The organism is Nonomuraea sp. NPDC049269 (assembly GCF_043197155.1).
Lineage (GTDB): Bacteria > Actinomycetota > Actinomycetes > Streptosporangiales > Streptosporangiaceae > Nonomuraea.
Genome location: NZ_JBICSO010000008.1, coordinates 559,423 through 613,908, shown reverse-complemented (window position 1 = coordinate 613,908; position 54,486 = coordinate 559,423). Strand labels below are relative to the sequence as shown.

Genomic DNA, 54,486 nt, shown 5'->3' with positions numbered 1-54,486 from the left:
CACCGGCCTGCTCAACCCGCTCTTCCCGTACACGGGGACGGACGGGCTGAGCAACGCGGCCAAGTCGGTGTTCGTGAACTTCGCCGAGTACTACCCGATCACGCACACCAACAAGATCATCCAGGACAAGGCGCTCAAGATCGGCGACAAGGACGCCTGGGTCCTCCAGTTCCAGCTCGACTTCTCGAAGGAGTCGAAGGCCAAAGGTTACAAGTGGAACAAGGAAAACGGCGCGATCGTCCTGATGGATCGCGGCCAGGGCAAGCCTCCAGCCCTCCTATACACGTCAGTTCCGGACAATCTGGGCACCGACGTGGTCAATCAGGTTCTCAGCTCGCTCAAGCCCGCATAACCGGTGGCACTAGGCTGATGGGGTATTCAGGCGGGCGGATGACTCCGAGCCGCTTGGGCGAGGAGATCGAATGAGTGACTTGCTGGTCTGGATCGACTGCGAGATGACCGGGCTCGACCTGGGTCGCGATGCGCTCGTCGAGGTGGCGTGCATCATCACCGACAGCGAGCTCAATCAGCTGGACGAGGGCGTCGACGTGGTCATCAAACCGCCGCCCGAGTCGCTGGAGCAGATGTCGCAGGTGGTCCGCGAGATGCACACCGCCTCGGGCCTGCTGCCCGAGATGGCGGGCGGGGTGACGCTGGCGGAGGCGGAGTCGCTCGTGCTCGACTACATCCGCCGCCACATCCCCGAGCCGAAGAAGGCGCCGCTCTGCGGCAACTCCATCGGCACCGACCGCACGTTCATCTCGCGCGACATGCCCGCGGTCGACGGCTATCTGCATTACCGGATGATCGACGTGTCATCGATCAAGGAGCTGGTCCGCCGCTGGTACCCCCGGGTCTACTTCGCGGCCCCGGAGAAGCAGGGCGGACACCGCGCGCTGGCCGACATCACGGAGAGCATCAGGGAGCTCCGCTACTACCGGGCGGCCATCTTCGTCGGCCAGCCGGGCCCCGACTCGGCCACCGCCAGAGCGGTGGCCGAGCGTGTCACGGGCTAATTGGGTGGCGTAAAGACTCCCGAAGACCGCTACACTTTTCCTGTGCCGCCACGTCGGCGGTTCATGGTGGGTGTAGCTCAGCTGGTAGAGCGCCAGGTTGTGGTCCTGGATGTCGAGGGTTCAAGTCCCTTCACTCACCCCATGCACGCGGCCGGTCCCTCGGGACCGGCCGTTTGTCGTTTTCTACGGCAACGTCCCCAAAACATGACATTGCGAGTTATGCTCGCTGTCTACCGCTTACGCCGGATGCGCGGGGGCCTCGGCGATCTGACCGTCTGCGCGCGCCCCCGGAGGCCGGATGAGAGTCGAAGACGCAGCGTTCGATAGCGTGTTCACGTCCTTGAGCAAGCGCGAAACCGAGGTCATGGATCTGATCGCGACTGGGCAGTCGAATGGGCAGATCGCGCAGCGGCTGTTTCTCAGCGAGAAAACAGTCAAGAACCATGTCAACCGCATCTACGCCAAACTCGGCGTCGACTCGCGCGTCACCGCGATCGGCCTCTGGCAGTCGCGTCCCACGTCCTGATCGCGACGTCTTGATCGCGGTGCCCTGATCGTGGCGTCCTGATCACGTCGTTTTGGGCGCGGCGTCCTGATCGCGGCCGATCTCCGCATCTGCGGGCGTTCTCGCGTGCCGAGTGTTCTCGCGCCTCTCACATCTCTCGCGCGGGGCCCTGGCGGGTCTCCCCGTGTGGCGGGCCCTTCGTGCGGCGGGCCCTTCGTGCGGCGGGCCCTTCGTGCGGCGGGCCATCTTGTGTGCCGGGCCATGCACCGGTTCCCCGCGCGTGCCGACCATCTGGCGTACCAGGCCTCTCGTGTGCTGGACCTCCGCGTGTCACGCCATCTCCCGCGCGTGCCGACCATCTGGCGTGCCGCGCCTCTCGCGCCCGTTCTCCGCGCGTGCCAGGCCTCTCACGGGCCGGGCCTCTTGCGGGCCGGATCTCTCGCGGGCCGGCCCTTCGAGCGGGCCGGAGCTTCTCGTGGGTGTTGGGGGCCTTTCTTTTACGGCCGGCATGGGGCACCCCCACCCGCCACACGGGGCTGGGCTCTCTCCAGGGGGACGCTCCTCCGGTGGAGATGGTCGGGCGCCGTTACGAGACGGTGAGACCGTCTCGGGGGCATTCGTGAGCTCGTGTCATTCCCTGCGGGGAATCGTGCTCCGTCAGGCGCGTGGGCTAGAAAGGGAGGCGTGGAACGATTCGCGAGCGAGTTGCGGCGGTGGCGTAGCAACCGGCGGGTGAGCCAGCTGGAGCTCGCCAACCGGGCCGGCACCACCCAACGCCATCTGAGCTTCATGGAGCGCGGCCGCTCCCGCCCCGGGCGGGCCATCGTCGTACGCCTGGCCGAGTCGCTCGACCTGTCGCTCCGCGAACGCAACGGCCTGCTGCTGGCGGCCGGGTACGCTCCCCTGTTCCCTGAGTCAGGTCTGGACGACGCCATGCTGCGCCCGGTACGCGAGGCTCTGGAGAGCATCCTCGACGGCCACCTGCCGTACCCGGCGGTCGTGGTCCGGCCCTACGGCGAGCTGGTGGCGACCAACGCGGCCTTCGACGTGCTCACCGAGGGGGCCGCGGCCGAGCTGCTGGAGCCGCCGATCAACGTGTTGCGGCTCGCCCTGCACCCCAAAGGCATGGGTTCTCGGGTCGTCAACCTCGCGGACTGGGGCCGGCACATCACCGAGAGCCTGCGGGCCGACTTCCTCCGCAGCCAGGATCCGCGGCTCGACGCGTTCATCGCCGAGCTGGAGTCCTACGTGCCCGAGGCGGTGCCGGGGAGCGACCATCTGGGGTTCGCGGTGCCGTTGCGGTTGCGTACCGGGGATGCCGAGTTGCGGCTGCTGACCACGCTCACCTCGTTCGCCACCGCGGTGGACGTCACGCTGGCCGAGCTCAAGCTGGAGGCCTTCCTGCCCGCCGACGCCGCCACCGCGGCATTCCTCCAGGCCCGCCACCACCGCGACTGATGCTGGGCCGGATCACCCCGGCCCGGTGAGATGGGCTTCGGCGCATTTGCGGAAGGCCGCGACAAGGCGGCCGCGGTCGTCGGCTCGGGTGGCCAGCACGACGTGGCTGGGCTCGACTCCCTCCAGGGGGATCATGGTGAGGTCGGGGCGCAGGTCGCCGATCCGGAGGGTCGCAGGAAGGATGACAACGGCCTGCCCGCCGGCGACGAGTTCGAGCTTGTCCTCGCCCACCTCGATGAGGGGACCGTCCGGCGCCGGGCTTCCGTCGGGCCGGGGGTCGGCGCGCCAGAAGGCGTTCCAGGCCGGGTCGAGTGCCCGGGGCATGGGCTCGTCGGCGATGTCGTCGAGGGTGACCGATTCCTTGCCCGCCAGGCGGTGATCCACGGGCACCAGCAGCGCCCGTGGTTCGTCGTAGAGCACTGTGACGTGCAGTTCGTCGGTGGGGAACGGCAGCCGGGTCACTACCGCGTCCACCCGGTGGTCGAGGAGCGCGGCGCGTGGTTCGTCCCAGGCCAGGTGAATGATCCGCACCTCGGCGCCGGGATGCCGGTGGCGCAGCTCGCGCACCGCCGGGGTGACGACGAGGTTGCCGATGTAGCCGATCGCGATCCGGCTGGGCTGGGCGGCGGCCCGGGCCCGCGCCACGGCGCTGCTGGCGGAGCGCAGCAGCGTGAGGGCGAGCGGGAGGAAGGCCTCTCCGGCGTCGGTGAGCCGGGTGCCCTGCGGGGTGCGGTCCAGCAGGCGGGCGCCCACCTGCTGTTCGAGCCGGGCGATCTGCCGGCTCAGCGAGGACTGGGTGAGGTGGAGGGCGGCGGCGGCGCGACCGAAGTGCCGGTGCTCGGCGACGGTGGCGAACGAGCGCACCAGCCGCAGATCCAGGTCCACCGGGGGCAGTGGCGAGTCGGGCATGCGCCCAGCGTAGGCCCCATCATCTGGAGCTGCGGTGATGCGTGAATCGGGATGCGCCTTGCGAAACATTCATTGGACCCTGAATGCGCCGCGGTCCCAAGCTGAGAACCCACTACAGCCCCGTTCAAGGAGCACTCTCATGAGGACCACCGTGGTCGACACGGCCCGCCGGGCGTTGGGGCCGGTCGGCGTGACGCTGCCGGTCTCGTTCACCAGCGCCCTGTCCATCGACCTGCAGCGCGAGGCCGTCGAGCGGCTGGAACGCGCCGGCCACCGCGCCGTCTGGACCAACGAGGTCGTCGGCGGAAAGGACGCTCTTGTGCAGTTGGCCGTGCTGTTGGCCGCCACGCGGCGGATGGTGTTCGGCACCGGCATCGCCAACATCTGGGCCCGGCCACCGCAGACCATGCATGGCGCGGCGGCCGTACTGGCCCAGGCCTATCCCGGCCGGTTCGTGCTCGGGCTGGGGGTCGGCTATCCCCAGCAGGCGGCCGACACCGGCCGGGAGTTCGGCAGCCCGCTGGCCACGATGCGCGACTACCGCGACCGGATGGACAGCCCGACCTCGCCACCCGCACCCGACGTGGCCTATCCGCGGATCATCGCCGCGAACGGCCCGAAGATGCTCACCTTGGCCGGCGAGATCGCCGATGGGGCGCTGCCCGCCGGGGGGCCTCCCGAGTTCACCGCGCAGGCCCGGCAGGTGCTCGGCCCGGACAAACTGCTGGTCGTCGGGCTCTCCATGGTCCCGGGCGACGACCGCGACCGGACGCGAGCGATCGCACGGGAGCAGGTGTCGGGCAGCCTCCGCCTGACCTGGGTCGCGGCCGCCCTGGCCCGGCTCGGCTACTCGGAGCAGGAGATCGCCGAGGTGAGTGACCGGCTGGTGGACGCGATCATCGCCCACGGCGACCCCGCCGACATCGCCGCCAAGGTACGCGAGCACCTGGCCGCCGGCGCGGATCACGTGACGCTCATGCAACCGATCGGCACCGACTTCTCGGCCGGCGTGGACCAACTGGAGCGGCTCGCCCCGGCACTGCGCGACACGGTCTGGAGTTGAACTCCCATGCCGTCCGCACGGCTAGCGATCGCCGTTCCTCGTTGTAGCCCGTCGCTGCCGCGCAGGGGGCAGCGACGGTGAAGGCGTGGGTCAGGTGGCGGGTGGACGTCGTCGCAGGTCAGGTCAGCGGAGGGCCGCCGAGATGGCCATCAGGCCGTGGTCGAGGTCGGATTCCGGGATGTTGAGCGCGGGCCTGAGCCGTACCGAGCGCGGACCGCAGGCCAGGACCAGCACGCCCGCCTCGTCCCGCAGCCGCGTGACCAGCGCGTCGCGCGCGGCTCTGTCGGGCAGGTCGAACGCGCACATCAAGCCGCGGCCCCGGGGGTTGGAGACCAGGTCCGGGTGCTCCACCTGGAGTTTGGTGAGGCGCTCCACGAGGAGCGTGCCGAGGGTGGCGGCGCGCGGGATCAGGCCGTCGCGTTCGACGATCTCCAGGATGCCGCGCGAGCGGACCATGTCCACCAGGCCGCCGCCCCAGGTGGAGTTGATCCGGCCGCTGACCTGGAAGACGTTGTCGGGGACCAGGTCCACGCGGCGGCCGGCCATGATGCCGCCCACCTGGACCTTCTTCGCGAAGGCCACGATGTCCGGCGCCAGGCCGAGCTGCTGGTAGGCCCAGGCGGTGCCCGTGGTGCCGCCGCCCGTCTGCACCTCGTCCAGGATGAACAGCGCGTCGTACTCGTGACACAGATGCTGCATGGCCTGCAGGAACTGCGGGCGCATGTGGTTGTCGCCGCCCTCGCCCTGGATGGGCTCGGCGATGAAACAGGCGATGTCGTGCGGGTTCGCCTCGAAGGCGGCGCGTGCCTGGGCGAGCGCGTGCTGCTCGGCGGCCTCGACCTCTCCGAGGTGTATGGCGGGTACGTCGATGCGCGGCCAGCGGAACTGGGGGAAACGGTCGGTCTTGCCCGGTTCGGTATTGGTCAGGCTCAAGGTGTAGCCGGTGCGGCCGTGAAATGCCTTGGTCAGGTGCATGACCTGGGTGCCGAGGTCACGGGACCGGCCGGCCGCCTCGTTGCGGCGGCTCTTCCAGTCGAAGGCGGTCTTGAGCGCATTCTCGACGGCCAGCGCACCACCTTCGACGAAGAACAGGTGGGGCAGGTCGGGGTCGCCGAGGACACGGGTGAAGGTGTCGACGAAGTCCGCGAGGTGTGCGGTGTACATGTCGGGATTGGCGGGCTTGTTGCGGGCGACCTCGCCAAGGAGCCGGACGAACTCCGGCTCGAAGGGCGGGTTCACGCCGAGGGGTGCGCTCGCGAAGAACGTGTAGAAGTCAAGGTATCGGCGGCCATTTCGGGCGTCGACGAGCCAGGAGCCTTGGCTGCGCTCCAGATCGAGCACAAGCCGGTATCCGTCGACGAGCAGATGGCGGGCAAGGCGGTCGTGTACGTCCATGTCTCCTCCACGTTGAACCAGACATGGCATACGTTTCCCTGCCCCAGCCCGATATATGCGGAAAATTTCCGGGCTTCAGGCCGTAGGCGCAAGCTTCTTCACCCGGAACGACAGCACGATCATCGTGATGCCGTACAGGATGGCGAAGATGCCGACCAGCCAGACCAGCGTGAGCGCGCCCGCGCCCGGCCAGATGAGCAGCAGAGCGCCGAAGATAACGGACAGGATGCCGCCGATGATGAGCATCCATTCGTCCCGGATCTCCTTGCGCATCTGGATGCCGGCGATGATCTCCGACACTCCACCGAAGATCGCCCAGAAGGCGATCACGAAGAGCAGGGCCAGCGACGTGATTCCCGGCCAGACGAATGCCACGATGCCGGCGAGGATCCCGATGATTCCCGAGACGATGAGCCAGACGCGGGACTTGACGTCGTGCCGGAACGCGGCGAACAGCGAGAAGATCCCGCTGACGATCGCGTACGCCCCGAAGAAGATCACGAGTACGTACAGCGTGATCGCGGGCCAGATCAGCGCGAGGATGCCGAAGATCACCGCGAGAATGCCACGAATGAGGACGAGCCACCAGGTGTGTGCGATTTGCTCCATATTGGTCTGATCTCCCGATCGATCACGCAAGCAGACCACCGCACGGTCAAAAGTCAGTAATTCGCCACCTATGCCTGGGAGTAGACCACGATCGACACCGCGATGTACTGCACCACGTAGGCGGCCACCGTGAACGCGTGGAACACCTCGTGGTAGCCGAACCAGCCGGGTGACGGATCCGGGCGGCGCAGCCCGTACACGATGGCTCCGGCGGTGTAGAAGGCGCCGCCGACGGCGACCAGCACGACGGCCACCACGCCCGCGCCTTCGAGCAACTGCGGCATCACGAAGATCGCGGTCCAGCCGAGCGCCAGGTAGAGGAGCGTGTAGAGCCAGCGCGGCGCACTCATCCAGAACACCCGGAAGAGCACTCCGGACAGCGCGCCGCCCCAGATGACCGCCAGGACGGCGACGCGGGCGGCCCCGTCGAGCGCGAGCAGCGCAAAGGGGGTGTAGGTGCCGGCGATGATCAGGTAGATGTTCGCGTGGTCGAAGCGGCGCAGCACCTCGGCCAGACGCGGGCCGAGCGTGCCACGGTGGTAGGTGGCCGAGATGCCGAAGAGCAGGCCCGAGGTGATCGCGTAGATCGCGGACGCGAGACGGGCCTGCAGCGTGGGACCGAGCGCCACGAGCGCGAACCCGGCGACCAGCGTCACGGGCAACGCTCCTGTGTGCAACCAGCCTCTCAGTCTCGGCTTCGCGGAGATGGTCGTCATATAACCTACGGTACCGTAGGTTATGGTGAATCTCTCAACGAGGTCATAGCCCGTTCAGGAAGCGGGCCGCGACCGGCAGCGCGGCGCTCCGGCCCGAGCCGCCGTCCCGTACGAAGACGCTGAAGGCCAGGTCGTCGCGGTAACCGATGAACCAGCCGTGCTCTCGCGACGCCCCCGCCTCGGCCGTCCCCGTCTTGCCGGACACGCCCGCCGGGAGTCCGGCGGCAGCGGCCGTACCGTGGTCGACGACGGCGGCCATCATGTCCCGCAGCGCCGTGACCGTCCCCTCGTCGAGTTCGACCGGCTTGGCGGGCGGGCCGTCGATCTGTTCCACCGCGTCCTTCGACAGGATGCGCGGCACGCGCAGTGAGCCGCTCTCGACCGCCGCCGCGACCATCGCCATGCACAGCGGGGTCGCCTCGACCGAGCCCTGGCCGAAGGAGTCCACCGCCAGCTCGTCCACGCTGTCGGGCGGGTCCATCCGGCCGCAGTGGCCGCCCAGGCCCGTATCCAGCTCGGCGCCGTTGAACCCCCACTTCGCGGCGGTCTCGACCAGATCGTCACCCGATAATCGGCTGACGGCCTCGCGCACGAACGTGGTGTTGCAGGAGTACGCGAACGCGTCGGCGAACGTCACGGTGCCGTGCCCCTGCTCGCCCGCGTTCTTGATCGACCTGGAGTTCGGGATCGTGTACTTGCCGGGGCAGTCCACCTCCGCCGCCGGATCCAGGCCCGCCTCCAGCAGCGCCGCCGCCGTGACCGTCTTGAACGTGGACCCGGGCGGGAAGAAGTCGCGGAACGCGCTGTAGTTGTCCTCCAGCCGGTCGGCCACCGCGAGCACCTCGCCGGTGCTGGGCCGTATGGCGACGATCGACGCGTTCCGCACCCCGTCGAGCGCCCGCGCGGCCGCCGCCTGCACCGAGCGCGACAGCGTGGTGCGCTCCTGACTCACCTTGGGCTCGACGGTCATGAGCCGTCGCGCCTGCTGTCCCGGCAGCGCCGACTCCAGTGCCCACCCCTGCCCCACCTCGTCGAACTCCGGCTTGAGCTCGGCGAGGTAGGACTCGGCGTAGCTGTCGTTGGGGATCTTCTCCCCCTCGCTGGTCACCAGTTGGACCGCGGGCCCGTCGAACTCGGTCAGCCGCACCGTGCCCCCGTCCTTGAGCAGGGGGTCCAGCGTCTCCGGCGCCCAGAGCACCTTCCAGGTCCTGTCGCGTACGGCCAGCCGCAACGTGCTGCTGAACGGCCACGCCCCGAACTCGCGCAGCGTCCTGCTCCCGCTGAACGGCACCTCGGCCGACGTCTCCCCGGTGCTCTTCACGGCCCCGGGCCGCAGCTGGATACTCTCGACGTGCAGGTCCTCCGAGAACGACCGGTGCCGGGTGCTGAAGTCCGCCGGCGGCTGGTAGACCAGGGCCGCCATGCCCTGCAGGTCCCCCCGCTTCCACGCCGCGAAATAGGCGGCCGAGGTCTGCGCGGCACTGCCCTTGACCCTCGTGGACGCCACCATCGCGAAGGCACCTGCGCCGACTACCGCGACAACGGCGATAAACAGCACAATCAGCCTTCGTCGTCGCATACGGTTTACTCCCAGGAGGGGGATCAGCGTGGCACGAGGACAGCGGGAGCCGATGCCCGGCCTGTACCCGGTGACGTTCGGCGAGATTGAACTGCTCCGGGACCTGGACAGGCAGGACGGCTGGGTGCTGTCCAAGGATGGCGTACCTCAGTCGTACGTTGACTTACAAGACCCTACTTATCTGGAATTCGAGTACGTACGCCTTATGGCAGACGTCATCGACCTTCTTCCGGAAGGCGCGCTCGCCTGCGTCCACGTGGGCGGCGGGGCGTGCACGATCCCGCGTTACGTCGCGGCCACCCGCCCCGGCTCCCGGCACATCGTCCTCGAACCCGACGGGCTGCTGGTCAACCTGATCCGCGAGCAGCTCGACCTGCGGTCCGTGCCACGGCTGAAGGTGATCGTGCAGGGCGGCCGCGAGGGCACCGCCAAGGTCTGGGACGACTCGGCCGACCTGCTGGTCCTCGACGCCTTCTCCGGCGCCACCATGCCGGTCGAGCTGGCCACGACGGAGTACATGGGCGACATCGCCAGGGTGCTGCGCCCGTCGGGCACGCTGCTGATCAACATGGCCGACGGCAAGGGGCTGGCCTTCGCCAGGCGGCTCGTGGCGACCGTCCAGGGCACGTTCCGGCACGTCGCGCTGCTGGCCGAGCCGGGCGTCATGCGCGGGCGCCGTTTCGGCAACCTCATCGTCGCCGCCTCGCGGGCGGAGCTGCCGATCGACCTGCTGACCCGCCGGGCGGCCGGTGGCCTCACCCAGGCCAGGTGCGTGCACGGGGAGGCGCTGACGAACTTCGTCGCGGGCGCCGCCCCGATCAAGGACGGCGACGCGGTGCTGGCTCCGGTGCCGCCTCCCGCCGTCTTCGGCTGAGCCCGCGCGCAACTCCGCGGATGCGCGGACGACGACTCACCGGGTGCGGTATGTAGGACGGGGCCGGTGGGCACGTGTTCCGCCGCGTCCGGACCCGAGCCTGAGTCGAAGGAGCTGCCATGTTCTCGCCGTCGAAACCGGCCCTTGCCGTCGTGGCGACCGCCGTGACGCTCACCGCGTGCGCGGGAGTGACCACTACGAACGTCGCCACCACGAGGCCGCTCACGATGTCTCTTGCCGGCTCCTTCGATTGGAACGTTCCACGATCGCTTCCGGCGCCCACCGCGCCACCCGTGGAGATTCCCGGCACGCCTGTCGGGCAGCAGTTGCGCTGGCTGCTCGACGCCCCCGCCAGGGCGCCGATCGGGCAGGCCGAGCTGGCCGAGCACCTCGCCCCGGTGTTTCTGGAGCAGGTGCCGACGGCCAAGTTCAACGAGACCCTGGCCTCGCTGCGCGGGATCCGGCTGGAGAGGATCCTCGGAGCCGCGCCCACCGCGCTGATCGCCCACGTGGTGGTCGGCGCCCAGACGCTCAAGTTGACGCTCTCGGTGGACGCCACCGGCAAGGTCGACTCCGCGCTGTTCGCCGTACCGGCACCTCCTCAGCCCTCGCCCACGAGCTGGGACGAGTTGGACCGGCGGGCGCGCAAGGCGGCGGCCCAGGTGGGCTTCCTCGCCGGTGAGGTGAAGTCCGACGGCACCTGCCGCCCGGCCCACGCCATAGCCGGTGGCGTGGCGCGCCCGCTCGGCTCGATGTTCAAGCTGTACGTCCTGGGAGCCGTCGCCAAGAAGATCGAGCAGGGCAGGTTCTCCTGGGACACCGCGATGACGATCAAACCCGAGCTGAAGAGCCTGCCGAGCGGCCGGCTCCAGGACCGTCCCGACAACAGCCAGGTGCCGGTGCTGGAGGCGGCCAAGCTGATGATCGCCATCAGCGACAACACGGGCGCTGACCTGCTGCTCCACCAGGCCGGCCGGACCTCGGTCGAGCACACCGTACGGTCCTGGCACGGCCCGGCGAAGCGGAACACCCCGTTCCTGAGCACCAGGGAGCTGTTCGCGCTCAAGGGCGCCGACTACCCACGGCACGCCAAGGAGTACCTGTCACGTGACACGGCCGGGCGGCGGGCCTACCTGTCGGAGGTCGTCGACAAGCTCCCGCTGTCCAGCGTCGTCGCGTGGGCCGCGCCGCGCGAGCTGGACACGGTGGAGTGGTTCGGCTCCCCCGCCGACATCTGCCGCGCCTACGCGGAGCTGGCGAAGAGCCGTGACAAGCGGATCGGCGAGGTGATGTCGCAGAACACGGGCGGGATCAAGCTGCCCGCCAAGGAGTGGCCGACGGTCTGGTACAAGGGCGGCTCCGAACCGGGCGTGCTCGACCTGAGCTACCTGGCCCGCACATCGTCCGGACGCACCTTCGTGGTCACGGCCATGGCCTCCGACCCGTCCGCCGCCCTCAATGAGGACCAGGTCTACGAGGAGCTCGTCGCGCTGGCGCGGGGCGCGTTCACCCTGCTCAGGACGTCCTGATCCGACGGTCGAGTTGCCGGTTCCCCGCAGAAGGGGCAGATCTGGAATAGTTGAAATCTAAACTTGGTTGAGCAGGGCAGATTCCGCCGAAGGGAGCCCGACATGCCCGCCGTCACCGTAGAGAACCTGCTCAGCCTGCCGCGTCTGCCAGAGCCGGTCGCCGGGGTGCAGGACCGCAAGGTGCTCGCCGTCGAGACCGCGCCGAGTGGCTTCGAGGGTGAGGGCTTCCCGGTCCGTCGCGCCCTGGCCGCGATCAAGCCGGAGTACCTCGACCCGTTCGTGATGATGGACCAGATGGGCGAGGTCGATTACGCGGCCGGCGAGCCCAAGGGCACCCCGTGGCACCCGCATCGCGGCTTCGAGACCGTCACCTACATGATCGACGGCGTGATGGAGCACCTCGACTCCAACGGGGGCGGTGGCACGATCACGAACGGTGACACCCAGTGGATGACCGCCGGCGCGGGCATCCTGCACAAGGAAGCGCCGCCGGAGTGGCTGGTGCAGCAGGGCGGGCTCTTCCACGGCATCCAGCTATGGGTGAACCTGCCCGGCGCCAAGAAGATGATCGCACCGAAATATCAGGACATCGGAAGCACCAGCGTCGCGCTGCTCAGCAGCCACGACGGCGGCGCCCTGGTCCGCCTCATCGCGGGCGACCTGGCCGGGAACACCGGGCCCGGCAGCACCCAGACGCCCATCACCCTGCTGCACGCCACGATCAGCCCGGGCGCGCGGCTGACGATGCCGTGGCGCAGCGACTTCAACGCGCTCGCGTACGTGCTGTCGGGACGCGGCACGGTCGGCACCGAGCGGCGTCCACTGGTCAGCGGCCAGTTGGCCGTGTTCGACGGGTTCGGCGACCGTCCCGGCCTGACCACGGCGGGCGAGACGATCACCCTGTCGGCGAAGGACACGATGGAGGTCATCATCCTGGGCGGCCGGCCGATCGGCGAGCCGGTGGCCCATTACGGTCCGTTCGTCATGAACACCCGCGCCGAACTGGTCCAGGCTTTCGAGGACTATCAGGCCGGGCGATTGGGATCCATTCCCGCCGCCTGATTTTTTGGCAGCGGAAATGACAGCACGATGATGGGCCGCCGTAATTCACGGCGGCCCATCGTGCTGAATGGGCCATTCTTTTACCGGCGGACTACTGTTTTCTTCGCCCCGCAGCAGTCGAACGGCTTGCTCACGCCCTTGGTACCTGACCTTGGCCATCGCGTAGCGGTGGTCGGTGCTGCGGTCGCAGATGATGATCTTGGTGTGGCTCACCAATCGGCGTCGGTGAGCACATTCCCGTGCCGGTCGGTCAGATAAGCACTGGGACTCGTCCGGGCGGCGGCCGAAGCGGCAGTGGTGCCCATGGTGGCGAGCGCGAGTCCGGCGATGGCGGTGACGAGTAACAGCTTTCTCACTATGCCCCCCTGTCGTTTGCATTTCCGCAGGAAAAGACGACGACATTCGCGGCTCATGAAAAGCTTGAGTCGATTTTCGCCGCGCCGTCAGCATCGGCTGGAGGTTGCCCGCCGACGGCTCGCCACACCAGTGCGGCGGTGCGTTGCGGCCAGCGTTCCGGCGGTTGGTCGTGGGCGAGAGCGCGGGCGTACCAGTTGCCCGTGCACAGGGTGACGGCGATCTCCAGATCGGCGTCGGCGTCGATGAGACCCCTCCGCATGGCCGTGTCGAGGATGGCGTGGAGACGGCGGCGCCTGGGGGCGATCACACGGGCGCGGTAGCGGGCGAGCACGTCAGGGGCGGTGGTGTCCTGCAGCATGGTGCCGACCAGCGACATTCTCCCTGGCCGGGAGACCGCGTTCTGGAAATCGGTCAGCTCGGCGACCAGATCCGCGAACGGATCTCCGGTGGGCGCGTCCTGCTCGGGTTCTTCCAGCGTGGCCACCGCGGCTGCGGCCAGCTCGGCTTTGCCCGGCCACCTGCGATACAGCGCGGGGCGGCTGGTGCCGGCCTCCTCGGCGACGGCGGCCAACGACATCCGCTCATACCCGTACGCCGACAGATGCCGCCGAGCGACTGCCAGGATCCGGGCGTCGATGGAGGCATCCCGCGCCCGCCCGATCTTCCGGGTCATGGTCCATCCCAATCCATTACAATGCTGTAATGTAATTAAAGTTACGGCTGGCTGAAGAGGTCCATCGTGGTCATCGAATACATCAGGTATACCGTCCCTCCCGCCCGCGCCGAGGATTTCGAGCAGGCATACCAGGAGGCAGCGGGCGTCTTGGACGAGGACCCCCACTGCCTGGGCTACGAGATCGCCCGAGGTGTCGAGGAGCCCGAGCACTACACCGTACGGATCGAATGGGACTCGGTGGAAGGGCACGAGCACGGCTTCCGCCGCAGCGCCCGTTTTGGGGAGTTCTTCGCCGCGGTGAAGCCCTTTTTCCCGCTCATCCAGGAGATGAAGCACTACACCACCCGGTTCGGAGCACAGCGATGAGCGTCTCGATGTCCATCGCCGGGCTACTGGCGCGGGCCCGCCTGCTCAACCGCGACCTGGCACCCGGCGAGCCGCTGGCCGAAACGGTGATCCGGCCGCTGGCCGCCCTGCCCGAAGCCGCCGCGGAGCCCGAGCCGCACATCACCGAGAACGGCTCGCCGAGCGACCGGTTATGGGAGTTGGCCAAGGATGCGACGCGGTTACGCGCCCAGCCTGGTGCCACGGAGGGCCTGATCGAGGCGACCGCCGCGTTGCAGCACCTGGCCTGCCTGTTCGCCGAGGATGCCAATGCCTTGGCGGCCCGGATCGCCGAGCTGGCCGACATCCAGGCCGACCTGGAGACGCGGATCGACGGCGCCCTCGACGGGCCGTATCTGGTCACCAACGCCACGAAGATCACCAACTGGCTTGGGGAGCCGATCCAGACGTTCCCGCAGATGGCGCTCTGCCGATGCGGCCATTCCGCCACGAAACCGCTGTGCGACGGCAGCCACGCCCGCCACGGGTTCAGCTCCGCCAAAGATCCCGACCGGGTGCCCGACCGCCAGGACACCCATGAAGGCGTACAGGTCACCGTGCTGGACAACCGCGGCATATGCGCGCACTCGGGGTTGTGCACCGACCGGCTGTCCACTGTGTTCCGACAAGGCGAGGAACCGTTCGTGGCGCCCAGCGGCGGCCGGTCCGACGAGATCATCCGCGCCGTACGAGCCTGCCCATCCGGCGCTCTCCACTATGCGATCGACGGCCTAAAGGGCCCTGATCCAGTACGCGAACCCACGATCGAGGTGTCCAAGGACGGCCCGTACCGGATCACCGGTGGCATCCCGCTCGACGGCGACGGCTCTCGGGAGCACTACAGCCTCTGCCGGTGCGGTCACTCGCGCAACAAACCGTTCTGCAGCGGCATGCACTACTACGTCGGTTTCGTCGACCCACCGCTGTCCGACGAACCCACGCTCTTCGAGTGGGCGGGCGGGCTTCCCGCGCTGACGCGGATGACGCACATCTTCTACGACAAGTACGTCCCGCAGGACGACCTGCTCGCGCCGCTGTTCGCCCGGATGTCGCCCGACCATCCCGAACGCGTCGCCGCCTGGCTTGCCGAGACCTTCGGCGGCCCCAAGCTCTACACCGAGCAGTACGGCGGTTACGACCATATGGTCGCCGAACATGCCGGCAAGTCGCTGACCGAACAGTGGCGGGCCCGCTGGGCGCAGCTCATCGGACGAGCTGCCGACGACGCCGGGCTGCCCACCGATCCCGAGTTCCGCGCCGCGTTCGCCGGCTACATCGAATGGGGTTCCCGAATCGCGGTGGAGAACTCCCAACCGGGCGCGACACCGCCACCACACATGCCGGTGCCCCAATGGTGGTGGGTGTGCGGGGCAAGACCGGGCTCCCGTATCTCCGCCCTGTCGCCGACCGCCGACCAGACGCAGATACGGCTCCCGGCACCGGACGAGCCGGTTCGCTTCACCGACCACATCAAACCGCTGTTCCGCGAGATGGACCGCAAGTCGATGAGCTTCGCCTTCGACCTATGGTCACACTCGGACGTCACCGAGCACGCCGACGCCATCCTGGACAGGCTCCGCGAGGGCAAGATGCCCTGCGACGGCGCCTGGCCCGCCGAGCACATCGACCTCTTCGCACGCTGGATCGCCGAAGGAACCCCATCATGAGGGCCGACGCTTCAGGTACCGGTAGTGGATCGACAAGTCGTGAAGTACGTACTAATGTACTGACTCATCATGAAGGACGTATATAAATCAGACTTCGACAGTGATCCCGACGGAAGCCTCTTCGATCCCGAGACCAGGGCCGCCATGCGGCAGTTCACCGACGGAGGCGACACTGCCGCATTAGAGGCCGCGGCCGCCGTCCGCACCGCCTTCCACGCCATCGAACGGATGCGCGCCCATGGCAGCCAGGGCAGGGGGTTGAGCTCCGGGGCGATGGACCTGCTGATGCGGCTCGGCGCCTCCGATGAGGACGGGGTGAGCATCGGGGATCTGGCCCAGTCCGCCGGTGTCAGCTCGCGGAACGTGACCGGGCTGGTCGACACGCTGGAGCGGGAGGGACTGGTGCGGCGGGTCCCGGACCAGCGGGACCGGCGTTCCGTACTGGCCCAGATCACCGCCGAGGGCCGGGAGTGGATCAAGGCGTTCAGCGAGCCGTCGCAGCGGGCGATGGCGGCGATGTTCCGGGATTTCACCACCGACGAACTGACCCGGTTCCGGCACCTCTGCCTCCGGGTGGCCGACAACCAGCACCGGCTCGCCCAGTACCTGGAAGGTGCCTCTTGAGCAGCGAGAGTCAGGCGCGCGACGACCTGTACGACGAGAACCGGGCGCGTGACGCCGTGCAGGGCGAGAACCGGGCGCATGGCGAACTGCGGGGCGAGAGTCTGACGCGTGGCGAGCGGCGGACGCGTGACGTCGTGCGGGGCTACCACGAGGCGCGGTTCCGGGGCGACGTGCCCACCGCTGCTGCCCTCATCGGTGACGAGTTCAGCTTCCGGAGCCCGCTCATGACCTCCGACGACGCCGCCGGCCACCTGGCCGGGATCGTCGGCTTCGTCAATGTGGTCACCGGGGTCGACCTGATCAGCGAACTGTACGGCGAGTCGGAGGCCACGCTCGTCTACGACGTCCACACCGCCACACCGGTGGGCACCCAGCGCACCGCCGAGCATTTCAAGCTCGTCGACGGCCGGATCGCCTCGATCCTGCTGATCTTCGACGCCACACCGTGGCAGCCGATGAGGCAACTGATGGGTTGAGGTGGCGGGCTGAGCCGACGGTTTGCGCGGGGTCAGTCGCCCGTAGTCGACTGTGGTGCGCGGTCGGCCGCCCGTGACCGGCCGCGCGGGCCCGGCTGGCCGCAGCCGACTGTGCGCGGTCGGCGGCGGTCTGCCATGAGCGGTCAGCGGTGGATGGTTACGTGGACGGCACGGCGGCGGCGGTCTGGCGCCAGATCTTGCCGTCTCTGATCACCAGCGTGCCGAATGTGGTGACCTTGTTGCCGGCGATGGTCATGAGGGCGCTGTAGAAGATGACGTCCTCCACCACCTGGAGCGACATGACCTCGACCACCTCGGGCTCGGCGGCCAGGTAGCCGGTGAACAGCTCGCGGATCTCGGCGGCCCCCCTGGCCACGCGGTCGAAGCGGACGACCATGGCATCGTCGTGATACTGCGCCAGCAGGGACTCCAGGTCTCGGTCCGCGATCGCGGCCAGCTGGCGGTCGAACAGGTCCATGAGGGTCATGCCTCTCCTCCGGGCAAGGGCCGGCGAAGGTCATAGGCGACCTGCGCCGCGCCGTACAAGAGAATCAAGGGGAGCGCCAGCGCGGCCGGGAGCGCGGACGTGACAAGCGTGAGTGCGGCGGCCGCGACGCGGACGCCGGCGGCCAGCCGGTCGCCGGAGCACAGGTGCTGGAGGCCGAGGGTGGCGAAGACCACGGCGGCGGGTACGCCGACGGCCCAGCCCGTGCCCGGATGGGCGATCGCGTGCTCGATCCCGATGCCGAACGCGACCAACCCCAGCGACAGCGGCAGATGAGAGTAGACCCAGACCTGTCCCGCCATCTGGGTACGCAGTACCACGGACTCGTCGATGTGGCCGAAGTACAGCCACCAGAAGGTCATGGCGATCGCGATGCCCGCGAGGGCGATCAGCAGCGTGGCCGGTGTGACCGCGTGCCCCTTCAGCCCGACCACCACCGCGGCGACGACCTCGCCCAGCACGATCACCACGAACAGCCCGAACCGCTCAGGCAGGTGCTCACTCTGCGGCGGCAGCGCGCCCTGGTGCCGCCGCGCCAGCAGCGGCGTGACGAGATCGATCACCATGGCGACGCCCCACAGCACATAGCGCAGTGGCGGATCGACGGCCAGCGACGCCACCCAGATGACCGCCGACACCGTGAACCCGGCCACATAACGGCTGGTCAGCGGCCGCCCTTCGGGCACGTGCCGTCCCGCCCGCAGATAGGCCACGATGAGCAGGACCCGCACGGCCACGTAGGAGAGCGCGAACAACGCGGACCGCTCTCCGATTTCGCCCACGCTCGCGGCCATCGTTCCGATGGCCAGGATTTGTGGAAGTACGAGCAGGCGATGGCTCACGTCATCGGTGTCGAACCGATTCGCGTAGAACACATATCCCGCCCAAGCCCACCAGACGGGAACGAACAACCCGACGAACGCCAGAACCCGCCCGACCTCGGTCCCTTCGGCCAGCACATCGGCCAACTCGGCCACGGCCACGACGAACACCAGGTCATACAGCAGCTCCAGCCAGGTGGCCCGCCGCTGCACCCCCTCGAACAGCCGTAACCGAGGCGGCTGCCAGCTCCTACCCACCCGTACCTCCAACGTGTAATCGTGTAATTATGCCGCCCTGGAGGTCTGGTTTGTGCGGGTTTATGAGCCCAGTTGGCAAGGATCATCGACCGCGCTCGGGCTGGACGAATGGCCAAGCCACTTCCTGCGCGGATGACTCCGAAATCGCCCCACGAACGGCGACGCTATCGTCCCATGAACCGCATCGCGGAACCGGCCCGCAAACAGCCGCAGCATCGGCCTGCAAACCGTCGCGGAAGTTCGATGCCGCCCTCTGGTCAGGAGATTAACCGGCGACGCAGGTGCCAGGACCGATGCCAGGGTGCCGATGCCCCCTGGTCGACGGCCACCTTGACCGTAGAGGTGAACTTCGACGTGGTCGTGAACCTGGATGTCGGCGTGATGGCCACGCCGATCGGCACGTTTGCGTGAAGAGCAGTACAAGGTGAGCGAGGTGCACGGCATCGGTTGAGTAGGGGGTACTCACGACAGAACACCCAATCAGTCCTACCTTCGCAAAAAGAACGGACGATGGGGGGACACCATGCACTTCGTTCCATTAGCGCCAGACGCTCTGGCCAAGTTGGAGACCCGCTTCTACGAGCTGAAGGAGGCCGGGCTCCTGCCCGAGCACCTGACGTTCGAGGACTACTACGCGATGTGGCGCTCCGAGCGGCGTGGGCCGCGCTCGGTGGGCCTGGATGACGGCAACACCACCCCGCTCGCCCCCGACGTGAGCCTGATCAACCGGCCGCCGAAGAAGCTCAAAGGCGTCATCAAGACCCTGGTGCTGCTGGTCGATTTCGAGGACCGACCGCACGATCCGGCTCACGACGCGGACCACTTTAGGCGGCTGCTGTTCGGCACTCAGCCGGGCAGCATGCGCGACTTCTACCGAAAGGTCAGCGGTTTCACCGACGACCACGGCATCGATGTCCAGGGCGAAGTGTTCGGCTGGTTCCGGCTGCCGCAGACGCTGGCCTTCTACGCCAACAACAAGTCGGGGATGGACGAGCTCAACTTCCCGCGCAATGCCCAGGGCATGGCGCACGACGCCGTGCTGGCCGCGCAGGAGGCGGGCGTCGAGTTCGACCCCTCCTTCGATGTGCTCGACGAGCACCGGGTCACCGCGCTGTTCGTCGTGCACGCCGGCCCGGGCGCCGAGACCTTCGCCGACGCCGCCGGGCTGCAGTTCATCTGGAGCCTGAAGTGGACCGTCGGCGAGCAGCCGATCACGGTCGGGCCCGGTCTGCAGGTGAGCACCTTCCTGACCGTGCCCGAGGACTGCAACGTCGGCGTCTGCGCCCACGAGTGGGGGCACCTGGCGGCGCGCTGGGCCGACTACTACGACACCGACCGGGCGCAGACCGGCGCCAAGTCGCACGGGCTGGGCAACTTCTGCCTGATGGCGGCGGGATCATGGGGCAACGGCGGCGTGACGCCCGTTTTCCCGACCAGCATGCTGCGCATGTTCCATGACTGGGTCACTCCGCGCCTGGTCACCGCAACCACCAGGGGCATCACGCTCCGGCCGGTGGCCGAAGGCGGCGACTTCGTGGTCGTCCACAACGATCGGACGATGAAGGACACGCAGTACCTCGTCGTCGAATACCGCCGCCAGCAAGGGCAGGACAAGTTCCTTCCCGACCAGGGCGTCGCGGTCTACGTGGTGGACGAGGCCATACCCAACGTCGACGACGAGCGCCGCCTGGCGATCGAGCTGATGCAGGCCGACGGCAAGCGCCAGCTCGCCAGGATCGGCAGCCTGGGGAACAGGGGCGACGCTGACGACCTGTACCCATCGCCGGGCAACGCGAGCATCGGCAGGGACACCTCACCCGCGCTGAATCTGCCCGGGGGCGGATGGACCGGCGTGACCATCGACATCTCCGGCACACCAGGCGATGAGGAGATGACGATCGACGTCATCATCAGCCCGTAGGGAAACGGCGGCGTCGGCATCCGGGCACGTTCTCAGGCAGGGGGCGCGGACCCGGACCCGACGCCGCGCCGAATCGGAGCCGACCGGCCTACGAATGACCACGGGGTCGGCCAAGAGTGCGCACGTCACGGCGCCCAGCCACGTGAACCGGAGGAGCGTGCCCCTGGAGGGAGCCCGGCCACGTGTGGCGGGTGGGGCCGGCCCATGCCGGCCGTAAAGGAAACTGCTCTTCGAACGAGAGCGAGCCGTAAAAACAGGAGAGACGTCAGCCCAGGGTGAGGCAGGCGACACGCGGCGCGGGTGGGGCGGACGGGGCGGTGGCCTTGGCGTGAAGGACCAGGGAGCGGGGCAGGGCGCCCGTCAGCGGCCAGTCGTGGTGGGCGGTGGCGCGCCCGCCGCCGGAGTTGTCCGTCTTCAGGTCCAGCCACACCTCGCTTGAGGCATCAGCCTGACCGGCTACGTGCTGGAAGTGCGCGCCCGCGTCACCGGGATGGGTCCCGCAGGGCGCGACGTGGAGGTGGGCGCCATACCGATGGTCGGGCAGCAGCCCTTCGACCACCAGCGAGGTCACCGTCCTGCCGCCGGCGGACTCGGCGGTCAGGCTCGCCTGGGCACCCTTGGGGACCAACTTGCGGTTGTAGACGATGGCCGCCGTGGTGCGTCGCTTGAACTCCCCCGCGCCGGTGAGCGAGGTGGGCGCCGAGACGACGCTGGGGCTGGCGCTCTGGGCGGCATCCCGGTCAGCCGCTGGATCGGACGGGCTCTGCGCGCAGCCCGCGACCGTGAGGACCAGCGCCAACGCCGATGCGCGCGCCCTCAGCCGACCCGGCCCTCGGACGGATCCGCGTGCGGCGCCGCCCAGGTCGGCGGACTTCTCCTCGACGACGAAGCCGGGGTATCCGGGGCGCGGCGACCGGCCGGGCAGGCGGACGGATGCGGGCTTCCTCGGTGCGGTGGCGGGTGTGGGCAGGCGCATGGGTACCCCCGGAAGCGGTGACGAGCCTGGGCCAGGCTCACGGGGCCACCACTCTAGCGAGTAACCGACTGGCTACGCACCGTGTTTGACGGCGATCCCGTCGATCAGGCCGGCCAGGATGAAGTCGTTCTCCGTGAGAGCACCTTTGTCGTGGGTGGTCAGCGAGAGGTGGAGTTTGCGCCACCGGATGTCGATGTCGGGATGGTGGTTCAGCTCTTCGGCCTGGACCGCGATCTCGTCGACGATCCGGATGGCCGTGGGGAAGTCGGGCGCGGTGATCGTGCGCCGGATCTCGTTGCCTTCCCTACGCCATTCGGGCAGGTCGTTGAGCTTGCTGTCGACGTCCATACGCTCACGTTACTTCAGCGCCCCCGCGCCGAGCCCGGATTGGATCTGGCGCTGGAAGATGATGTAAACGATCATCACGGGGAGGATCGCCATGCTGAGGGCGGCGAACAGGCTCGGCCAGTCCGCCTCGTAGCCGGCGATGGTGGAGATGTCGGCGATGCCCTGGGTGATGACCCACTTGTCCTTGTCGTCGGTGAGGAGGACCAGGGGCAGCAGGTACTGGTTCCACTGGCCGAGCACGTTGAAGATGGTGATGCTGATCAGGCCGGGCTTGGCCATGGGGAGCATGATCTGGAAGAACGTGCGCGTGTGGGAGGCGCCGTCGATCGACGCCGCCTCGGCCACGGTGTCCGGCAATGTACGGAAAAATGCGGCCAAGAAGAAGACCGTGAACGGCAGCGAGTACGCGATGTAGACCAGGATCAGCCCGATGTGGGAGTTCAGCAGGCCGAGCTGGAGGACGACGAAGAACAGCGGCCCCAGCGCCAGGAAGATCGGGAACGCCATCCCGGCCACGAAGAAGTAATAGATCACCTTGTTGCCGAAGAACTTGTAGCGCGCCAGGACATACGCCGCCATCGAGCCGAACAGCATCGTCCCAAAAGTGCTGAAAAATACGACGATAACGGTGTTGAGCATGTACTGCCCCACGTGGGCCTTGTCCCAGGCCCGTCCCCAGGCGTCGAGCCGCAACTGGCCGGGCAGTTGAAGCGCGTCCCCGAAGATCTCCGTGTTGTTCTTGAAGGACGCGAGGAACGTCCAGAGCAGCGGCAGAATGATCAGCAGCGCCCAGATGAAGAGCGCCACATGCGAAAGGCCGCCGAGCACGCTGGGCCGCGGTCTGGCCGGACGAGGCATGGCCATGTCAGAGTTCGATCCTCTCGCGCCGCGTGGTGCGCAGGGTCAGCACCGCGAACGTCACGGTGAGAAAGAACAGCACGACGCCCATCGCCGAGGCGTAGCCGACCTTGGAATAGGTGAAAGCGGTCTTCCAGATTTCCACCGGCAACACGGTCGTGGCCCCGTCGGGCTCTCCTTTGTCCCCGGCGAGCACCAGGATCAGCGCGAACCCGTCGAACGCCGCGATCCCCAAATACACCCAGCCCACCTGGATGGTGTCGCGCAGCAGCGGCAGCGTTATCGAGAAGAACAGCCGGGCGCGCCCCGCTCCGTCGAGTGCCGCCGCCTCGAAGTAGTCCTTCGGGATGGCGGCCATTCCGGCCGAGAAGAGCACCACGTAGAATCCGACGGCCTGCCAGATCATCACCGCGAGTATCGCCCAGAGGGCCAGGTTCGGTTCGATGAGCCAGCCGACGGGATCGAAACCCAACTTGATCAGGACTCCGTTGATCACACCGCTCTCGTCGGGCCGGTAAACCGCCTTGAACAGCACTCCGACCACGGCCACGGCGAGCACCTGGGGGAAGAAGAACACCACCCGATAGAACCTCGACCCCCAGATACCCTTCATTCCCGCACCCCGCGATCCCCCGCCCAGGTTCAGCAGGAACGCGAAGAACAACGCGAGGACGACCGTCACGAGCGGCAGCACGAGCAGCAGGATTCCGTGATTGCGCAGGGCCCGCCAGAAGACCTCGTCCCCGAACAGCCGGGTGAAGTTGTCGAACCCGACATAGTGCAGCCTCGACTTGTAGCCGTTCCAGTCCGTCAGGGAGATCTGGAACGCCTGGATGTAGGGGCTGATCACGAACACCGAGTAGAGCGCGACCGGAACGGCGAGAAACCCGGCGACGAACCCGTACTTGCGCAACCGCCGCATGGGTTACTGGCTCCGCGTCTGCTTGGTGACGGACGAGTCCTTCTTGATGGCGTCCGCCTTCTTCTGCATGTTCTGGCAGAACTTCTCGGGAGTGATGCGCCCGGCCATGACCACGTTGATCTGCTGGGTGCCGTAGTCGAACAGTTCCTTGTACCAGCCCTCGAAACGGGCGTCGGTGATGATGTTCTGCCCGGCGGCGTCCTGCGCCTTGGCCGCGCTCTTGAGACCCGGGGTGAGGTCCAGCCCTTCGGCCGCGCCGTTGACCACGGTGAGGTTCAGCGTCTTCTCGGTGAAGCCTTTGGCGCCTTCCTTCGACAGCATGATGCGGAGATATTCCAGGCCGCCCTGCGGGTTCTTGCCTTTGGCGGAGACGAAGAAGTTCTCGCCGACGCCCACCTGGATGGCCCCGTACGGCATCTTGTCGGCGGCCGTGACGTCGGGGACCGGGGCGATGGCGTACTCGAAGTCCTTGGGCTTGTCCTTGGCCATCTCGTTCTCGATCCACGAGCCGACCGGGTAGAAGAGCAGCTTGTTCTGGAGCTGCTTGACCTGGGTCTGGGTGTGATCGAGGCCGAAGTACGCTTTATCGCCATACAGCGTCTGGATCTCCACCCAGGCGGTGATCGACTGCTTCATCGCCTCGGCGTTCCAGGCGTTGTCGACCAGGTTGTCGATGTCGATGATGACCTGGTTGCCGCCGATCTTGGCGGCCGTGTAGAGGGCGTTCCAGAGCTGGTAGTACGGACCCTTCTGCCCGGGATAGGCGAACAGCAGGATGCCCTCCTGCTTCGCCGTCTCGCCGAGCGCCTTGAACTCCGCCCACGTCTTCGGAAGCGCCCATCCCTTGTCGGCGAAGAGCTTCGCGTTGTACCAGAGGGCGCGGTGGGAGACGGTGTAGTTCAGGACGAGGTTCTTGTCGTCGATCTTCGCGTTGTCCAGTACGGCCGGCGTCACGGTGTCGCGGACCTTCTTGGCCGGATCGTCGAGCGAAGGCGCGTCGAACAGCGCGGTCAGATCGGCCAGCTGGCCCTCATTGGCCATGGCGGCCAGGTCGAGCGCCTCGGGGCCCGAGTTGTTGACCACATCGGGCACGTCACCGCTGACGAAGCGCGGGCGGAGCTGGGTGCCGATCTGCTGGGTCGCGTTGTGCTTGACCGTCGCTCCGGGGAACCGCTTCTTGTACATCTCCTCGTGCAGGTCTTTGGCGTACGCGTCGCCGTACCCGCCGCTGAAGATCGTGACCTCCAGCGGCTTCTTGGCGTCGACGCCGAACGGGTTCTTGGGGTCGGCGGAGACTGCGATCGAGCCGGTCGGCGTCGCGGTGGGCTCGTCGCCGGCGCCGCTGGTGGCGCAGGCGCTCAGCAGGCCCGCGCCAGGACCGGCGACGAACGCGGTCAGGCCGATTCGGCGCAGCAGCTGACGACGAGTGATCTCTCCCGGGTGGGTCATGGGGGCTCCTGAAGAGGACGGATTAGGAAAGTTTCCTAACCGTTTGCCCGAAGGTACGAACGGCCGCCCGCGCACGTCAAGGGGCGCAATCGAGACGTAACTTTTGCCGCGATCGTCCTCCATGAAGGACAGTAGAGCGCCGCCGCCCAAACAGCCACCCGTAGCCGTACCTGTACTCGTCTTCAGTTACCTGTGCTCGCCTCGTACTTCAGCCGAAGTGCGCTCGGGTCTCGGCGAAGGCCAGGTCGGTTCCCTCCAGGGCCCGCGTCACGTCCTCCTCGGTGTGCGCCGCCGACATGAACCAGTTGTGCCACGGGTGGATGTACACGCCGTGCCGCAGGCAGGCATCACTCCAGTACAGGGCGGTCGACAGGTCGGCGTCGCCGTCGAAGCTCAGCCACGGGATGGTCACGGGCCCCGTCTGGTTCACCACGAACCCGTGCGCCTTGGCCTGCCCATACAGCCCCTCACGCAGCTGCGTCCCGGCCCGCTCCATGGTCGCGATGCCCTCGGTGTCGCGCAGCGTCTCGATCGTCGCCTTCGCCGCCGCCATCGCCACGGCCGAGAACCAGAACGATCCCGTCGAATACAGCGACTGAGCCGGCCCGCGCAACGCGTCCGTGCCGGTCACGGCGGCTATCGGGTAGCCGTTCGCCATGGCCTTGGACCACGCCGTCAGGTCCGGCCGCACGCCATAGGGCTCCCACGAGCCCCGCAGGTCGATCCTGAACCCCGCCCGCACGTCGTCGATCACCAGCGCGGCGCCGATCCGGTCGGCCAGCGCCCGCGCGGCCCGCGCGAAAGCAGGCTCTACCAGTTCCTGATCCTCGAAGGAGTCGTGTTTGAAGGGCGTCACGATGATCGCCGCGACGTCCCCTTCGACGGTGGCCGCCGCGGCCTCCAGCGACTCGATCGAGTTGTAGTCGAACTCCACCAGGTCGGCCCGCTCGTTCGGCGTCGTCCCGGCGAGCGACGGGGTGCACCAGGGGTCGGCTCCGTGGTAGGCGCCGTGGGCCATCAGCACCTTCGTCCGGCCGGTGGCCGCTCGGGCGACCATGAGCGCCTGGGTGGTGGCGTCGGTGCCGTTCTTGGAGAACATCGCCCAGTCGGCGCTGGGCACGGTGTCGACCAGCAGCTCGGCCAGCTCGACCATGACCGCGCCCGGCCCGTTGAGGCAGTCGCCGAGAGCGAGCTGCCGCGCGGCCGCCTCCTCCACGCGCGGGTGCCGGTGCCCGAGCACGACCGGGCCCCAGCTGCACATGAAGTCGATGTACTCGCGGCCGTCCACATCCCACTGGCGACAGCCTTCGCCTCGCTCGAAGAACTGCGGATATCCGGGGGCGAAGATCGCCGCGTTGAGGTGCCCGTACATTCCGCCGGGCACGACCTTCAACGCCCGCTGACGAAGTTCAGCGTCTGTCATCTGAAATCCTTCTTTCCAAGTTCAATACACCGCGGGGCTCTGCGCGACCGGGGCTCCGTACGGCCGGCATCGTGGTCACGCCAGGAGGGCGAGGGTGGATTCGAGGTCGGTGAGGCCGGCGTCCGAGCCGAGCCCGGTGGCGACGCGGGCGGCGGCGGCCGTGCCCCAGCGGGCAGCGCCCAGCACGTCCTGCCCGTGCAGCAGACCGGTGATGAACCCGGCACAGTACGCGTCCCCGCACCCGGTCGTGTCGCTGACCTCGACCTTGAGCGCGGGCACCTGCTCGATCCCCGCCTCGGTCACCACCAGGCTCCCCGCGCCTCCCATGGTGACGAGCACCCCGCGCGGCCCTTCCGCCAGCAACGCCATTGCCGCCGCCGACACCTCCGCGATCGATCCACCCGCCAACGCAGCCGACGATCCGTCGGGGGTGAGGCCCGCCGCCATGAGGAGGGCCTGGGAGTCGTTCGGGAGCACATAGTCCACGTGCGGGAGGAACGCCCGTGCCATCCCCAGCAGGTCCGGCATCTCGGACAGCAGGTCCATCGTCACGATCACCCCGTCCGCCCGGAGCGAGTCCAGCAGCGAGAAGAACGCTGGATCACCCAGTCCGAACGTCACGTCCATCCCGCCCAGGTGAACAGCCCGGACCTCACGCAGCCGCGCCACGTCCAGGTCCGAGGACGTGACTCCGAGGTTCGCGCCGGGGACGTGGAAGCTGGGGCGGCCGCCGTCGGGGCGGATCGGGAGGATCGAGGCCGCTGTCTGTTCTCCGGCCTTGCGGGTGAGCTGGGAGACGTCCACGCCGCGCTTGGTCATCACCGCCACCAGGAAGTCGCCGAGTTCGTCGTCCCCGATCGCGCCCATGGAGACGACCTCGTTGCCCAGTTTGACCAGGTCGACCGCCGTCCCGGCCGCGGATCCCGCGGCGGTCAGCCGGATCTGGTCCACCAGGGCGGTGTCCTGTCCTTCCGGGATGTACGAGACGGGCCGGGCGAGGATGTCGACGATGTGCACGCCGACAGTGGCCACAGTGGGGACGGTTGGCTCGGTCATGGGTCTAAATAGACAGACGTCCGAATAAAAAGTCAATATGCTCAGAACAGCACCAGAAGGGGGCCGCCGGATGCCGAAGATCGTTGACCATGACGAACGCAGGCGCGAGGTGCTCTCAGCCGCCCGCCGGGTGATCGTCAGGGACGGCATCGACGCCGCCACGACCCGTGCCATCGCCAAGGAGGCGGGCTACTCCAACGGCGTGCTGGCGCACTACTTCGCCGACAAGGACGAGATCCTGCTGTCGGCACTGCGTCAGTCGCACCAGCGCATCCGCGAGCGGCTGACGCGCAAGATCGAGGGCGTCACCGGCCTCGCCGCACTGCGCGAACTACTGCTGGACAATCTCCCCCTCGACGCGGAACGTACTCAGGAGACGCGTCTGGAGGTCAGCTTCTGGAGCCGCAGCCTGGCCTCGGAGCACCTCGCCGAGGTCCAGCGCGCCGAGGCCGCCGAGCTCCGCACCGCCGTGCGGCGGCTGCTCGGCGAGGCGCGGGTGGCGGGAGAGCTCGCCACCGACGAGAACCTCGACGACGTCGCCGAGCGCCTGCTGGCGTTGGTCGACGGGCTCAGCCTGCATCTGCTGCTCTATCCCGGCCGCCTGGCCCGCGTGGACCTGGAGCGCCTGATGCTCTCCGCCCTCGACCGGCTGTGATCTCTTTAAAGAGAGTTCCATCCTGTACGGCAAGCCGCCCCACCCGCCAACCGCCGCAGATGGCGGGCGTCTGTCCAGGGAGACGCCCGCTGACCGGGCGCAACATCCCGCCGCAACGGCGCTTGGTCACCCGATTCGGCCGTCATCCTCGACCAGAGGCGCCCCGGCCACCCGATCAGCCCTCGGGTAAGGACGCCCCGTCACCGATCCGCCCTCGTCCTCGATCAGAGGCTCAACGTGAATGCCCCCAGTTCCTCCATTCGCCGGAGGAACGGTTCGGCTGGGAATGCCTCTGCCGCGCTGAGGACCCCAGTCTTCTGTGGTCCTTCGCCTCTTGTCAGGCGGATCGCCGCCTCCACCGAGGCCAGGGCGCCGACCCACCAGATGTCGCTCCCCCGCACGTGACCGTTGCGCCCGCCGCCGCCCGGTGAGGTGATCTGGACCGCGATCATGAAGTTGGTCCTGGCCCGGTCGGCGGGCGTGGCGTCCTGGCTGGTGAAGATCTGCTCCTCCTCGAACGTACTGGCCGTGAGCTGCGACTCCACCACTCTGGCGGGGACGTGCCGGGGGATCGTGACCACCTCGCCCGAGGGGAAGGGGGCGATCATCGTGCGTGGTCCGAGTGGCGGCGGGAACGGGAAGACGGTGTTGCGGATCTCCACGGGGCCGACCCGCTGGGCGCCGTCGGCGTACGTCACACGGTCGATCTCGCCGATCAGCAGTTCGGCGGTCTTCACGGCCGCGGGAGTCATCCGCCAGCCCGTCACCGAGTAACCGACCGTTACCCGGTCGACGCCGGGCAGCCCGTCGGCCACGGCGGCGGCGAGCAGGTCGGCGAGGGCGCCGTAGAAGCTCATCTGCGGGATCATCACGATCCCCGCCTGCTGGGCCGGGGCCTGCACGGTGTCGAACAGGTACTTCACCGGATGCGGCTCGATGGCGTGGTCGATGTAGTGGCAACCCGCCGCGACGGCCGCGGTGGCGATCGGCTCGCAGGTCCGGGTGAACGGCCCGGCGCAGTGGATCAGCACGGCGGCGCTCTCGGCCAGCTCGCGCAGAGCCGGCGGGTCGTCGAGGGCGGCCGGATGGGTCCGTACCCGATCCGGTGCGTTGAGTTCGTCCGCGAGCGAGCGCAGGGCCTCCGCGTTGCGCCCGGCCAGCACGATCTCCTGGCCTCGGGAGAGGAGTTCGGTGGCGACCAGGCGGCCGGTGTGTCCGTTGGCTCCGTAGACGGCGATGAGCGGTGCCTTCATGACCAGCTCTCTTCCATACCGAGGGTATGCAACATTTCGAACATAGGTTCAGCCACCGCTGTCGTCAATGGCATTGCCGCAATTCGGACGACCGACTACATTGCCCGCCATGAGCCTCCGCGAGCAGCTGTGCGAGTACGGGCAGAGAGCCGTCGAGCAGGGCCTGGTCATCGGCACGTCGGGCAACCTGAGCGTCCGTCAGGGCGAACTGGTCGCGGTCACCCCGTCCGGGGTCGCGCTCGACCGGCTGACGCCGGAGATGTGCCCGATCGTGGACATCGAGGGCTACCTGGTCGAAGGCGATCTGCAGCCGTCCTCGGAGACCCCGATGCATCTGGCCGTCTACGAGACCACCGCCGCGCAGGCCATCGTCCATACGCACTCGGTGTTCGGGACGGTGGTGGCCACGACGATGACCGAGCTGCCGCCGGTCCACTACAACGCGCTGTTGCTGGGCGGGGTGGTGCGGGTGGCCGAGTACGCGACGTACGGGACGCCGGAGCTGGCGGCCAACGTACGGGCGGCGCTGGAGGGCAGGCAGGCGGCGCTCATGGCCAACCACGGCGGCGTCACCATCGGCGCCACGCTGGAACAGGCCTTCGAGGCGACCCGGCTGCTGGAATGGCTGTGTGAGGTGTATGTGCGGGGGCTGAGCGTCGGCAAGCCCACGATCCTGACCGACGAGCAGCTCGCGGCCGTGGTCGACCGCGCGCTCAACCCCCCGGCCTTCCCCCGCCGCACGCCCTGACGAGCCGGCCACAGAGCCGGTCACAGAGCCGGCCCATGAGCCGGCCGTCACGAGCTACAGGTGTGCCGCCTGTTCCGCCAGTCCCAGCGGCAGGCCGCCCGAGCCCGCGATCTTGTCGTGGAACGACTTCAGCGACCCGTCGTACGACTCCCTGATCCGGTCGATCTCGATCGCCCCCGTCAGGTACGACGGCGCCTGCGTGGGCCAGGCGCAGTACCGGCTGACCTCCCCCTGCGCCGTCCCGGGAGACAGCGACGCCTTCGTCGCCATGAACGTCTCCGCCTCCTCGATCGACATGTCCTCGCAGTGCAGCGCCGTGTCCACCACGATGCGGGCCGCGCGGAAGATGCGGCAGTCCAGGTGCGCCAGCTCGGTGGCGAGCGTGTCGAAGTAGCCCTGCTCGTGCAGCAGCTTCTCGACGTAGAGGGCCCAGCCCTCGGTGAAGTACGGGGTGCGGAACACGTTGCGCACGGTCCGGGTGTTGCTCGCCATGTGCGACAGGTGCCAGTGGTGGCCGGGGTAGGCCTCGTGGACGGCGATCGACGGCATCTGGGCCCGTGAGTTCGTCCGCAGGCGCTGCCGTACCTGCTCCTCGGTGAAGTCGTCAGGCGTGTACGGCACGAAGAACACGCCGGTGCGCGAGCTGCTCAACGGCGGCGGCGCCAGGTAGTGGGCGACGGCGAGGACCGGCCTGGTGTATTCGGCCGAGGGCAGCACCAGGCACTCCTCCCCCTCGGGGAAGGTCACCAGGTCGCGTTCCCTGACGAACTCGCGGGCCCGGCGGGTCTCGGCCTCGTACTCGGCCCGCATGTCGGCCAGCGTGGCGGGGTGGTCGTCCATCAGGGACTCCATCGCGGCCCGCCAGTCCTCGGTGCCGTTGAGCCTCATGGTGACCTCGCGCATCCGCGCGTCCAGCGACGCCCAGGCCGCCTGGCCCTTGCGGTGCAGCTCGGCGGCGTCGTACCCGAGCAGCTCGCGCTCGCGCAGCAGCGTGGAGTAGAGCGGCTCGCCCATCCGCCAGGTGCCGCCGCACTCGAACCCTTCGAGAAAGGCGACGAACGCGTCGAACGCGACGGCGGCCGGCTCGGCGGCGTCCGCGAGCTTCGCGCGCAGGTCGGGGTCCGTCACCATCGACGGGACGGTTCTGGTGAGGAAGTTGCGTCCGGTACGCGCCTGTCCGAGCCCGCGCTGAACGAGCAGCGGCGCGGCGAGATCGGCGTCGAGGTTCGTACGGCAGGCGGCCAGCACGTCGGGCACCTCGCCCAGCCGGGAGACGGCGGCGGACACCAGCTCGGCCTCGGGCTTGAGCCGCCGCTGGAACGGCGTGAACATGGAGGTGAAGATCGCCGACAGGTAGACGGCCGGGTCGCGCCGCCAGTCTGGCCAGGAGGCCAGGGCGATCGAGCCCCTTAACTGCGACAGGACGAGATCCCTGTCGATGGCGTCGTCCGGCGTCGCGGTCTCCAGCCTGGAGAGCCGGTCCAGCCAGAGGATCTCTTCGCGTTCGCGGGCGGCGAAGGCGGCGGCGGTGAAGTCACCGAGCGTGTGATCGTAGCCGTCGGCTCCCAGGTAGCTGGCGACGACGGGACGACCGGAAAAGTACCACTTGAGAAACTCGTCCACGTTCGCACAATATCCTGGGCTTTATGCCCCTTCAGATCACCGGCGCGCTCGGCGACCCCGACCTGATCCGCCTGCCATGGGATGTCCCTCTCACCGACTGGCCGTCGCATCATCTGGTCGACCTCCCGCGCGGTATCTCGCGGCACGTGGTGCGGTTCGTCAGGCTGTCCGGCAAGGTGTACGCGATCAAGGAGATCAGCGAGCGGTACGCCAAACGGGAGTACCAGCTGCTGTGGGACCTGGCCAGGCTCGACGCGCCGTCGGTCGAGCCGATCGCCTACGTCACCGGCCGGGACGAGGGGCTCGACGCGGCGCTGATCACCCGGCACCTGCAGTTCTCGCTGCCGTACCGCGCGGTCATGTCGGGGACGCTGCGGCCCGACACGCTCACCCGGCTGCTGGACGCGCTGGCCGTGCTGCTGGTGCGGCTGCACCTGACCGGTTTCTACTGGGGCGACTGCTCGCTGTCCAACACGCTGTTCCGCAGGGACGCCGGTGCGTTCGCCGCCTACCTCGTGGACGCGGAGACCGGTGAGATGCACCCGATGATCAGTGAGGGCCAGCGGCTCGCCGACATCGACGCCGCGCACACGAACATCTTCGGCGAGATGCTCGACCTGGAGGCCGGCGAGCTGCTGCACCCGTCGATCGACCCGATGGACACCGCCGAGGACATCGTGACCCGCTACCACCGGCTGTGGAACGAGATCACTCAGGACGAGATCATCGAGGAGGTCGACTGGCACCGGGTGGAGCAGCGGATCAGGCGGCTCAACCTGCTGGGCTTCGATGTGGCCGAGATGATGGTCCGGCGCAAGGTCGGCACCGGGCGGCTCATCGTGCGGCCCAAGGTGGTCGACTCCGGGCACCACCAGCGGCGGCTGCTCCGGCTCACCGGCCTCGACGTCGAGGAGAACCAGGCCAGGCGGCTGCTGAACGACCTCGACGGGTTCCGGGTCGCCAAGGGCCTGCGGCACGAGGACGAGGCCATCGTGGCGCACCGGTGGCTGGCCGAGGTGTTCCAGCCGACGGTCGAGGCCATTCCGGCCCGGCTGCGCGGGAAGCTGGAGCCCGCGCAACTGTTCCACGAGGTGCTGGACCACCGGTGGTACCTGTCGGAGGCGGCCGGGGCCGATGTCGGCATCGCGGCCGCGGTGAAGTCGTACGTGGACAAGGTGCTCGTCCACAAGCCCGACGAGAAGGCGCTCCTGCCGGAGGAGCCGGGCGGACTCTCCGAGGAGCCCGCAGAGCTTCAGTAGGCGCATAATGTGAACGAAATTCCTGAATGCCGCGATCAAACAGATGAATTCAGGAAATCTCCGTCGCGGTTAGGTTTTTCTCCTCCCTGGCCGTAGACATCTTCAACTTCATACATATCTCGCTTTATGCGATCACCGCGCTGCCATCCATCGCTCCTACGCTGTCTCAGTCCTCACGACGGCGTGGGAGGGTGCACGTGCTGGGACTGGACGACTGCCTGACCGAGGTCATGGCGATACCAGGGGCATTGGACGCGATGCTCCTCGACCAGACGAGCGGCATGGCCGTGGCCATCAGCGGGCCGCCGCAGGGTGTGGACGCCGAGCGCTCCGCCGCCGCCCTGACCGAGACGCTGCGCGCGACGACGGATGGCCTGTCCCGTTCGTGCCCGGGCGAGACGGTCCGCATTGACGACATGTTGGTTACTACCGACAAAGGCCATCACTTACTCAGGATGCTGGAAACGGTATTCGAGGGGCCGCTCATCATTTACCTGCGCCTCGACTTGGAACGGTCGAACCTCGCCCTGGCGCGCTATCGCCTGCAAGCCATCTCCAGCCAGTTTCTGACCTGAGCCATGGCACCGCTGGACACGCTCCTCGCCGGTCTCGCCCGTGAACGTTCCACGGGCGCCCTCCGCGTGGGCCGAGCCGGGACGATCTTCCTCAGTGAGGGCCGCGTCACGTACATGGAGTGCGCCCACACGCCCGGCGTCGAGCGCGTGCTGGCGGCGCGGGGGCGGCTGCCGGAGACCGCGCTGCGCCGGTTGCAGGCCGACGGGGGCTGCGCCCGGCTGCTGGAAGAAGGGCCCGTCACGCTGGGCGAGCTGCAGTACTGCGTGCTCGCGGCGGTCCTGGACGCCGCGTTCTTCCTGCTGCCGGCCGGTGGGAACCGGCCGAAGTTCCGGCCCGGCGAGCAGCACTGGCTGGGCGGGCAGTGGTACTTCGACGTGGCGGGGCTGATGCGCGAGTGCGCGCGCCGCCGGGCCTATCTCGCGCAGATCTGGCCGTCCGCCCAGCTGGACACGGCGCCGGTACGGCCGCTGCCGCGGCTGCCGGGGAACGGGGTGACGCTGGACTCGGTCCAGTGGGAGGTCGTCACCGGGGCCGATGCCGAGGCGACACCGCTTGACCTGGCCAAACGACTCGGCAGGTCGGGCTATTCGGTGCTGCTGGCCGTACGGAGGATGGCCGCGGCCGGGCTGCTGGCACCACCTCAAGAGCCCGCCAAAGACGGCCCGTACAAGGGCGCGACCACAACACGGGCCACCAAGGAAGGCACGGCACGGCACGCGGCAGGCGCCCCAGACGACGCGACAGAAGCCCCCGAAGACGGCGCGGCGCAGGCCGTCGTGGATCGGCGGGGCGCGCTGCCGCGGCGGGTGCGTGGCTCGGCGGATCAGCGGCCACCACACGATTCCGATGCCCGGGGGCTGCCGCTCGGCCCGCCGATCTCGGCGGACCCCACGGACCTGGCCCTGCTGATGCGCCTGAAGAAGGCACTGGAGGAGCTGTCATGAGGTTCCTCCGCCCGCAAAGGAGGCCACCGGTGAAGCTGTGTGAAGAGGTGCTGAGGGAGATGGTTCTCCTGCGCGAGCGCACCCCGGACATCAGCGGGAGCGTCGCCTGCACGGTCGACGGCATGACCATCGCCTGCGACAACGGCGGCAGAGCCAACGGCAACAGCGAGCAGACCGCCGCGTTGTCGGCGGCGTTGCTCGCGCTGAGCAGGCGAATGACGATCATGACGTGCCAGGGCGTACTGGAGGAGACGCTCATCTCCGGCACCGCCGGCTTCGCCGCCTTCTACGCGGCGGGCCCCACCATCGTCCTCACAGTCCTGGCTGAGCCCGGCACCAATCTCGGGCTCCTCCGGCTGGAGGGCCGCAAGACGGCGGCCAGCGTGGCCGCCATCGCAGCACGGATTCACTGACCTTGAACGGAGGAAGGCATGGCCAGCATGGACGTCTCTCTCAAGGAGATGATGACGATCGACGGCTCGATCGGAGCGGCGATCGTCGACCACGGCAGCGGCATGGCGCTGGGCGCGCTCGGCGGTTCGAAGGACCTGGATCTCCAGGTCGCCGCGGCGGGTAACACGGAAGTGGTCAAGGCCAAGCTGCGCACGATGGACTCGCTGGGGCTCAAGGAATCCATCGAGGACATCCTGATCACGCTCAGCGGCCAGTACCACATCATCCGGCCGATCACCGGACGCGGCGGCAAGGGGCTGTTCCTCTATCTCGCCATGGACCGGGGGCGGGCCAACCTGGCGATGGCCAGGCACCAGCTACGCGGCATCGAGGAGAAGCTGGAGGTCTGACAGACCCGGTGGCTCGCGTACGGGCGCGGCGAACGCGAGCCACCGTCCTCCAGCGCTCTCCGGCAGGTCAGCCGGTGGTGAGCTTGGTGATGGCGTCGACGATCTCCGGCCAGAGCGGTTTGGGCAGATCGTGGCCCATGCCGGGGAACGTCAGCAGCCTGGCGCCCGGGATCGCCGCCGCCGTGGCCAGGCCACCGGCGACCGGGACGAGCCGGTCGGCCTCGCCGTGGATGACCAGGGTGGGCACGCCCACTGTGCCGAGCTGTTCCGTACGGTCGCCGGAAGCCAGGATCGCGGCCAGTTGGCGGGTCGTGCCCGGCGGGTCGAAGCTCCGGTCGTACGCCTGGCCGGACATCCGGACGATGCGCTCCCGGTCCAGGTCGAAGCCGGGCGAGCCGATCACGGACCAAGTCGCCAGGGCCTGGGCGAGGACGCCCGCCCGATCGGCCGCGGGCGGTGCGAGCAGCACCGCGCTGGCCTCCGGCGTGGGCGGGGCCACGTCCGGGCCGGGAGTCGACATGATCGAGGTGAGGGTCAGCACGCGTTCGGGGTGCCGGATGGCGAGCGTCTGGGCGATCATCCCGCCCATCGAGGCGCCCACCACATGGGCGGCGGTCCAGCCGAGGGCGTCCATCAGCCCGGCGGCGTCGTCGGCCATGTCGTCCAGCAAATACGACGAGGACGTCCCCAATGCGGGAACGCCCTCGTCGTGCAGGTGCGTGGAGAGTCCGGCGTCACGGTTGTCGAACCTGACGACGTGATGGCCCTGCTCCGCCAGGAGCTCGCAGAGCTCGTCGTCCCAGTGGATGAGCTGGGCGCCGAGCCCCATGATGAGGAGCAGGGGACGTCCGTCGGACGAGCCGAAGGTCTCGTAGGCGATCTGGATGCCGTTGGCGACTGCATGCTTGGTCACGGGATCAGAATGACATTCTGTTTCCCGCGAAGCAAAGACCGACAGGCCGTCAGCGCTGGAGGAGGAGCTTACGACCGACCATCACGCCGCCGCCGACGATCGCCAGCCCGGCCCCCACCACGGCGCCGTCGAGAGCGACGCTCTTGTCGGCCACCGGCACCGCGGGCACGTTGGCGCCCGGAGCCTGCTTGGGGGTCGTCTTCTGAGCCGTGACGATCTTCGGGGGCTTGGCGGGGTTGTGGTCCACGCGGGCGTAGGCACCGGTGGAGAAGGCGACCGGGTAGTTCTTCTTGCCCGGGCCGTTGCCCCACTTGGTGATGATGTAGTCGACCTTGATGTGGCCCTTGCCGCCGTTGCCGTCCACACCCAGCGTGCTGGAGTTGAAGCGGCCGCCGGTCAGGTCGGCGAAGGTCTTGGCGTCGAGGTCGAGCATGACACCGCTGGAGGACGGCACGCCCGGGCCGCGGTCACCGACGAAGAAGGGCATCTTCTTGCCCTTGTAGACAACGTAGCCCTCTGTCATGAGCGGCCAGCTCGGGCTGGCGGCGAGACGCTTCTGCATGGGCTTGCCGCTGGCCGGCAGTCCGGTGTCCCCGGCGCGACCGGAGGAGTCGTCCCAGAAGTAGGACGCCGTGGTCGAACCCTTGAGCAGGACCTTCTTGTCAGTGCCGGAGTCGGCGTGTGCGGCGGTGGCGGCTCCGATGGACAGAGCGCCGACGAGGGCGGCAGTGAGCATGGCAGAGCGAACAGACATGGAGCAGCAAAGTCCTTTATACGGGTACAGGGGGAGAGAGCGCTCGCAGCAGAAAGGCGTAGCCGGGCGGAGTGCCTAACGGTCGCTACGCGGAGCGCGGGAAGAGCTTGGGGGAAGGTGCCGGTCAGTCGTGGGCGGATGACAACACGCGGACGGGCGGCACGGCAGGAAGGTAACGCATGCGGTAGGTGTCCTCTCCATCTCGCCTACCGGGTTAGCTGACGGGTTCGGGCGTGGAGATGCCCTACCGACCGACTGTGGTCGGATTCACCCCTAAGGAACGGTGGTTCCCCGGTTCTCGCCTGAGCGGGATTCGGCGCCTGCCGGTCGGCGCCTCTCTGCTGAAGCGCCTGGTCACCGGCTGGTAACTGTCATGGACTATATGGAGATAATCGGACAAAGGCAAACATAAGCCCATGAATCGGGCGAAGATCTACCTAGGAGGTCAAGAAAAAAGAGGGGTACGGCATGCCGTACCCCTCGAAAAGCCCTTGTCAGCCGCCGCTCTTCCGCCTGAAAGAACGCTTACTGGCGGCGGGCCCGTGAGCGCCGTGAATCTTGGAAGGGTCGTTGCCCCTGCCACCCGCGCTCGAGTCGGCGTGCTGTCCGCGCTTGCGCTCCAGCGCCTCGCGGAACTTGCGCTTCATCTCGTCCTCGGGAGTTTCGTCGACTTCCGGCTCCGGTGTTTCCGCCATGAGGACCTCCTGGTGTTGGGGACAAGGACAGCTTCCCATGGCGTCGCTCAGGACGCGAAACCAGCCTCGACCTTGGGCTGTGAAGCTTGCCGGTCGATGCGCGCGCCGGGCATGGCGATCAGGGCGACCAGCGCTATGAGGGCGCCCGCGACGCCCAGCGAGGGAATGACCAGGGCCGCGGCCGAGGCGTGCGCGGCGGCCAGCCCGTGCAGCGGCGCCTCTGTGGTGATCTCGGAAGTGTACGCGGTGCCGGCGAGCGCCAGCGCGACCGAGCCGCCGATCTGGCGGAAGAAGGTCAGGTTGGCCGAGGCCGTGCCGATGTACTGGGGCGGCACCGAGGACTGCACGGCCACCGTCAGGCCGGAGAGCATCGGGCCCATGCCGAGGCCGATCAGCGCCATCCACCCGACGAGCACCCAGGGCGGCGTGTCCAGCGTCAGACCAGAGCACAGCAGCGCGCCCACCGCCAGCAGGAACGGCGCCGCCACCAGCCACGGCTTGTAGACGCGCGTGCGGCTCATCAGCGCGCCCATGACGACGCTGCCCACCACCATGGCCAGGGTCAGCGGGTAGATCCGCAGCCCCGACTCGGTCGCGGTGGCGCCGAGCGCCTCCTGGAAGTAACGCGGCAGGAACACCACTCCGGCGAACATGCAGAAGGCGGTGAAGAACGACGTCACGTTGACCAGCGTGTACGTACGGTTACGGAACAGGTGCAACGGCATGATGGGCGCCTCGGCCCGCCTCTCCACCACCACGAACACCACCAGCAACGCCAGAGCCAGCACGATCGGCCCGACCACCGGCACGCTGGTCCAGGTGTGGGCGTCGAGCCCCTTCTCGGTCAGGCCGATGAGCAGCGCGCTGATGGCCACCGTGAACACCCCGATGCCCAGGTAGTCCGGCCGCCCGCCGCCGTGCCCCGGCTGTCGCGGCAGGCGCAGCACGATGATCCCGATCAGCACCAGGCCGATCGGCACGTTCACATAGAAGGCCCAGCGCCAGCTCGCGTGGTCGGTGAAGAGCCCGCCCAGGAAAGGCCCGGCGAGGTAGCTGAGCGCCATCACCCCGCCCATCGCCCCCTGCACCCGGGCCCCGCCCTTGTCCGGCGGGAACAGTTCGATCACCAGGGCGATCGACAGCGGCAACAGCGCGCCCGCGCCCAGGCCCTGCAGCGCGCGGAACAGGATGAGCTGGGTCATGTCCTGGGCCACCCCGCACAGCGCGGACCCCACGAGGAACACGGACATGCCGGTGAGCAGCAGCGGCTTCCTGCCGTGCTGGTCCGACAGCCTTCCATAGAGGGGCACGGTCACGGTCGAGGTCAGCAGGTACGCCGTGACCACCCAGGTGTAGAGATCGGTGCCGCCCAGCTCCGCGGTGATCCGGGGCAGGGCAGTGCCGACGATCGTCTGGTCGAGCATCGCCAGGAACATGCCGCCGAGCACGGCGACCAACAGGAGGCCATCGCCTCCGCGCTTCGTGTCAGTATTCACGCGTGGAGATTGACATGTAAGAACTGACATGTCAAGACTTCGCTATGCTCAGGTACATGTCCCTACGGATCGCACTGCTCGGGCTCCTCGACGCCACGGGGCCGGCCAGCGGTTACGACCTGGCGAAATCATTCGAGCGGTCGCTCAATCACGTCTGGCAGGCCGGGCACACGCAGATCTACCCGGAGCTGGTGAAGATGGCCGCCGACGGGCTGGTGGCGGTCGAGTCTGAGGGGGCACGCGGGCGGAAGCTCTACGCGATCACGCCTGAGGGCGCGAGCCAGCTCCGCTCCTGGCTGGTCGAGCGTGAGCCGAGCTCCGCGACACGCAGCGAGGTGGCGCTCCAGGCGTTCCTGCTCCCGCTGCTCGACCGGGAGTCGGCGATCGCGGTGGTCGAGCGGATCAGGGCGCGGTTCGCGGAGCGGCTGGCCGTCCTGGAGTGCAAGCCCAAGGACACCCCGGGTTTCGGCCGGTACGCGCTCCGCCTGGGTCTCACCCAGGGCCATGCGGGTCTCGCCTGGGCCGACGAGACCCTGGCCGAACTACGGGGCGCGTCCGACGGCTGAAAGCGGTGGTCAGGCGAGAGCGGCCAGCTCGTCGGCGGTGAGGACGAGGTCGGCCGCGGCGGCCGAGTCCACGATGGTCTCCGGCCTGCTGGCGCCGGGGATGGGGATCACCACCGGGCTGCGCGCCAGCTCCCAGGCGAGGCAGACCTGCTGCGGCGTCACGCCCCGCTCCGCCGCCACCCTGGCGAACGCCGCGTGCTGCCCGCCGAGCTCCGACGCCGAGCTGATGCCGCCCAGCGGCGACCACGGCAGGAACGCCAGCCCCAGCTCCTCGCACACGTCGATCTCCGGCTCACTGGAACGGAACCGCGGCGAGTACTGGTTCTGCACACTGGCCAGCCGCCCGCCGAGGATCTCGTGGGCGAGCCTGATCTGCTCCGGGTTCGCGTTGGAGATGCCCGCCATCACGATCTTCCCGGCGTCGAGCAGGTCGCGCAGGCCGCCGATCGTCTCCTCGTACGGCACGGCGGGGTCGGGCCGGTGGTGCTGATAGAGCCCGATCGCCTCCACCCCCAGCGCCTTCAATGAGCGGTCGCACGCCTCGGCCAGGTAGTCGGGCCGGCCGTTGACCTGCCAGCCGCCGTCCACCGTGCGGGTGTGGCCGCCCTTGGTGGCCACGAGCACCCCGCTGGTGTCGCCGGTCCAGCTCGCCAGGGCCTTGGCCACGATCCGCTCGTTGTGACCCACCTGGTCGGACGACGGCGTGTAGGCGTCGGCCGTGTCGATGAGGGTGACTCCGGCGTCGAGCGCCGCGTGAATGGTCCTGATCGACTGTGCTTCGTCGGGCATGTGCCCGTGTACGGACATGGGCATGGCGCCGAGCCCGATGGCGCCTACAGGGGTCTGGCCGATAAGTCGCGTATTCATGCACCCCATCCTCCCCAAGCGCCGAAATGACGCCGCAGCGGGGGCACTCTCCCCCGTCAGGCGCCGGTGAAACGGATGGTCACGTGTGAGCCGCGCCCTGGCCCTCAGTCGCGGACGTTCTCCGCCAGCCGGGTCAGGACCTGCTCGAACGCGGTGATCTGCTCCTCGCTGAGCCCGGCCCGCAGGCGCGCGTCGAAGGCGATCGCCACCTCGCGCAACCGGTGGAACAGCTGCTCCCCTTCCTCGGTCAGCTCCACCACGTGGACGCGCCGGTTGGCGGGGTCCCGGCGGCGGGTCAGCAACCCGCCGCTCTCCATCGCGTTGAGGTGGTGGGTCAGCGTCGCCCCCTGGATGCCCACCGCCTCGGCTAGCTCGCGCTGGTTGCCCAGTTGCCGGGACTTGATCGAGATGAGGATCTGCCAGATCGGCGCCGACCCGCCGACGGCGGCGAGCGCGTCGTCGAAGGCTCGGCTCGCCGCCCTGGCGGTGTTGGTGAGCCGCAGGCCGATCGGTGCCCGAAAGGGTGACGTCATGCCGCCCACTTTAGCAGTGGCATCTAATCGTTTGACATCTAATGCTTCGATATCTATCGTCTAAGGCATGAAACCGAACTCTTCGCTCAGTGGCAAGGTCGCGGTCGTGGCGGGAGCCAGCCGCGGCATCGGCGCCGTCACGGCTCACGCTCTGGCCCGGGCGGGCGCCGCCGTGGTGCTCGGCGCCCGTGACAAGCAGGCAGTGGAGCAGGTCGCCGCGGACATACGCTTCGACGGCGGGCAGGCGCTCGGCGTACCCCTCGATGTCGGCGACGTGGCGTCGAACGAGTGGTTCGTGCGGCAGGCGCTGGACACCTTCGGCCGGCTGGACGCGGCCTTCAACAACGCCACCGACGGGCCGATGCCCGCGCCGCTGGCCGACATCGATCCGGACGAGTTCGACCGGGGCATCCGGACGAACGTGCGCGGCACCTTCCTCGGCATGAAGTACCAGATTCCCGCCATGCTCGCCTCCGGCGGCGGCTCGATCGTCAACATGGCCTCGCTCGCCGGGATCCAGGGCCACTCCGGCCTGTCCGCGTACGTGGCGGGCAAGGCCGGGATCATCGGGCTGACGAAGGTGGCCGCGCTCGACTACGCCGACCAGGGCATCCGCGTCAACGTGGTCGCCCCCGGGCCGATCCTCACCCACCATCTGGAGGCGGCGGGCGCGGAGGCGCAGCGCCTGGCGGGGCTGTCGACGCCCATGCGGCGCATCGGCCGGTCCGACGAGGTGGCCGCGGCCGTCGTGTGGCTCTGTTCCGACCAGTCGTCGTTCATCACCGGAGTGACACTGCCCATCGACGGTGGGCAGGCGGCGGGCAGCAAGCCGCCGCGTATGTACCGCCAGGGCGAACCCATGGAGAGGCAGGAGGCCTGATCATGACCATCGACCAGCAGCTCGACGAACTCGGCAGGCAGTGGATGGAGGCGGAGCTCAGCGGCGACGCCGAAGCCCTCGACGCGCTCGCCGTCACCGACTTCACGCTCGTGGGGCCGCTCGGCTTCATCCTCGTCAAGGACCAGTGGGTGTCGCGCTTCCGCGAGGGCGCCCTGGTCATGCACGAGATGAGCTGGACGGACGTCACCGTACGGGAGTACGGCGACACGGCCGTGGCGATCGGCGTGCTGACGCAGCGGGCCTCATACCAGGGCACGTCGGCCGACGGGCGCTTCCGCGTCACGCAGATCACGGTCAGGGACGGGGATCGGCGCCGGCTGGCGGGTCTCCACTACAGCCCGATCGCCGCCCCACCAGGGCGCCCCTGACCCACGGGAGATCAGCGGCCGGGGTTGTCGAAGATCGTCTGGGTGGCGGCGAAGGTCTGGGCGCTCACGTCTTCCTCGGCCTGCCGGGCCGCCTCCATGAGAGCGTCGGACAGCGCCTCGGAGCCCAGCCGCATCGCGCGCGGCGCGATGCGCACGCTCGCCAGCCCCCCGCTCGGCAGGACCTCGACCGTCACCTGCCCGTCCGCCGCCACGCCGCGCCCCCTGGCCGACTCCAGACGGCGCCCCACCTCCTCTAGCTGCGCCGTCTGCGCGGCGAGCTGTGCCAGCGCCCGGTCGATCTCCGGATCGCCGCTCGTGGGTATGGTCATGCCGGCTCCTTATCGGTGGAGGATGAACGCCCGGGGGGCGTGCGCCATGGCGGATCGGAGCGACCCCTGGACGGACATCTCCCCATTGGCGACCAGGGCGTAGAGAGTGGCCGCCGACGTGGTCCGCCGGAAGAAATTGCCCATCGGACCGGTGCCGAGCATGGTCTCGGTGAACCTGGTGGCCGGGATGAACTTGCGTACGTCGCGCAGGGCCTTGATGCCGCCGTCATAGGCCAGCTCGGCGACGAAGTGCTTGCCCGCGTACTCCCACAGGTTGCCCATCGGCTGGCCGGTGGCGGCGGAGCTCGCCGCGTGCACGCCGGTCTTCACCGTGGCCCACACGACCGAGTCGGCCACGGCGTCGAGCCCCTCGCGCACCGCGTACGTGCCCACGTTGAACTTGCCCACCTTCGCGGCCAGGACGGTCTTCATCAACTTCTGGAAGATCGTCTTCTCCAGTCTGGCCCGCGCCACGAGCCACTTGAACACCCCCTCGGCCGCGATCCTGGCCCCCGGGTAGAGATAGCCGAACATCATGGTGAACGCCATGGCGGCGAGCTGGGTTCCGATGATCATGAGCTGGTCGCGGTGTTCCTCCACCGCCTCGGCGTAGTCGTCGCAGCCGTCGGCCATCTCGTTCAGCGCCGCCACCATGGCGGCGTAGCGGGGGGCGAGCTGGTCGGGCCACACGTCCGCGAAACGGTCGACCGAGCGGCTGTCGTTCGTCTCGCGCACGGCGGCGACTCCGCTCGCCGTGTGCTGCGCGAGCGTGCCGATCGCCTTGGCGAACTCACGCAGCTCCGTCGCGCGGGCCCGCAGGTTGGACACGTCCGCCACCGGCACGTGTACCTGGGCGAAATAGGCGAGCGCCTGGAACGGATCGAACATCAGGCACCTTCCCTGGCCGGTGGGGTCACGGGAATCGGGGCGTCGGGAAGGTCCAGGGCCGCGGGCAGGGTCGCGATGATGTCCTGCTCCAGGTAATGCCAGAGTTTCCGGAAATCGCGGAGGTTGCCGGCTGTCGTGAAGTTCTTTTCGGCGATGGCGTCCATGTGATGGGTCAGGGCGGTGTAGCCGGCGTGGTACCACTCGGCGAAATCGCGGCCCTCGTCGTCGCCGCCGACAAGGGCGGAGGTGTCTCCCAGCTTCCAGGAGTTCAGGCGGCGCTCGACGACGTCGTCGCCCAGTTTGTCGAAGAGTCCGGCGAGCTCGCGAATGGACGCCCAGTCGATCTGCACCCGGTCCGAAGCGCCCGGCCGGTGGGTCGGGGTTGGCGTTGGGGTGGGGGTCGGGGTGTACGTCGGGGAGGGTCTCGGTGTGGGGATCGGCGTGTACGGAGGGGTGCTTGACGTCGGGCTCGACGGCGTGGGGGTGCTCGGCGGAGTAGGCGTGGGGGTGTCCGACGGAGTTGGCGTGGGGGTGTCCGACGGAGTTGGCGTGGGAGTCGGGGTCGCCGTGTCCGACGGGGTTGGGGTCGGCGTCGGCGTGTCCGTCGGAGTGGGTGTTGGCGTAGCGGTGTCCGTAGGCGTGGGTGTTGGGGTGTCCGACGCGGTGGGGCTGGGAGTGCCCGTGGGACTGGGCTCCTCGGTTGGATCCGCCATTTACGCTCCCCCATTACAAACACGTTAATTTACGGACATAAGCACCTTAGTGATGTAAAATTACTCACACGTTAATAAATCCGTCGCCGCGGTTAATTTGTGCGCGCAATAAACTGCCCAGCCGATCCACCAATTCGTGTTCGGCGACGCCGCGCACGGCCGATGCCTCGACCCGCTCGCACACCTCGGCCGCGTCGGTGAGCCCGACGGTCGCACAGCTGCCCCTCAACCGGTGCGCGAGCGAGGCGGCTCGGGCCAGGTCTTCCTCGTGTACGGCCTGGAGGAGCTCGTCATAGACCCCCATGGCCGTCGAGCGGAACGCTTCGGCGATCGCCGCGACCTCCGCCCGCGACAGCCCCGCCAGCTCCGGCGGGAGCTCTGGCGCGGCGGCCCAGAACGGCACCTGGGTCAGGACGTACTGCCAGTCCACGGGCTTGGCGAGGTGGTCGTCCATGCCTGCCTCCAGGCATCGGAGCCGGTCGTCCGGCATCGCCGCCGCGGTCATCGCGATGATCGGCGTACGCGGCTCCTCGCGCCGCCTGATCTCGGCGGTCGCGGCCAGGCCGTCGAGCACCGGCAGCTGGCAGTCCATGAAGACCAGGTCGTACCCGCCGGAGAGCACCGCCGCCACGGCCTGCCTCCCGTCGGCGACGGAGTCGACGTGATGGCCCGCCTTCCGCAGCACGAGCACGGCCACCTGACGACTCACCTCGTCGTCCTCGGCCACCAGGATCCGGACCGACGCCACACCCGGCGCCTCGACCGAAACGATCGCAGGCCCTGGCGCGAGGTCCGACGCGGGGGCCAGCCCGGCGCTCTGCGCGGAGGGCAGCCCGGCGGCCTGCGCGAAGGGCAGCCCGACGGCCTGCGCGAAGGGCAGCCCGACGGCCTGCGCGGGGGCCAGCGCAAGGGCCGACGCAGGACCCAGCGCGGCGCCCTGCGCAGGGTCCAGCGCACGGGCCGACCCCAGCACCTGCGTGTGGGCCGACCCGGGGACCAACGTCGCGCCCGGTGTGGGGGCCAGTGCGTTCTCCACGGCGGCCAGCAAGCGGCGGCGGCTGAGCGGCCGGGTCATCGACTGCACGGTCCGCTCGGCCACCGAGATCGGCCAGGCGCGCCCCAGCCGCCCCGGCGTGACGAGCACGACGACGCTGGCGTCACGAAGCAGCGGATCGGTCAGCACCCCGCCGGTCGGCAGTTCGTCGGCCGCCACCCCGTTGGTCGGCACGTTGTCGGCCGCCACCCCGTTGGTCGGCACCTCGTCGGCCGGCACCCCGCAGACCCGCCCCCCGTCGGTCGCCACCCCGTTGGCCCGTACCCCATCGGCCGCCACCCCGTCGACCAGCGTGGAGTCGGCATTCGTGGCGCAGAGGTCGAGGTCGATCACCGTCAGGTCGAACGGGCGGCCCGCTGCGGCGGCGGTGCGCAGGGCGGTCAGCGCGGTCGGGCCGTCGGATGCCGTCGACACCACGAGCCCGGCGTCGTCCAGGATGCGGGCGGCGAGCGCGAGGTCTTCCGGCCGGGTGTCGGCGACGAGGACCCGCCGGCCGCGCAGCTCGGGCGCGGCCGGGGCCGACCAGGTCAGCACGTCCACCGGCAGCGTGACCCAGAACCGGCTGCCCACCCCCTCGACGCTGTCCAGCCCGATCTCGCCGCCCATCAGCTCGGTGAGCTGCCTGCTGATGGCCAGGCCGAGACCGCTGCCGCCGGTCCGCCGGGTGATCGGGGAGTCGACCTGGCGGAAGATGCCGAAGACCCGTTCAAGGTCGCCCTGCCCGACGCCCACACCGGTGTCGGTCACCGTGAACCGCAGCGTGACCCGGTCATCGCCGGGACCGCCTTCGTCGAGGGTCACCTCCAGGTCGACGCCGCCCTGGACGGTGAACTTCAGCGCGTTGCCGACGACGTTGGTGAGCACCTGCCCGAGCCGTACCGGATCGCCGATCACCTGTTGGGGCAGGCTGTCGCCGAGCCGCGAGGTGAGCCAGAGTCCCTGCTGGTAGGCGTGCGGCGCGAACGGGGCCACCACCTCGTCGCAGAGCCGGGGCAGGTCGAACGGCACCGACTCCACCTGCAGATGCCCAGCCTCGATCTTCGACAGGTCGAGGAAGTCGTCGAGCAGCCGGAGCAGGCTCCGCGCGGACTCCTGGGCCGTGCTCGCGTAGTGGCGCTGCTCGCCGTCGAGCCGGGTCTCCAGCAGCAGGGAGTTCATGCCGAGCACGCCGTTGATCGGGGTGCGGATCTCATGGCTGATCTTGGCGAGGAACTCGGACTTGGCGCCGGACGCGCTCACCGCCTCGTCCCGGGCGGCGGCCAGCTCGGCCGCGTACCGGGCGAGTGTCCGCTGCGCCCGGCGCCGGCCGCGCGTGGTGTGGATCTGCAGGCCCAGCCCGATGAGGATCAGCAGCGCCAGGACGGCGGCGATCGACAGCACCCGTACCCGGAGCTGCTCGGCCGAGGCGAGCGCCGTGTCGGCGGGCACCTCGGCGGTGACCGTCCAGCCGACGTCGGGGATGGGCTCCGAGGCCGACAGCACCTTGCCGTCGGGGCCCTGGTGGGTGGTGAAGAGGGTACGGCCGGCCAGTGCCGCGTCCACTCTGGGGTCCTCGCGCAGGGAGGTGAGGGCGTAGAGCTTCCGGCCGGGGTCGGCGACGAGCACCCCTGACTGGTCGGTGATCAGCAACCGGATTCCCTGCGCCTCGGCGGCCTGAGACGCGAAGTCCTGGATGGCGTCCAGGCTGTAGACGACGGCCAGGACGCCCAGCACGCTCTTGCCGTCGGCGCTCGGGATCGCCGCGGCCGCCGCTACGGCCCTGGACACGCCGCGCATCGTGGGCGTGTAGGCCTGGGAGACGTACGGCTGCGGGCGGTCGCGGACGGAGACGTACCAGTCGGTACTGCTCACGTCCTGGGGCAGCACGCTCGTCGGCTCGGCGCCGGCGATGTCGCCGCGCGGCCCGATCACGATCACGCCGCCGACTCCGGCGCGCATCCTGGCCAGCTCCTCGCGGAACTCGATCATGGTGTCGCGGCTCGCCGGCTTCCCGGAGGTCACCGCGGCGCGTACCGCGGGCTGCTGAGCGAACGCGCTGACGAGCTGCTTGAGCGAGCCCAGCTGCTGCTCCACCACGACCCGGCTGACCGAGGCGGTGGTCCGCACCCGGTCGCCGACCTCGTCACCGACGGCGTCCGCCGACAGCGTGATGCTGGACGACGTCAGCAGCGCCAGCGGGAGCAGGCCGAGCAGAATCCACAGTGCCGTCACTGCCAGGAGCCATCCACGGTCTCTCACCAGCGTCACCTCCCCCTGCGGCTCGCGTACACAGTAGGAGGCGAGAGCGTCGCGCGAAGCCCCGCGCTGAGCAAAAGGAGCAGAATGCGATTTGTTGTAACACAACGTCCCTAAGATGCCCGCGTCGATCACAGTCGAGCTAGGAGTGTGGCGATGCCTGGAGCGGCGGACATCACCGTTCTCATCGTGGACGACGACCCGGTCGTGACCGCCGCGCTGCACGCCCAGGTGAACCGCGTCTCCGGGTTCAAGGTGGTGGGGATCGCGCACACCGGCCAGGTGGCGCTCGCCGCCGCCCACCGGTTCGCGCCGCGGCTGGTGCTGCTCGACCTCCACCTGCCCGACCTGCCCGGGCTCGAGGTCGCGCACCGGCTGCGGCGCCCGGACCAGCCGCCCACCGACGTGATCGTGATCTCCGGCCACAAGGAGTCGGCCGCGGTGCGCGCGGCCATGCAGCGCGGCGCCCTGTACTACCTGGTCAAGCCGACCAGGGCCGGGATTCTGGAGCAGACGCTGCTGCGGTACGCGGCGACGGTCGAGCAGCTCGGCTCGGACGGCAGGTTCGTCGAGCAGCAGGAGATCGACCGGATCTTCCGCTCGCTGCATCTGGACGCCTCTCCCCGGGCGAAGAGCATCTCGGCGGCGACTGAGCAGGCGGTGCTCGACGGGCTGGCCGCGGTCGAGGACGATCTGTCGGCGTACGAGCTGGCCGAGGCCATCGGGGTCAGCAGGGCGACCGCCCGCCGCTATCTGGAGCACCTGGTCGAGCGGGGGCAGGTCGAGGCCCGGCTGAGGTACGGGCCGACGGGCCGCCCGCAGCACCGGTACTGGGTGCGGTGAAGCCGGTCCGTGCGCTGCTCGCCGTACTCGCCTGCCTGGCACTGGCGGCCTGCGGCTCCTCCGGGGAGCCCGCGTTCCCCGAGAACTCCACGATGGCCCGCGTCCAGCGGAGCGGCATGCTCACGGTGGGGATCAAGTTCGACTATCCGCTGTTCGGGTTCAAGGACCCGGACAGCGGGCGGATCACCGGGTTCGACGCGGAGATGGCCAGACTGGTCGCCAAGGACCTGACCGGCAACGAGCGCAACGTCCGGTTCGTCGAGACCCTGCCGGTGCAGCGCGAGGACTTCCTGCGGCAGGGGGTGGTGGACATCGTCGTCGCGACGTACTCCATCACGCCGGCCAGGAGCCGGATCGTCGGCTTCACCGATCCCTATTACTACGCCGGGCAGGACGTGCTGGTCAGGGCCGGGGACGAGCGCATCGGCGGCGTGGCGGACCTCGACGGCCGGGCGGTGTGCACGACCACCGGCTCCACCTCCCTGGACCGGCTGCGCGAACGCGTGCCCGGCGCCCGGCTGGTGATCGTCGACAACTCCAGCGAATGCGTGCCCGCGCTCACGGCCGGGCGCATCGACGCGATCAGCACCGACGACACGATCCTGCTCGGCCTGGTGAAACGGCGCCCGGGCGCGCTCCGGCTGGTCGGCAGGCCGTTCGGCCGCGAACCGTACGGCATCGGCGTCCGCAAGGAGGACGTCGCCTTCCGCGACTACCTCAGCGGCCTGATCGGGCGCTATCTGCGCGACGGGCAGTGGGATCGGGCCTTCAGGGACACCATCGGCCTGTCCGGCGCGACCGCCACGCAGGCCAAGCCGCCGGTCAATCGCTAACCGGCCCGCCGATCACTGAGCAGAACGCGCACAACCCTCTGCGTGACACATGCCGTTCCTAACGTTGCGCCAACGCGGACGGAAGGAGCGTTACCCGTGTCCGAGCAGGGGCTGGTCGTCCTCGACCAAGTCAACAAACGCTATGGCGATCATCACGTACTCAGGGACGTCGAGCTGAGCGTACGGCGGGGCGAGGTCGTGGTGATCATCGGCCCGTCGGGCGCCGGCAAGTCCACCCTGTGCCGCGCGATCAACCGGCTGGAGACCATCGACTCCGGCACCATCCTGATCGACGGCACGCCGCTGCCCGAAGAGGGGCGGCAACTGGCCAAACTGCGGGCCGAGGTCGGCATGGTGTTCCAGTCGTTCAACCTGTTCGCGCACAAGACGGTCCTGGAGAACGTCGTGCTGGGGCAGGTCCACGTGCTGAAGAAGAGCAGGGCGGACGCCGAGAAGAAGGCGTACGAACTGCTGGAGCGCGTCGGCATCGGCGGCCAGGCGGCGAAGTTCCCCGCGCAGCTGTCGGGTGGCCAGCAGCAGCGCGTCGCGATCGCCCGCGCGCTGGCCATGGAGCCGAAGGTGCTCCTGTTCGACGAACCCACCTCGGCCCTCGACCCGGAGATGGTCAACGAGGTGCTGGAGGTGATGACGGCGCTCGCCCGTGAGGGCATGACCATGGTCGTCGTCACCCATGAGATGGGCTTCGCCCGCCGGGCCGCGGACCGTGTGGTGTTCATGGCCGACGGCGAGATCGTCGAGCAGAACGCCCCCGACGACTTCTTCGGCACCCCGCGCAGTGAGCGCGCCAAGTCGTTCCTCGCCAAGATCCTCACTCACTAAGGACGCGTCATGTTTGGAAGATCCCTTTACGCGATGTTCGCCGTCGTCGCCCTCACCGCCACCGCCACCGCGTGCGGCGGCGGCCAGGCGAGCTACGACTCGGTCGTGGACAAGGCCAAGAACGACAAGAAGCTGGTCATCGGGGTGAAGGCCGACCAGCCGGGGCTCGGTCTGCGGACGCCGGACGGCACCTTCTCCGGGTTCGACATCGAGATCGCCAAGTACGTGGCCAAGTCGCTGGGCGTCGAGGCCAAGGACATCACGTTCAAGGAGACGGTGTCGGCCAACCGGGAGGCGTTCCTGCAGCAGGGCCAGGTGGACATGGTGGTGGCGACGTACTCCATCAACGACGCGCGCAAGCAGAAGGTCTCCTTCGCCGGGCCGTACTTCGTGGCCGGTCAGGACCTGCTGGTCAGGGCGGACGACGCGACGCTGACCGGGCCCGACGCGCTGAACGGCAAGAAGCTGTGCTCGGTCGCCGGGTCGACGTCGGCGCAGAAGGTCAAGGACAGCTATGCCAAGGAGGTGCAGTTGCAGGAGGAGCGGACCTACTCCGCGTGCGTGGACCGGGTGCTCGGCGGGCAGCTCGACGCGATCACCACGGACAACGTGATCCTCGCCGGGTACGCCGCGCAGCACACCGGCAAGCTCAAGGTGGTCGGCAAGCCGTTCAGCACGGAGAAGTACGGCATCGGGCTCAAGAAGGACGACTCGGCGGGCCGCAAGGCCGTCAACGAGGCGCTGACCAAGATGTTCGCCGACGGTAGCTGGAAGAAGGCGCTGGAGACCAGCTTCGGCGGAGCCGGCTTCACCGTCCCGGAGGCCCCGAAGCTGGAGCAGTACTGATCATGGACGCGCTGCTCCTGGAGTGGGACACCGTCGTCGCGGCCTTCTGGATGACCGTGCGGCTGACGGCGGTGAGCGCGCTCGGCTCGCTGGTGCTCGGCACGCTGCTGACGGCCATGCGCGTCGCGCCGCTGGCGACCCTGCGCCGTACCGCCACCGTCTACGTGGCCGTGGCCCGCAACACCCCGCTGACGCTGGTGCTGCTGTTCATCGGCCTCGGCGTCGGCGCGAACCTGGGCGTGGAGCTCTCGTCCGACATCGCGACCAACAACTTCTGGCTGGCCTGCCTCGGCCTGACCGCCTACACCTCGGCGTTCGTCTGCGAGGCGCTGCGCTCGGGCATCAACACGGTGCCGGTCGGCCAGGCCGAGGCCGCCCGCTCGCTCGGGCTCGGCTTCCTCCAGACGCTGCGGCTGATCACGCTGCCGCAGGCGTTCCGCGCGGTCGTCGCGCCGCTGGGCAGCATCCTGATCGCGCTGACCAAGAACACCACGATCGCGCTCGTGGTGGGCGTGAGCGAGGCGTCGGTGCGGATGCGGGAGATGATCGAGACGTACGGGGATCAGGTGATGCAGATCTTCCTCGGGTTCGCGGCCGGGTTCGTGCTGCTGTGCCTGCCCATGGGCCTGCTGTTCGGCTGGCTGTCGCGGCGGCTGGCGGTGGCCCGGTGAGCTACGCCAACCTCTACGAGCCGCCGGGGCCGCGCGGCGCGCGCCGCAACCGGGTGCTGGCCGGGGTCATCGCGCTGGTGCTGCTGGCGCTGGCCTATGTGATCTATGTACGGTTCGACGCCAAGGAGCAGTGGTCGGCCGCCAAGTGGACGCCGTTCCTGCGGCCGGAGGTGTGGACCACCTTCATCCTGCCGGGACTGGCCGGAACGCTGGCCGCGGCGCTGGCGGGCGTCGTGCTGGCGGGCCTGTTCGGGCTGGTCTTCGCGACGGCCCGCCTCTCGGACCACCGGTGGATCCGGTGGCCGGCGGCGGCCGTGGTCGAGTTCTTCCGGGCCGTACCGCTGCTGCTGCTCATCTTCTTCGCGTTCTTCGGCTCCTACGTTCTCATCGGGGTGAACGTCTCGGCCTTCACGGCCGTGGTGTTCGGGCTGACCTTCTACAACGGGTCGGTGATCGCCGAGATCATCCGGGCCGGGGTGCTGAGCCTGCCCCGGGGCCAGGCGGAGGCGGCCCACGCGATCGGGCTGCGCAAGGGGCAGGTCATGCGGCTGGTGCTGCTGCCGCAGGCGTTCCGGGCCATGATGCCGGCCGTGATCAGCCAGTTCGTGGTGCTGCTGAAGGATTCGGCGCTCGGGCTGATCGTGGGTTACGACGAGCTGGTGGACCGGGGGCTGAACGGGATCGCGGCCAACTTCTCGAACATCATCCCGGCGGCCATCCTCATCGCGGCCATCTTCATCGGCATCAACCTGTCGCTGGACCGGCTCGCCCACCGGCTCAGTCGGCGGTGACCAGCCAGCAACGACTCCCCCTTCTTCGCCCCCTTGATCTTCCCCACTCTGCCGATGGGTGTTGAAGCCCTGGTCACGGCCGCCCTCACCTGGCTGCGCCCTTGACGCGCGCCGTCACTCTCGCCCCAGACTCCGTAGGTACGCCGCCACGCGGTGCTTGCCGCCGTGCTCGGCCCAGCCGAGGGGGGTCGAGTCGTACGCGGTGTCCTTGATCGTGGAGTCGGCGCCGAGCTCGATCAGTGTCCTGGCCGTCTCGACGTCGTCGTTCCAGGCCGCCGCGTGCAGCGGGGTGGAACCATGCAGATGGTTGACGTCGAAGCCGAGACCGGCGAGCAGCCGCACCGCCGCGGGCTTGCGCCGCTCGGCCGCGCTGCTGATCAGCTCGGGGGATCGGGCGAGCGCCCGTGCCAGCGGTTGCGGGCCGAGTCCGGCCACCGCCTCGGCGTCGGCGCGCATGCAGGCGGCGGTGAACGTGTCCGTCTCGTCCATCACCGCCGAGGCGCCGGCCGCGGCGAGCGACTCCGCGACCTCGGTGTGACCGTTCAGCAGGGCGAGCTCGTACGGCGTGCGTCCGCCGTACGCCGGATGCCCGCCCAGGCCGTCCACCTCGGCGCCGTGTGCCAGGAGCAGCCGGGCCCGCCGCGGACAGCCCCGCAGAGCGGCGGTGGCCAGTTCGTCGCGCATGAGCTGTCGCGGAGACTGCAGCGTCGGTCCCATCCGGGCCTGCCACGGCCCGCCGTCACCGCGGCCCAGCCCGAACTCCAGCAGCAGCTCAAGGTGAGTGGTGTCGTCGGGGCAGGCGCCGCCGAGCCCGCGGTTGTACAGGGTCTGGCTGTCGTTGGCGTCCGCCCCGGCCTCCAGCAGCAGTCTGGCCAGCGCCAGGCCCTGCGGATGCGGCGGCTGATGGCCCTCTCCGCCGCCGAACGCGCCCGTGAGCGCGGTGAACGGCGAGGGCAGCCCGTCCCACAGGAATCCGGCGTTCGGGTCGGCGCCGTGCTTGAGGAGGAGCCGGGCCGCTGCTACATGGCTGCCGGGAGTATCGAGCCGCGCGTAGGCCAGGTACAGCAGCGGCTCCCACGCGAAGGGGCCGCCCTGCGCCCGGGCCAGCCCCGGATTCTCGGCCAGGGCGTCGGCCAGCGCATCGGCCGAGCCGGTGGCCGCCATCGTGAAGACGTTCGTGGTGGGCAACCGCGGATGCCGGGCCAGCAGCAGGTCGGCGTCCTCGGTCCGGCCCGGGTAGTCCGTGCCATAGGTGAGGCAGGCGAGCCGCAGGAACTCCTCCGGCAACTCTTCCCTCGGCGCGACCCGGTGCGGCGACCGGGAGTAGCGCTCGACGGTGCCGATGTGCTCTTTCAGCCTGGGCCAGCTCGCGAAGCCGTACATGCGGGCGGTGACGAGTTGCGCGTCGGACAGCTTGAGCGTCTCCGGAGTTCGGGGATGGAACTCATTGACGAGCCCGAGCGCCTCAGGAACTCCCGCCTTCACCAACCGCAGGAGTGTCTTGGCCTGCTTGCGGAGCTGTTCGATGCTGGGGTTGTCGGGCAAGCGATGGACAGGCATGAAAGCCTCCTTTCCGTCTGGCCTGGGGTCCGCATGATCAGGCTGGAAAAGAGGTCGGGCCGGGTCGTTCGATGAGCATCAGGTGGGCTTAGCCCTTCCCGCGGACCGGTGGCGCCCTGGGCGCGCGCCACCCAGCCTACTCCTCATCGCGTTCTCGGAGCCGGGCGCCTTCAGTGAGTCACCGCGCCAGTCGCCCCAACAGGCCGGACGCCGCCGTGATGCCGATCGCCGAGGCCGCGAGCAGCACCACGAAGTCCAGCGGCAGGTCCGAGGGGATGCCGAGCAGCAGCCCGCGCAGCGCGTCGACCTCGTAGCTGAGAGGGTTGATCACGCTGATGTACCGCAGCCAGTCCGGCATGGCCGTGGTCGGGTAGAGCGCGTTGGACGCGAAGAACAACGGCATGGTGATGGCCTGCCCGATCCCCATCAGCCGGTCGCGGGTCAGCACGATCCCGGCGATCGTCACCGACAGGCAGGAGAAGAACGCCGAGCC

Annotated in this window: 60 protein-coding genes, 1 tRNA gene and 1 riboswitch (2 of these 62 cut by a window edge); of the genes, 31 read left to right on the top strand and 30 right to left on the bottom strand. The window is 68.9% G+C overall.

Translation table 11 applies throughout. The features are described from left to right. The 5 genes from ACGFNP_RS42425 to ACGFNP_RS42405 all read left to right on the top strand — a co-directional run. Positions 1–352, top strand: the 3' portion of a protein-coding gene (locus ACGFNP_RS42425) for a DUF2510 domain-containing protein (protein WP_358322524.1). Its footprint begins 764 nt before the window's first position; the window shows 352 of its 1,116 coding nt (coding positions 765–1,116); its start codon lies beyond the left edge, outside the window; it ends in the stop codon at positions 350–352. A 70-nt stretch (positions 353–422) separates the two neighbouring features. Beyond that, a complete protein-coding gene (gene orn, locus ACGFNP_RS42420; RefSeq protein ID WP_214637174.1) occupies positions 423–1,016 on the top strand; it encodes an oligoribonuclease in 594 nt (197 codons plus the stop codon). Between the two features lie 66 nt (positions 1,017–1,082). Further along, positions 1,083–1,158 (top strand) — tRNA-His (locus ACGFNP_RS42415). Positions 1,159–1,314: 156 nt separating this feature from the next. After that, positions 1,315–1,542 carry a response regulator transcription factor gene (locus ACGFNP_RS42410; protein ID WP_358322527.1) on the top strand — a complete coding sequence of 76 codons (228 nt, stop codon included), beginning with the start codon at positions 1,315–1,317 and terminating at the stop codon, positions 1,540–1,542. A 663-nt stretch (positions 1,543–2,205) separates the two neighbouring features. After that, the gene (locus tag ACGFNP_RS42405) at positions 2,206–2,979 is read left to right on the top strand and encodes a helix-turn-helix transcriptional regulator (RefSeq protein ID WP_358322529.1); all 774 of its coding nucleotides are present in this window, start codon (positions 2,206–2,208) and stop codon (positions 2,977–2,979) included. 12 nt (positions 2,980–2,991) lie between these two features. Here ACGFNP_RS42405 and ACGFNP_RS42400 read toward each other — a convergent pair whose 3' ends face one another. Further along, positions 2,992–3,888: a LysR family transcriptional regulator gene (locus ACGFNP_RS42400; protein WP_358322532.1), complete on the bottom strand. Its 897-nt coding sequence runs from the start codon at positions 3,886–3,888 to the stop codon at positions 2,992–2,994. A 139-nt stretch (positions 3,889–4,027) separates the two neighbouring features. On the opposite strand from ACGFNP_RS42400, the gene ACGFNP_RS42395 reads away from it, so the two are divergent. After that, complete coding sequence (locus ACGFNP_RS42395; protein ID WP_393328500.1) at positions 4,028–4,951, top strand: TIGR03620 family F420-dependent LLM class oxidoreductase; 924 nt, start codon at positions 4,028–4,030, stop codon at positions 4,949–4,951. Positions 4,952–5,074: 123 nt separating this feature from the next. Here ACGFNP_RS42395 and lat read toward each other — a convergent pair whose 3' ends face one another. The 4 genes from lat to ACGFNP_RS42375 all read right to left on the bottom strand — a co-directional run bounded on the left by lat (position 5,075) and on the right by ACGFNP_RS42375 (position 9,181). After that, positions 5,075–6,346, bottom strand: a complete 1,272-nt coding sequence (gene lat, locus ACGFNP_RS42390) for an L-lysine 6-transaminase (RefSeq protein ID WP_358322537.1) — start codon at positions 6,344–6,346, stop codon at positions 5,075–5,077. A 75-nt stretch (positions 6,347–6,421) separates the two neighbouring features. Further along, positions 6,422–6,955: an HdeD family acid-resistance protein gene (locus tag ACGFNP_RS42385; RefSeq protein WP_358322539.1), complete on the bottom strand. Its 534-nt coding sequence runs from the start codon at positions 6,953–6,955 to the stop codon at positions 6,422–6,424. Positions 6,956–7,023: 68 nt separating this feature from the next. Next, positions 7,024–7,671 carry a hemolysin III family protein gene (locus ACGFNP_RS42380; protein WP_393328496.1) on the bottom strand — a complete coding sequence of 216 codons (648 nt, stop codon included), beginning with the start codon at positions 7,669–7,671 and terminating at the stop codon, positions 7,024–7,026. Between the two features lie 43 nt (positions 7,672–7,714). After that, positions 7,715–9,181 (bottom strand): penicillin-binding transpeptidase domain-containing protein, encoded by a 1,467-nt coding sequence (locus tag ACGFNP_RS42375; RefSeq protein ID WP_358322545.1) that lies wholly within the window; start codon positions 9,179–9,181, stop codon positions 7,715–7,717. Between the two features lie 97 nt (positions 9,182–9,278). Here ACGFNP_RS42375 and ACGFNP_RS42370 point away from each other — a divergent pair, with 97 nt between their 5' ends. From ACGFNP_RS42370 to ACGFNP_RS42360, 3 genes are all read left to right on the top strand, one after another. Next, positions 9,279–10,124, top strand: a complete 846-nt coding sequence (locus ACGFNP_RS42370; RefSeq protein WP_358322547.1) for a fused MFS/spermidine synthase — start codon at positions 9,279–9,281, stop codon at positions 10,122–10,124. A 119-nt stretch (positions 10,125–10,243) separates the two neighbouring features. Continuing rightward, positions 10,244–11,653, top strand: a complete 1,410-nt coding sequence (locus tag ACGFNP_RS42365) for a serine hydrolase (protein WP_393328493.1) — start codon at positions 10,244–10,246, stop codon at positions 11,651–11,653. A 102-nt stretch (positions 11,654–11,755) separates the two neighbouring features. Next, the gene (locus ACGFNP_RS42360) at positions 11,756–12,715 is read left to right on the top strand and encodes a pirin family protein (protein ID WP_393328491.1); all 960 of its coding nucleotides are present in this window, start codon (positions 11,756–11,758) and stop codon (positions 12,713–12,715) included. Positions 12,716–12,924: 209 nt separating this feature from the next. On the opposite strand, the gene ACGFNP_RS42355 is transcribed toward ACGFNP_RS42360, so the two are convergent. Beyond that, entirely contained in the window at positions 12,925–13,071 is a 147-nt protein-coding gene (locus tag ACGFNP_RS42355; RefSeq protein WP_393328489.1) for a hypothetical protein, read from the bottom strand. A 53-nt stretch (positions 13,072–13,124) separates the two neighbouring features. Then, complete coding sequence (locus tag ACGFNP_RS42350; RefSeq protein WP_393328486.1) at positions 13,125–13,745, bottom strand: TetR/AcrR family transcriptional regulator; 621 nt, start codon at positions 13,743–13,745, stop codon at positions 13,125–13,127. Between the two features lie 66 nt (positions 13,746–13,811). Between ACGFNP_RS42350 and ACGFNP_RS42345 the strand changes: the two genes are divergently transcribed. The 4 genes from ACGFNP_RS42345 to ACGFNP_RS42330 all read left to right on the top strand — a co-directional run bounded on the left by ACGFNP_RS42345 (position 13,812) and on the right by ACGFNP_RS42330 (position 16,899). After that, the gene (locus ACGFNP_RS42345) at positions 13,812–14,114 is read left to right on the top strand and encodes an antibiotic biosynthesis monooxygenase family protein (RefSeq protein ID WP_393328483.1); all 303 of its coding nucleotides are present in this window, start codon (positions 13,812–13,814) and stop codon (positions 14,112–14,114) included. Continuing rightward, entirely contained in the window at positions 14,111–15,799 is a 1,689-nt protein-coding gene (locus ACGFNP_RS42340) for a CDGSH iron-sulfur domain-containing protein (RefSeq protein WP_393328480.1), read from the top strand. The genes ACGFNP_RS42345 and ACGFNP_RS42340 overlap by 4 nt, the downstream gene beginning before the upstream one ends. A 69-nt stretch (positions 15,800–15,868) precedes the next feature. Next, the gene (locus tag ACGFNP_RS42335) at positions 15,869–16,423 is read left to right on the top strand and encodes a MarR family transcriptional regulator (RefSeq protein WP_358322595.1); all 555 of its coding nucleotides are present in this window, start codon (positions 15,869–15,871) and stop codon (positions 16,421–16,423) included. Beyond that, positions 16,420–16,899: a hypothetical protein gene (locus ACGFNP_RS42330; protein ID WP_393328477.1), complete on the top strand. Its 480-nt coding sequence runs from the start codon at positions 16,420–16,422 to the stop codon at positions 16,897–16,899. Before ACGFNP_RS42335 ends, ACGFNP_RS42330 begins: the two co-directional genes overlap by 4 nt. A gap of 157 nt (positions 16,900–17,056) precedes the next feature. Here ACGFNP_RS42330 and ACGFNP_RS42325 read toward each other — a convergent pair whose 3' ends face one another. After that, on the bottom strand, positions 17,057–17,386 hold the full coding sequence (locus ACGFNP_RS42325) for a nuclear transport factor 2 family protein (protein ID WP_393328474.1): 330 nt from the start codon (positions 17,384–17,386) through the stop codon (positions 17,057–17,059). Beyond that, positions 17,383–18,483 (bottom strand): low temperature requirement protein A, encoded by a 1,101-nt coding sequence (locus tag ACGFNP_RS42320; RefSeq protein ID WP_358322603.1) that lies wholly within the window; start codon positions 18,481–18,483, stop codon positions 17,383–17,385. Before ACGFNP_RS42320 ends, ACGFNP_RS42325 begins: the two co-directional genes overlap by 4 nt. Positions 18,484–18,657: 174 nt before the next feature. On the opposite strand from ACGFNP_RS42320, the gene ACGFNP_RS42315 reads away from it, so the two are divergent. Both ACGFNP_RS42315 and ACGFNP_RS42310 read left to right on the top strand, forming a co-directional pair. Beyond that, a complete protein-coding gene (locus ACGFNP_RS42315) occupies positions 18,658–18,894 on the top strand; it encodes a hypothetical protein (RefSeq protein WP_393328472.1) in 237 nt (78 codons plus the stop codon). Positions 18,895–19,006: 112 nt separating this feature from the next. Further along, positions 19,007–20,404 (top strand): M6 family metalloprotease domain-containing protein, encoded by a 1,398-nt coding sequence (locus ACGFNP_RS42310; protein WP_358322606.1) that lies wholly within the window; start codon positions 19,007–19,009, stop codon positions 20,402–20,404. A gap of 265 nt (positions 20,405–20,669) precedes the next feature. Here ACGFNP_RS42310 and ACGFNP_RS42305 read toward each other — a convergent pair whose 3' ends face one another. From ACGFNP_RS42305 to ACGFNP_RS42275, 7 genes are all read right to left on the bottom strand, one after another. Further along, positions 20,670–21,380: a hypothetical protein gene (locus ACGFNP_RS42305; protein WP_393328469.1), complete on the bottom strand. Its 711-nt coding sequence runs from the start codon at positions 21,378–21,380 to the stop codon at positions 20,670–20,672. A 72-nt stretch (positions 21,381–21,452) separates the two neighbouring features. Continuing rightward, positions 21,453–21,728 (bottom strand): 4a-hydroxytetrahydrobiopterin dehydratase, encoded by a 276-nt coding sequence (locus ACGFNP_RS42300; protein WP_358322612.1) that lies wholly within the window; start codon positions 21,726–21,728, stop codon positions 21,453–21,455. A gap of 9 nt (positions 21,729–21,737) precedes the next feature. Beyond that, positions 21,738–22,592, bottom strand: a complete 855-nt coding sequence (locus ACGFNP_RS42295; RefSeq protein WP_358322615.1) for a carbohydrate ABC transporter permease — start codon at positions 22,590–22,592, stop codon at positions 21,738–21,740. Position 22,593: 1 nt separating this feature from the next. Beyond that, entirely contained in the window at positions 22,594–23,508 is a 915-nt protein-coding gene (locus tag ACGFNP_RS42290; RefSeq protein WP_358322618.1) for a sugar ABC transporter permease, read from the bottom strand. Positions 23,509–23,511: 3 nt separating this feature from the next. Further along, the gene (gene ngcE, locus ACGFNP_RS42285) at positions 23,512–24,957 is read right to left on the bottom strand and encodes an N-acetylglucosamine/diacetylchitobiose ABC transporter substrate-binding protein (RefSeq protein WP_358322621.1); all 1,446 of its coding nucleotides are present in this window, start codon (positions 24,955–24,957) and stop codon (positions 23,512–23,514) included. Between the two features lie 208 nt (positions 24,958–25,165). Beyond that, positions 25,166–26,380 carry an aminotransferase class III-fold pyridoxal phosphate-dependent enzyme gene (locus tag ACGFNP_RS42280; protein WP_393328464.1) on the bottom strand — a complete coding sequence of 405 codons (1,215 nt, stop codon included), beginning with the start codon at positions 26,378–26,380 and terminating at the stop codon, positions 25,166–25,168. 75 nt (positions 26,381–26,455) lie between these two features. After that, positions 26,456–27,436, bottom strand: coding sequence for a carbohydrate kinase family protein (locus ACGFNP_RS42275; protein ID WP_358322624.1), 981 nt, complete (start codon positions 27,434–27,436; stop codon positions 26,456–26,458). Between the two features lie 70 nt (positions 27,437–27,506). Between ACGFNP_RS42275 and ACGFNP_RS42270 the strand changes: the two genes are divergently transcribed. After that, positions 27,507–28,091, top strand: coding sequence for a TetR/AcrR family transcriptional regulator (locus ACGFNP_RS42270; RefSeq protein ID WP_358322627.1), 585 nt, complete (start codon positions 27,507–27,509; stop codon positions 28,089–28,091). A 224-nt stretch (positions 28,092–28,315) separates the two neighbouring features. Here ACGFNP_RS42270 and ACGFNP_RS42265 read toward each other — a convergent pair whose 3' ends face one another. Then, positions 28,316–29,344, bottom strand: a complete 1,029-nt coding sequence (locus ACGFNP_RS42265) for a saccharopine dehydrogenase NADP-binding domain-containing protein (protein ID WP_358322630.1) — start codon at positions 29,342–29,344, stop codon at positions 28,316–28,318. A gap of 109 nt (positions 29,345–29,453) precedes the next feature. On the opposite strand from ACGFNP_RS42265, the gene ACGFNP_RS42260 reads away from it, so the two are divergent. Then, complete coding sequence (locus ACGFNP_RS42260) at positions 29,454–30,092, top strand: class II aldolase/adducin family protein (protein WP_219530306.1); 639 nt, start codon at positions 29,454–29,456, stop codon at positions 30,090–30,092. A gap of 54 nt (positions 30,093–30,146) precedes the next feature. Here the strand turns inward: ACGFNP_RS42260 and ACGFNP_RS42255 are convergent, their stop codons facing one another. Then, positions 30,147–31,715 carry a DUF885 domain-containing protein gene (locus ACGFNP_RS42255; protein ID WP_393328460.1) on the bottom strand — a complete coding sequence of 523 codons (1,569 nt, stop codon included), beginning with the start codon at positions 31,713–31,715 and terminating at the stop codon, positions 30,147–30,149. Between the two features lie 23 nt (positions 31,716–31,738). Here ACGFNP_RS42255 and ACGFNP_RS42250 point away from each other — a divergent pair, with 23 nt between their 5' ends. The 5 genes from ACGFNP_RS42250 (at position 31,739) to ACGFNP_RS42230 (ending at position 35,297) form a co-directional block, all read left to right on the top strand. Then, a complete protein-coding gene (locus ACGFNP_RS42250) occupies positions 31,739–32,974 on the top strand; it encodes a DUF4032 domain-containing protein (protein WP_358322639.1) in 1,236 nt (411 codons plus the stop codon). Between the two features lie 197 nt (positions 32,975–33,171). Then, complete coding sequence (locus ACGFNP_RS42245; RefSeq protein ID WP_358322642.1) at positions 33,172–33,549, top strand: roadblock/LC7 domain-containing protein; 378 nt, start codon at positions 33,172–33,174, stop codon at positions 33,547–33,549. A 3-nt stretch (positions 33,550–33,552) separates the two neighbouring features. Further along, positions 33,553–34,494 carry a hypothetical protein gene (locus ACGFNP_RS42240; protein ID WP_393328456.1) on the top strand — a complete coding sequence of 314 codons (942 nt, stop codon included), beginning with the start codon at positions 33,553–33,555 and terminating at the stop codon, positions 34,492–34,494. Between the two features lie 29 nt (positions 34,495–34,523). Beyond that, on the top strand, positions 34,524–34,907 hold the full coding sequence (locus ACGFNP_RS42235; protein ID WP_393328453.1) for a roadblock/LC7 domain-containing protein: 384 nt from the start codon (positions 34,524–34,526) through the stop codon (positions 34,905–34,907). A gap of 18 nt (positions 34,908–34,925) precedes the next feature. After that, positions 34,926–35,297, top strand: coding sequence for a hypothetical protein (locus ACGFNP_RS42230; RefSeq protein WP_358322651.1), 372 nt, complete (start codon positions 34,926–34,928; stop codon positions 35,295–35,297). A 67-nt stretch (positions 35,298–35,364) separates the two neighbouring features. Here the strand turns inward: ACGFNP_RS42230 and ACGFNP_RS42225 are convergent, their stop codons facing one another. From ACGFNP_RS42225 to ACGFNP_RS42210, 4 genes are all read right to left on the bottom strand, one after another. Then, entirely contained in the window at positions 35,365–36,210 is an 846-nt protein-coding gene (locus ACGFNP_RS42225; protein ID WP_358322654.1) for an alpha/beta hydrolase, read from the bottom strand. A 49-nt stretch (positions 36,211–36,259) separates the two neighbouring features. Then, positions 36,260–36,964: a hypothetical protein gene (locus ACGFNP_RS42220; protein ID WP_358322657.1), complete on the bottom strand. Its 705-nt coding sequence runs from the start codon at positions 36,962–36,964 to the stop codon at positions 36,260–36,262. A gap of 188 nt (positions 36,965–37,152) precedes the next feature. Beyond that, positions 37,153–37,293, bottom strand: a riboswitch (cyclic di-AMP (ydaO/yuaA leader). Positions 37,294–37,458: 165 nt separating this feature from the next. Next, positions 37,459–37,659: a DUF5302 domain-containing protein gene (locus ACGFNP_RS42215; protein ID WP_214637144.1), complete on the bottom strand. Its 201-nt coding sequence runs from the start codon at positions 37,657–37,659 to the stop codon at positions 37,459–37,461. Between the two features lie 47 nt (positions 37,660–37,706). Continuing rightward, positions 37,707–39,155, bottom strand: coding sequence for an MDR family MFS transporter (locus tag ACGFNP_RS42210; protein WP_393328449.1), 1,449 nt, complete (start codon positions 39,153–39,155; stop codon positions 37,707–37,709). A 56-nt stretch (positions 39,156–39,211) separates the two neighbouring features. Between ACGFNP_RS42210 and ACGFNP_RS42205 the strand changes: the two genes are divergently transcribed. Then, positions 39,212–39,721, top strand: a complete 510-nt coding sequence (locus tag ACGFNP_RS42205) for a PadR family transcriptional regulator (protein WP_393328446.1) — start codon at positions 39,212–39,214, stop codon at positions 39,719–39,721. 9 nt (positions 39,722–39,730) lie between these two features. On the opposite strand, the gene ACGFNP_RS42200 is transcribed toward ACGFNP_RS42205, so the two are convergent. Together ACGFNP_RS42200 and ACGFNP_RS42195 are read right to left on the bottom strand one after the other, a co-directional pair. Further along, complete coding sequence (locus tag ACGFNP_RS42200) at positions 39,731–40,588, bottom strand: aldo/keto reductase (protein ID WP_358322665.1); 858 nt, start codon at positions 40,586–40,588, stop codon at positions 39,731–39,733. A 104-nt stretch (positions 40,589–40,692) separates the two neighbouring features. Then, positions 40,693–41,121 carry a MarR family winged helix-turn-helix transcriptional regulator gene (locus ACGFNP_RS42195; RefSeq protein ID WP_358322668.1) on the bottom strand — a complete coding sequence of 143 codons (429 nt, stop codon included), beginning with the start codon at positions 41,119–41,121 and terminating at the stop codon, positions 40,693–40,695. A gap of 67 nt (positions 41,122–41,188) precedes the next feature. Here ACGFNP_RS42195 and ACGFNP_RS42190 point away from each other — a divergent pair, with 67 nt between their 5' ends. Next, complete coding sequence (locus tag ACGFNP_RS42190) at positions 41,189–42,001, top strand: glucose 1-dehydrogenase (RefSeq protein WP_358322671.1); 813 nt, start codon at positions 41,189–41,191, stop codon at positions 41,999–42,001. A gap of 2 nt (positions 42,002–42,003) precedes the next feature. Then, positions 42,004–42,390 (top strand): nuclear transport factor 2 family protein, encoded by a 387-nt coding sequence (locus ACGFNP_RS42185; protein WP_393328443.1) that lies wholly within the window; start codon positions 42,004–42,006, stop codon positions 42,388–42,390. Between the two features lie 11 nt (positions 42,391–42,401). On the opposite strand, the gene ACGFNP_RS42180 is transcribed toward ACGFNP_RS42185, so the two are convergent. The 4 genes from ACGFNP_RS42180 to ACGFNP_RS42165 form a co-directional block, all read right to left on the bottom strand. Then, complete coding sequence (locus ACGFNP_RS42180) at positions 42,402–42,719, bottom strand: YbaB/EbfC family nucleoid-associated protein (protein ID WP_358322676.1); 318 nt, start codon at positions 42,717–42,719, stop codon at positions 42,402–42,404. A gap of 9 nt (positions 42,720–42,728) precedes the next feature. Next, a complete protein-coding gene (locus tag ACGFNP_RS42175) occupies positions 42,729–43,607 on the bottom strand; it encodes a hypothetical protein (RefSeq protein ID WP_358322679.1) in 879 nt (292 codons plus the stop codon). After that, positions 43,607–43,957: a hypothetical protein gene (locus ACGFNP_RS42170; protein WP_358322682.1), complete on the bottom strand. Its 351-nt coding sequence runs from the start codon at positions 43,955–43,957 to the stop codon at positions 43,607–43,609. The genes ACGFNP_RS42175 and ACGFNP_RS42170 overlap by 1 nt, the downstream gene beginning before the upstream one ends. Before the next feature lie 427 nt (positions 43,958–44,384). Further along, the gene (locus tag ACGFNP_RS42165; RefSeq protein ID WP_393328438.1) at positions 44,385–47,612 is read right to left on the bottom strand and encodes a response regulator; all 3,228 of its coding nucleotides are present in this window, start codon (positions 47,610–47,612) and stop codon (positions 44,385–44,387) included. A 153-nt stretch (positions 47,613–47,765) separates the two neighbouring features. Between ACGFNP_RS42165 and ACGFNP_RS42160 the strand changes: the two genes are divergently transcribed. From ACGFNP_RS42160 to ACGFNP_RS42135, 6 genes are all read left to right on the top strand, one after another. Then, the gene (locus tag ACGFNP_RS42160) at positions 47,766–48,452 is read left to right on the top strand and encodes a response regulator (protein ID WP_358322686.1); all 687 of its coding nucleotides are present in this window, start codon (positions 47,766–47,768) and stop codon (positions 48,450–48,452) included. Next, the gene (locus ACGFNP_RS42155) at positions 48,449–49,285 is read left to right on the top strand and encodes a glutamate ABC transporter substrate-binding protein (protein ID WP_393328435.1); all 837 of its coding nucleotides are present in this window, start codon (positions 48,449–48,451) and stop codon (positions 49,283–49,285) included. The genes ACGFNP_RS42160 and ACGFNP_RS42155 overlap by 4 nt, the downstream gene beginning before the upstream one ends. A gap of 96 nt (positions 49,286–49,381) precedes the next feature. Further along, entirely contained in the window at positions 49,382–50,125 is a 744-nt protein-coding gene (locus ACGFNP_RS42150; protein ID WP_358322691.1) for an amino acid ABC transporter ATP-binding protein, read from the top strand. Positions 50,126–50,134: 9 nt separating this feature from the next. Next, the gene (locus ACGFNP_RS42145) at positions 50,135–50,971 is read left to right on the top strand and encodes a glutamate ABC transporter substrate-binding protein (RefSeq protein WP_358322693.1); all 837 of its coding nucleotides are present in this window, start codon (positions 50,135–50,137) and stop codon (positions 50,969–50,971) included. A gap of 2 nt (positions 50,972–50,973) precedes the next feature. After that, positions 50,974–51,642 (top strand): amino acid ABC transporter permease, encoded by a 669-nt coding sequence (locus tag ACGFNP_RS42140; protein ID WP_358322695.1) that lies wholly within the window; start codon positions 50,974–50,976, stop codon positions 51,640–51,642. Beyond that, complete coding sequence (locus ACGFNP_RS42135) at positions 51,639–52,433, top strand: amino acid ABC transporter permease (protein ID WP_393328431.1); 795 nt, start codon at positions 51,639–51,641, stop codon at positions 52,431–52,433. The genes ACGFNP_RS42140 and ACGFNP_RS42135 overlap by 4 nt, the downstream gene beginning before the upstream one ends. A 114-nt stretch (positions 52,434–52,547) precedes the next feature. Here ACGFNP_RS42135 and ACGFNP_RS42130 read toward each other — a convergent pair whose 3' ends face one another. Together ACGFNP_RS42130 and ACGFNP_RS42125 are read right to left on the bottom strand one after the other, a co-directional pair. Then, the gene (locus tag ACGFNP_RS42130) at positions 52,548–53,993 is read right to left on the bottom strand and encodes an ankyrin repeat domain-containing protein (RefSeq protein ID WP_393328428.1); all 1,446 of its coding nucleotides are present in this window, start codon (positions 53,991–53,993) and stop codon (positions 52,548–52,550) included. A gap of 178 nt (positions 53,994–54,171) precedes the next feature. Next, positions 54,172–54,486: the 3' portion of an ABC transporter permease gene (locus ACGFNP_RS42125; RefSeq protein ID WP_393328425.1), read on the bottom strand. 546 nt of this gene lie beyond the right edge of the window; only the last 315 of its 861 coding nucleotides appear in the window; its start codon lies off the right edge, out of view; it ends in the stop codon at positions 54,172–54,174.

Bases quoted from the DNA above. Each gene is read 5' to 3' on its own strand.
- orn (WP_214637174.1), top strand. From the start codon at position 423: ATGAGTGACTTGCTGGTCTGGATCGACTGCGAGATGACCGGGCTCGAC.
- ACGFNP_RS42410 (WP_358322527.1), top strand. From the start codon at position 1,315: ATGAGAGTCGAAGACGCAGCGTTCGATAGCGTGTTCACGTCCTTGAGC.
- ACGFNP_RS42400 (WP_358322532.1), bottom strand. From the start codon at position 3,888: ATGCCCGACTCGCCACTGCCCCCGGTGGACCTGGATCTGCGGCTGGTG.
- ACGFNP_RS42395 (WP_393328500.1), top strand. From the start codon at position 4,028: ATGAGGACCACCGTGGTCGACACGGCCCGCCGGGCGTTGGGGCCGGTC.
- lat (WP_358322537.1), bottom strand. From the start codon at position 6,346: ATGGACGTACACGACCGCCTTGCCCGCCATCTGCTCGTCGACGGATAC.
- ACGFNP_RS42385 (WP_358322539.1), bottom strand. From the start codon at position 6,955: ATGGAGCAAATCGCACACACCTGGTGGCTCGTCCTCATTCGTGGCATT.
- ACGFNP_RS42380 (WP_393328496.1), bottom strand. From the start codon at position 7,671: ATGACGACCATCTCCGCGAAGCCGAGACTGAGAGGCTGGTTGCACACA.
- ACGFNP_RS42375 (WP_358322545.1), bottom strand. From the start codon at position 9,181: ATGGTGGCGTCCACGAGGGTCAAGGGCAGTGCCGCGCAGACCTCGGCC.
- ACGFNP_RS42365 (WP_393328493.1), top strand. From the start codon at position 10,244: ATGTTCTCGCCGTCGAAACCGGCCCTTGCCGTCGTGGCGACCGCCGTG.
- ACGFNP_RS42360 (WP_393328491.1), top strand. From the start codon at position 11,756: ATGCCCGCCGTCACCGTAGAGAACCTGCTCAGCCTGCCGCGTCTGCCA.
- ACGFNP_RS42350 (WP_393328486.1), bottom strand. From the start codon at position 13,745: ATGACCCGGAAGATCGGGCGGGCGCGGGATGCCTCCATCGACGCCCGG.
- ACGFNP_RS42340 (WP_393328480.1), top strand. From the start codon at position 14,111: ATGAGCGTCTCGATGTCCATCGCCGGGCTACTGGCGCGGGCCCGCCTG.
- ACGFNP_RS42335 (WP_358322595.1), top strand. From the start codon at position 15,869: ATGAAGGACGTATATAAATCAGACTTCGACAGTGATCCCGACGGAAGC.
- ACGFNP_RS42325 (WP_393328474.1), bottom strand. From the start codon at position 17,386: ATGACCCTCATGGACCTGTTCGACCGCCAGCTGGCCGCGATCGCGGAC.
- ACGFNP_RS42315 (WP_393328472.1), top strand. From the start codon at position 18,658: ATGAACCGCATCGCGGAACCGGCCCGCAAACAGCCGCAGCATCGGCCT.
- ACGFNP_RS42310 (WP_358322606.1), top strand. From the start codon at position 19,007: ATGCACTTCGTTCCATTAGCGCCAGACGCTCTGGCCAAGTTGGAGACC.
- ACGFNP_RS42305 (WP_393328469.1), bottom strand. From the start codon at position 21,380: ATGCGCCTGCCCACACCCGCCACCGCACCGAGGAAGCCCGCATCCGTC.
- ACGFNP_RS42300 (WP_358322612.1), bottom strand. From the start codon at position 21,728: ATGGACGTCGACAGCAAGCTCAACGACCTGCCCGAATGGCGTAGGGAA.
- ACGFNP_RS42295 (WP_358322615.1), bottom strand. From the start codon at position 22,592: ATGGCCATGCCTCGTCCGGCCAGACCGCGGCCCAGCGTGCTCGGCGGC.
- ACGFNP_RS42290 (WP_358322618.1), bottom strand. From the start codon at position 23,508: ATGCGGCGGTTGCGCAAGTACGGGTTCGTCGCCGGGTTTCTCGCCGTT.
- ngcE (WP_358322621.1), bottom strand. From the start codon at position 24,957: ATGACCCACCCGGGAGAGATCACTCGTCGTCAGCTGCTGCGCCGAATC.
- ACGFNP_RS42280 (WP_393328464.1), bottom strand. From the start codon at position 26,380: ATGACAGACGCTGAACTTCGTCAGCGGGCGTTGAAGGTCGTGCCCGGC.
- ACGFNP_RS42275 (WP_358322624.1), bottom strand. From the start codon at position 27,436: ATGACCGAGCCAACCGTCCCCACTGTGGCCACTGTCGGCGTGCACATC.
- ACGFNP_RS42270 (WP_358322627.1), top strand. From the start codon at position 27,507: ATGCCGAAGATCGTTGACCATGACGAACGCAGGCGCGAGGTGCTCTCA.
- ACGFNP_RS42265 (WP_358322630.1), bottom strand. From the start codon at position 29,344: ATGAAGGCACCGCTCATCGCCGTCTACGGAGCCAACGGACACACCGGC.
- ACGFNP_RS42260 (WP_219530306.1), top strand. From the start codon at position 29,454: ATGAGCCTCCGCGAGCAGCTGTGCGAGTACGGGCAGAGAGCCGTCGAG.
- ACGFNP_RS42250 (WP_358322639.1), top strand. From the start codon at position 31,739: ATGCCCCTTCAGATCACCGGCGCGCTCGGCGACCCCGACCTGATCCGC.
- ACGFNP_RS42240 (WP_393328456.1), top strand. From the start codon at position 33,553: ATGGCACCGCTGGACACGCTCCTCGCCGGTCTCGCCCGTGAACGTTCC.
- ACGFNP_RS42230 (WP_358322651.1), top strand. From the start codon at position 34,926: ATGGCCAGCATGGACGTCTCTCTCAAGGAGATGATGACGATCGACGGC.
- ACGFNP_RS42220 (WP_358322657.1), bottom strand. From the start codon at position 36,964: ATGTCTGTTCGCTCTGCCATGCTCACTGCCGCCCTCGTCGGCGCTCTG.
- ACGFNP_RS42215 (WP_214637144.1), bottom strand. From the start codon at position 37,659: ATGGCGGAAACACCGGAGCCGGAAGTCGACGAAACTCCCGAGGACGAG.
- ACGFNP_RS42205 (WP_393328446.1), top strand. From the start codon at position 39,212: ATGTCCCTACGGATCGCACTGCTCGGGCTCCTCGACGCCACGGGGCCG.
- ACGFNP_RS42200 (WP_358322665.1), bottom strand. From the start codon at position 40,588: ATGAATACGCGACTTATCGGCCAGACCCCTGTAGGCGCCATCGGGCTC.
- ACGFNP_RS42195 (WP_358322668.1), bottom strand. From the start codon at position 41,121: ATGACGTCACCCTTTCGGGCACCGATCGGCCTGCGGCTCACCAACACC.
- ACGFNP_RS42190 (WP_358322671.1), top strand. From the start codon at position 41,189: ATGAAACCGAACTCTTCGCTCAGTGGCAAGGTCGCGGTCGTGGCGGGA.
- ACGFNP_RS42185 (WP_393328443.1), top strand. From the start codon at position 42,004: ATGACCATCGACCAGCAGCTCGACGAACTCGGCAGGCAGTGGATGGAG.
- ACGFNP_RS42180 (WP_358322676.1), bottom strand. From the start codon at position 42,719: ATGACCATACCCACGAGCGGCGATCCGGAGATCGACCGGGCGCTGGCA.
- ACGFNP_RS42175 (WP_358322679.1), bottom strand. From the start codon at position 43,607: ATGTTCGATCCGTTCCAGGCGCTCGCCTATTTCGCCCAGGTACACGTG.
- ACGFNP_RS42160 (WP_358322686.1), top strand. From the start codon at position 47,766: ATGCCTGGAGCGGCGGACATCACCGTTCTCATCGTGGACGACGACCCG.
- ACGFNP_RS42145 (WP_358322693.1), top strand. From the start codon at position 50,135: ATGTTTGGAAGATCCCTTTACGCGATGTTCGCCGTCGTCGCCCTCACC.
- ACGFNP_RS42140 (WP_358322695.1), top strand. From the start codon at position 50,974: ATGGACGCGCTGCTCCTGGAGTGGGACACCGTCGTCGCGGCCTTCTGG.
- ACGFNP_RS42130 (WP_393328428.1), bottom strand. From the start codon at position 53,993: ATGCCTGTCCATCGCTTGCCCGACAACCCCAGCATCGAACAGCTCCGC.